54 protein-coding genes (1 of these 54 running past the window's edge) are annotated in these 56,723 nt (G+C 65.2%); 20 read left to right on the top strand and 34 right to left on the bottom strand.

Features of this window, described 5'->3' with window-relative positions:
- Positions 1-497 carry the 5' portion of a cysteine desulfurase gene (locus ACSS7Z_RS14865; protein WP_438255654.1) on the bottom strand. It extends 799 nt beyond the left edge of the window, so only the first 497 of its 1,296 coding nucleotides appear in the window; it begins with the start codon at positions 495-497; its stop codon lies beyond the left edge, outside the window.
- Between the two features lie 82 nt (positions 498-579).
- The gene (locus ACSS7Z_RS14860) at positions 580-756 is read right to left on the bottom strand and encodes a hypothetical protein (RefSeq protein WP_438255653.1); all 177 of its coding nucleotides are present in this window, start codon (positions 754-756) and stop codon (positions 580-582) included.
- Positions 757-898: 142 nt separating this feature from the next.
- On the opposite strand from ACSS7Z_RS14860, the gene ACSS7Z_RS14855 reads away from it, so the two are divergent.
- From ACSS7Z_RS14855 to ACSS7Z_RS14840, 4 genes are read left to right on the top strand one after another with little or no spacing between them, the layout of a single operon-like run.
- Positions 899-1,810: an ABC transporter ATP-binding protein gene (locus tag ACSS7Z_RS14855; RefSeq protein ID WP_438255652.1), complete on the top strand. Its 912-nt coding sequence runs from the start codon at positions 899-901 to the stop codon at positions 1,808-1,810.
- Complete coding sequence (locus ACSS7Z_RS14850; RefSeq protein ID WP_438255651.1) at positions 1,807-2,622, top strand: ABC transporter permease; 816 nt, start codon at positions 1,807-1,809, stop codon at positions 2,620-2,622. The genes ACSS7Z_RS14855 and ACSS7Z_RS14850 overlap by 4 nt, the downstream gene beginning before the upstream one ends.
- Positions 2,623-2,632: 10 nt before the next feature.
- Positions 2,633-3,883 carry a sensor histidine kinase gene (locus tag ACSS7Z_RS14845; protein WP_438255650.1) on the top strand — a complete coding sequence of 417 codons (1,251 nt, stop codon included), beginning with the start codon at positions 2,633-2,635 and terminating at the stop codon, positions 3,881-3,883.
- Positions 3,884-3,896: 13 nt separating this feature from the next.
- Positions 3,897-4,553: a response regulator transcription factor gene (locus ACSS7Z_RS14840; RefSeq protein WP_438255649.1), complete on the top strand. Its 657-nt coding sequence runs from the start codon at positions 3,897-3,899 to the stop codon at positions 4,551-4,553.
- 18 nt (positions 4,554-4,571) lie between these two features.
- Here the strand turns inward: ACSS7Z_RS14840 and ACSS7Z_RS14835 are convergent, their stop codons facing one another.
- On the bottom strand, positions 4,572-4,904 hold the full coding sequence (locus ACSS7Z_RS14835) for a DUF6804 family protein (RefSeq protein ID WP_438255648.1): 333 nt from the start codon (positions 4,902-4,904) through the stop codon (positions 4,572-4,574).
- A 167-nt stretch (positions 4,905-5,071) separates the two neighbouring features.
- Positions 5,072-5,956 (bottom strand): SDR family oxidoreductase, encoded by an 885-nt coding sequence (locus ACSS7Z_RS14830; protein WP_438255647.1) that lies wholly within the window; start codon positions 5,954-5,956, stop codon positions 5,072-5,074.
- 178 nt (positions 5,957-6,134) lie between these two features.
- Here ACSS7Z_RS14830 and ACSS7Z_RS14825 point away from each other — a divergent pair, with 178 nt between their 5' ends.
- Entirely contained in the window at positions 6,135-7,133 is a 999-nt protein-coding gene (locus ACSS7Z_RS14825) for a 1-phosphofructokinase family hexose kinase (RefSeq protein ID WP_438255646.1), read from the top strand.
- Complete coding sequence (gene surE, locus ACSS7Z_RS14820) at positions 7,130-7,954, top strand: 5'/3'-nucleotidase SurE (protein ID WP_438255645.1); 825 nt, start codon at positions 7,130-7,132, stop codon at positions 7,952-7,954. Before ACSS7Z_RS14825 ends, surE begins: the two co-directional genes overlap by 4 nt.
- Here surE and ACSS7Z_RS14815 read toward each other — a convergent pair.
- Complete coding sequence (locus ACSS7Z_RS14815) at positions 7,876-8,226, bottom strand: DUF7882 family protein (protein ID WP_438255644.1); 351 nt, start codon at positions 8,224-8,226, stop codon at positions 7,876-7,878. The two genes, surE and ACSS7Z_RS14815, sit on opposite strands and share 79 nt — an antisense overlap.
- Positions 8,227-8,303: 77 nt before the next feature.
- Between ACSS7Z_RS14815 and ACSS7Z_RS14810 the strand changes: the two genes are divergently transcribed.
- The 4 genes from ACSS7Z_RS14810 to ACSS7Z_RS14795 all read left to right on the top strand — a co-directional run bounded on the left by ACSS7Z_RS14810 (position 8,304) and on the right by ACSS7Z_RS14795 (position 9,976).
- Positions 8,304-8,618, top strand: a complete 315-nt coding sequence (locus tag ACSS7Z_RS14810) for a DUF7882 family protein (RefSeq protein WP_438255643.1) — start codon at positions 8,304-8,306, stop codon at positions 8,616-8,618.
- A gap of 96 nt (positions 8,619-8,714) precedes the next feature.
- Entirely contained in the window at positions 8,715-9,200 is a 486-nt protein-coding gene (locus ACSS7Z_RS14805; RefSeq protein ID WP_438255642.1) for a hypothetical protein, read from the top strand.
- Between the two features lie 80 nt (positions 9,201-9,280).
- Positions 9,281-9,694, top strand: a complete 414-nt coding sequence (locus ACSS7Z_RS14800; protein WP_438255641.1) for a CBS domain-containing protein — start codon at positions 9,281-9,283, stop codon at positions 9,692-9,694.
- Positions 9,695-9,703: 9 nt separating this feature from the next.
- Entirely contained in the window at positions 9,704-9,976 is a 273-nt protein-coding gene (locus ACSS7Z_RS14795) for a DUF7218 family protein (RefSeq protein WP_438255640.1), read from the top strand.
- Here the strand turns inward: ACSS7Z_RS14795 and ACSS7Z_RS14790 are convergent.
- On the bottom strand, positions 9,954-11,210 hold the full coding sequence (locus ACSS7Z_RS14790) for an FAD-binding protein (RefSeq protein WP_438255639.1): 1,257 nt from the start codon (positions 11,208-11,210) through the stop codon (positions 9,954-9,956). The genes ACSS7Z_RS14795 and ACSS7Z_RS14790 overlap by 23 nt on opposite strands.
- A 52-nt stretch (positions 11,211-11,262) precedes the next feature.
- Positions 11,263-11,829 carry an NADPH-dependent FMN reductase gene (locus ACSS7Z_RS14785; protein WP_438255638.1) on the bottom strand — a complete coding sequence of 189 codons (567 nt, stop codon included), beginning with the start codon at positions 11,827-11,829 and terminating at the stop codon, positions 11,263-11,265.
- Positions 11,830-12,065: 236 nt separating this feature from the next.
- Here ACSS7Z_RS14785 and ACSS7Z_RS14780 point away from each other — a divergent pair, with 236 nt between their 5' ends.
- Together ACSS7Z_RS14780 and ACSS7Z_RS14775 are read left to right on the top strand one after the other, a co-directional pair.
- A complete protein-coding gene (locus ACSS7Z_RS14780) occupies positions 12,066-12,470 on the top strand; it encodes a transglycosylase SLT domain-containing protein (protein ID WP_438255637.1) in 405 nt (134 codons plus the stop codon).
- The gene (locus tag ACSS7Z_RS14775) at positions 12,467-13,459 is read left to right on the top strand and encodes a cation diffusion facilitator family transporter (protein ID WP_438255636.1); all 993 of its coding nucleotides are present in this window, start codon (positions 12,467-12,469) and stop codon (positions 13,457-13,459) included. The genes ACSS7Z_RS14780 and ACSS7Z_RS14775 overlap by 4 nt, the downstream gene beginning before the upstream one ends.
- Before the next feature lie 2 nt (positions 13,460-13,461).
- On the opposite strand, the gene ACSS7Z_RS14770 is transcribed toward ACSS7Z_RS14775, so the two are convergent.
- From ACSS7Z_RS14770 to ACSS7Z_RS14745, 6 genes are all read right to left on the bottom strand, one after another.
- Positions 13,462-13,599 (bottom strand): methionine/alanine import family NSS transporter small subunit, encoded by a 138-nt coding sequence (locus tag ACSS7Z_RS14770; RefSeq protein WP_438255635.1) that lies wholly within the window; start codon positions 13,597-13,599, stop codon positions 13,462-13,464.
- Entirely contained in the window at positions 13,596-15,230 is a 1,635-nt protein-coding gene (locus ACSS7Z_RS14765; RefSeq protein WP_438255634.1) for a sodium-dependent transporter, read from the bottom strand. The genes ACSS7Z_RS14770 and ACSS7Z_RS14765 overlap by 4 nt, the downstream gene beginning before the upstream one ends.
- A gap of 26 nt (positions 15,231-15,256) precedes the next feature.
- On the bottom strand, positions 15,257-16,588 hold the full coding sequence (locus ACSS7Z_RS14760; protein ID WP_438255633.1) for an APC family permease: 1,332 nt from the start codon (positions 16,586-16,588) through the stop codon (positions 15,257-15,259).
- A 150-nt stretch (positions 16,589-16,738) separates the two neighbouring features.
- Positions 16,739-18,733, bottom strand: coding sequence for a beta-galactosidase (locus ACSS7Z_RS14755; protein WP_438255632.1), 1,995 nt, complete (start codon positions 18,731-18,733; stop codon positions 16,739-16,741).
- A 51-nt stretch (positions 18,734-18,784) separates the two neighbouring features.
- On the bottom strand, positions 18,785-19,756 hold the full coding sequence (locus tag ACSS7Z_RS14750; protein ID WP_438255631.1) for an aldo/keto reductase: 972 nt from the start codon (positions 19,754-19,756) through the stop codon (positions 18,785-18,787).
- 113 nt (positions 19,757-19,869) lie between these two features.
- The gene (locus ACSS7Z_RS14745) at positions 19,870-20,877 is read right to left on the bottom strand and encodes a LacI family DNA-binding transcriptional regulator (protein WP_438255630.1); all 1,008 of its coding nucleotides are present in this window, start codon (positions 20,875-20,877) and stop codon (positions 19,870-19,872) included.
- Positions 20,878-21,129: 252 nt separating this feature from the next.
- On the opposite strand from ACSS7Z_RS14745, the gene ACSS7Z_RS14740 reads away from it, so the two are divergent.
- The 3 genes from ACSS7Z_RS14740 to ACSS7Z_RS14730 all read left to right on the top strand — a co-directional run bounded on the left by ACSS7Z_RS14740 (position 21,130) and on the right by ACSS7Z_RS14730 (position 24,353).
- Positions 21,130-22,455 carry an ABC transporter substrate-binding protein gene (locus ACSS7Z_RS14740; RefSeq protein ID WP_438255629.1) on the top strand — a complete coding sequence of 442 codons (1,326 nt, stop codon included), beginning with the start codon at positions 21,130-21,132 and terminating at the stop codon, positions 22,453-22,455.
- A gap of 90 nt (positions 22,456-22,545) precedes the next feature.
- Positions 22,546-23,472 (top strand): carbohydrate ABC transporter permease, encoded by a 927-nt coding sequence (locus ACSS7Z_RS14735; RefSeq protein ID WP_438255628.1) that lies wholly within the window; start codon positions 22,546-22,548, stop codon positions 23,470-23,472.
- A complete protein-coding gene (locus tag ACSS7Z_RS14730) occupies positions 23,466-24,353 on the top strand; it encodes a carbohydrate ABC transporter permease (RefSeq protein WP_438255627.1) in 888 nt (295 codons plus the stop codon). The genes ACSS7Z_RS14735 and ACSS7Z_RS14730 overlap by 7 nt, the downstream gene beginning before the upstream one ends.
- A 29-nt stretch (positions 24,354-24,382) precedes the next feature.
- On the opposite strand, the gene ACSS7Z_RS14725 is transcribed toward ACSS7Z_RS14730, so the two are convergent.
- The gene (locus ACSS7Z_RS14725; RefSeq protein WP_438255626.1) at positions 24,383-25,165 is read right to left on the bottom strand and encodes a helix-turn-helix domain-containing protein; all 783 of its coding nucleotides are present in this window, start codon (positions 25,163-25,165) and stop codon (positions 24,383-24,385) included.
- Positions 25,166-25,337: 172 nt separating this feature from the next.
- On the opposite strand from ACSS7Z_RS14725, the gene ACSS7Z_RS14720 reads away from it, so the two are divergent.
- A complete protein-coding gene (locus tag ACSS7Z_RS14720) occupies positions 25,338-28,616 on the top strand; it encodes a DUF5107 domain-containing protein (RefSeq protein ID WP_438255625.1) in 3,279 nt (1,092 codons plus the stop codon).
- Entirely contained in the window at positions 28,613-29,944 is a 1,332-nt protein-coding gene (locus tag ACSS7Z_RS14715; protein ID WP_438255624.1) for a cellulase-like family protein, read from the top strand. The genes ACSS7Z_RS14720 and ACSS7Z_RS14715 overlap by 4 nt, the downstream gene beginning before the upstream one ends.
- 25 nt (positions 29,945-29,969) lie before the next feature.
- Here ACSS7Z_RS14715 and ACSS7Z_RS14710 read toward each other — a convergent pair whose 3' ends face one another.
- The 16 genes from ACSS7Z_RS14710 to ACSS7Z_RS14635 all read right to left on the bottom strand — a co-directional run bounded on the left by ACSS7Z_RS14710 (position 29,970) and on the right by ACSS7Z_RS14635 (position 47,900).
- Entirely contained in the window at positions 29,970-31,028 is a 1,059-nt protein-coding gene (locus tag ACSS7Z_RS14710) for a LacI family DNA-binding transcriptional regulator (protein ID WP_438255623.1), read from the bottom strand.
- A gap of 10 nt (positions 31,029-31,038) precedes the next feature.
- Positions 31,039-31,905: a sugar phosphate isomerase/epimerase family protein gene (locus ACSS7Z_RS14705; protein ID WP_438255678.1), complete on the bottom strand. Its 867-nt coding sequence runs from the start codon at positions 31,903-31,905 to the stop codon at positions 31,039-31,041.
- 92 nt (positions 31,906-31,997) lie between these two features.
- Positions 31,998-33,170: a dihydrodipicolinate synthase family protein gene (locus tag ACSS7Z_RS14700; RefSeq protein WP_438255622.1), complete on the bottom strand. Its 1,173-nt coding sequence runs from the start codon at positions 33,168-33,170 to the stop codon at positions 31,998-32,000.
- Positions 33,167-34,330 carry a Gfo/Idh/MocA family protein gene (locus ACSS7Z_RS14695; RefSeq protein ID WP_438255621.1) on the bottom strand — a complete coding sequence of 388 codons (1,164 nt, stop codon included), beginning with the start codon at positions 34,328-34,330 and terminating at the stop codon, positions 33,167-33,169. Before ACSS7Z_RS14695 ends, ACSS7Z_RS14700 begins: the two co-directional genes overlap by 4 nt.
- Before the next feature lie 93 nt (positions 34,331-34,423).
- Complete coding sequence (locus tag ACSS7Z_RS14690) at positions 34,424-36,655, bottom strand: beta-galactosidase (protein WP_438255620.1); 2,232 nt, start codon at positions 36,653-36,655, stop codon at positions 34,424-34,426.
- Between the two features lie 15 nt (positions 36,656-36,670).
- Complete coding sequence (gene arfA / locus ACSS7Z_RS14685; RefSeq protein WP_438255619.1) at positions 36,671-38,194, bottom strand: arabinosylfuranosidase ArfA; 1,524 nt, start codon at positions 38,192-38,194, stop codon at positions 36,671-36,673.
- Positions 38,195-38,245: 51 nt separating this feature from the next.
- Positions 38,246-38,917: a hypothetical protein gene (locus ACSS7Z_RS14680; RefSeq protein ID WP_438255618.1), complete on the bottom strand. Its 672-nt coding sequence runs from the start codon at positions 38,915-38,917 to the stop codon at positions 38,246-38,248.
- A gap of 4 nt (positions 38,918-38,921) precedes the next feature.
- On the bottom strand, positions 38,922-39,815 hold the full coding sequence (locus ACSS7Z_RS14675) for a carbohydrate ABC transporter permease (RefSeq protein ID WP_438255617.1): 894 nt from the start codon (positions 39,813-39,815) through the stop codon (positions 38,922-38,924).
- The gene (locus tag ACSS7Z_RS14670) at positions 39,812-40,798 is read right to left on the bottom strand and encodes a carbohydrate ABC transporter permease (RefSeq protein ID WP_438255616.1); all 987 of its coding nucleotides are present in this window, start codon (positions 40,796-40,798) and stop codon (positions 39,812-39,814) included. Before ACSS7Z_RS14670 ends, ACSS7Z_RS14675 begins: the two co-directional genes overlap by 4 nt.
- 90 nt (positions 40,799-40,888) lie before the next feature.
- The gene (locus ACSS7Z_RS14665; protein WP_438255615.1) at positions 40,889-42,181 is read right to left on the bottom strand and encodes an ABC transporter substrate-binding protein; all 1,293 of its coding nucleotides are present in this window, start codon (positions 42,179-42,181) and stop codon (positions 40,889-40,891) included.
- A gap of 158 nt (positions 42,182-42,339) precedes the next feature.
- Entirely contained in the window at positions 42,340-43,227 is an 888-nt protein-coding gene (locus ACSS7Z_RS14660; RefSeq protein ID WP_438255614.1) for a family 43 glycosylhydrolase, read from the bottom strand.
- A complete protein-coding gene (locus ACSS7Z_RS14655) occupies positions 43,224-44,318 on the bottom strand; it encodes a Gfo/Idh/MocA family protein (RefSeq protein ID WP_438255613.1) in 1,095 nt (364 codons plus the stop codon). Before ACSS7Z_RS14655 ends, ACSS7Z_RS14660 begins: the two co-directional genes overlap by 4 nt.
- Positions 44,315-45,043, bottom strand: coding sequence for a cupin domain-containing protein (locus ACSS7Z_RS14650; protein WP_438255612.1), 729 nt, complete (start codon positions 45,041-45,043; stop codon positions 44,315-44,317). Before ACSS7Z_RS14650 ends, ACSS7Z_RS14655 begins: the two co-directional genes overlap by 4 nt.
- Entirely contained in the window at positions 45,040-45,933 is an 894-nt protein-coding gene (locus ACSS7Z_RS14645; RefSeq protein ID WP_438255611.1) for a DUF6807 domain-containing protein, read from the bottom strand. The genes ACSS7Z_RS14650 and ACSS7Z_RS14645 overlap by 4 nt, the downstream gene beginning before the upstream one ends.
- The gene (locus ACSS7Z_RS14640) at positions 45,930-46,085 is read right to left on the bottom strand and encodes a hypothetical protein (RefSeq protein WP_438255610.1); all 156 of its coding nucleotides are present in this window, start codon (positions 46,083-46,085) and stop codon (positions 45,930-45,932) included. Before ACSS7Z_RS14640 ends, ACSS7Z_RS14645 begins: the two co-directional genes overlap by 4 nt.
- A 39-nt stretch (positions 46,086-46,124) precedes the next feature.
- Positions 46,125-47,900 carry an ABC transporter ATP-binding protein gene (locus ACSS7Z_RS14635; RefSeq protein WP_438255609.1) on the bottom strand — a complete coding sequence of 592 codons (1,776 nt, stop codon included), beginning with the start codon at positions 47,898-47,900 and terminating at the stop codon, positions 46,125-46,127.
- Positions 47,901-47,975: 75 nt separating this feature from the next.
- Between ACSS7Z_RS14635 and ACSS7Z_RS14630 the strand changes: the two genes are divergently transcribed.
- Together ACSS7Z_RS14630 and ACSS7Z_RS14625 are read left to right on the top strand one after the other, a co-directional pair.
- On the top strand, positions 47,976-49,736 hold the full coding sequence (locus ACSS7Z_RS14630) for a glycoside hydrolase family 35 protein (protein ID WP_438255608.1): 1,761 nt from the start codon (positions 47,976-47,978) through the stop codon (positions 49,734-49,736).
- Positions 49,736-50,710 (top strand): serine hydrolase domain-containing protein, encoded by a 975-nt coding sequence (locus ACSS7Z_RS14625; RefSeq protein WP_438255607.1) that lies wholly within the window; start codon positions 49,736-49,738, stop codon positions 50,708-50,710. The genes ACSS7Z_RS14630 and ACSS7Z_RS14625 overlap by 1 nt, the downstream gene beginning before the upstream one ends.
- 23 nt (positions 50,711-50,733) lie before the next feature.
- Here ACSS7Z_RS14625 and ACSS7Z_RS14620 read toward each other — a convergent pair whose 3' ends face one another.
- The 4 genes from ACSS7Z_RS14620 to ACSS7Z_RS14605 are packed head-to-tail and all read right to left on the bottom strand — an operon-like array spanning position 50,734 to position 54,910.
- Entirely contained in the window at positions 50,734-51,720 is a 987-nt protein-coding gene (locus ACSS7Z_RS14620) for an aldo/keto reductase (protein ID WP_438255606.1), read from the bottom strand.
- A 10-nt stretch (positions 51,721-51,730) separates the two neighbouring features.
- Complete coding sequence (locus ACSS7Z_RS14615) at positions 51,731-52,738, bottom strand: NAD-dependent epimerase/dehydratase family protein (protein WP_438255605.1); 1,008 nt, start codon at positions 52,736-52,738, stop codon at positions 51,731-51,733.
- Positions 52,739-52,778: 40 nt separating this feature from the next.
- Positions 52,779-54,365 (bottom strand): MDR family MFS transporter, encoded by a 1,587-nt coding sequence (locus tag ACSS7Z_RS14610; RefSeq protein WP_438255604.1) that lies wholly within the window; start codon positions 54,363-54,365, stop codon positions 52,779-52,781.
- Positions 54,362-54,910: a TetR/AcrR family transcriptional regulator gene (locus tag ACSS7Z_RS14605; protein WP_438255603.1), complete on the bottom strand. Its 549-nt coding sequence runs from the start codon at positions 54,908-54,910 to the stop codon at positions 54,362-54,364. Before ACSS7Z_RS14605 ends, ACSS7Z_RS14610 begins: the two co-directional genes overlap by 4 nt.
- Positions 54,911-55,108: 198 nt before the next feature.
- On the opposite strand from ACSS7Z_RS14605, the gene ACSS7Z_RS14600 reads away from it, so the two are divergent.
- Positions 55,109-56,203 (top strand): PQQ-dependent sugar dehydrogenase, encoded by a 1,095-nt coding sequence (locus tag ACSS7Z_RS14600; RefSeq protein ID WP_438255602.1) that lies wholly within the window; start codon positions 55,109-55,111, stop codon positions 56,201-56,203.
- The last annotated feature ends 520 nt before the right edge of the window (positions 56,204-56,723 follow it).

The following is a 56,723-nucleotide window of genomic DNA, read 5'->3' as shown; positions in this document are numbered from 1 at the left end:
ATGATCCGCAACGTCGCGCCCGTGCGCGCGGCGAGTTCCTGCCAGGGGATGAGGTTGGCGTGATGTTCCATCTCGGTGGTGACGATCTCGTCGCCAGCCCGAAGCGCGAACCTCGCGGCTGTCGCTCCCCCGCGTCCGACCGAGGCGTTCGAGAACGCGTAGGCGACCAGGTTGATCGCCTCGGTCGCGTTCGAGGTCCAGACGACCTCGTCGTCATCGGCGCCGATGAAGCGCGCCACCGTCGCACGGGCGTCTTCGAAGACTTCGGTCGCCTCGGCGGCGAGCGTATGCGCCCCGCGGTGCACGGCGGAGTTCAGCGTGGTGAGGAAGTTCCGTTCCGCATCGAGCACGGCAAGCGGGCGTTGCGCGGTAGCTCCTGAGTCGAGATAGACGAGCGGATGCCCGTTCACCTGGGTGTGCAGGATCGGAAAATCCTCCCGGATGCGGAGGATCTCAGCATCCGTCAGAAATGAGCCGGCAGAAGGGGAAGAACTCATTGTTCAAGCTTCTCACCTGCAAGCGATGCCCGGGGCGCAACCGTCGACCGGCGGCGGTTGCCGCTCAGTGCTGATGCGCGGCTCAGGCCGGGGTGTCGTCGGGATCCAACGCCTTCAGCGCGTCCTCCTCGACGGCGTTGTCGGCATCCAGCTGCTCCTCGGTCGTCTCGTCGCCGCCCAGTGACGCACCCTCGCTCGCTTCATCGGCAGTGTTGTCGGGACGAATCTCTTCAGCGGGGTCGGGTCGGTGCTCATCCATACGGGGCACGCTACGCCGATTTGGACGGGTTCGCCACGGCCGCCGCCGCGCTCACCGCCAACGCGCAGCGGCACTGTAGTGCCGCGCACGTCGGTACCGCAGGATGACGCGCGACGATGCCGGTCCTGCGTAGCGTCGAAGCATGATCACAGCAGAAGGCCTCACGAAGAGGTTCGGAGACAAGACCGCCGTGCAGGACGTGTCCTTCACAATCCGCCCCGGCACAGTCACGGGCTTTCTCGGCCCCAACGGCGCCGGCAAATCCACGACCATGCGAATGATCGTGGGACTCGACCGTCCTACGGCCGGTCGCACCACCGTCAACGGCACCGAGTACCGCAAACTGCGCGCTCCGCTGACCGAAGTCGGCGTCCTGCTCGATGCCAAAGCGGTGCACACCGGGCGCAGTGCCCGCAACCACCTGCGTGCGATGGCTGCAACGCACGGCATCCCCTCCTCCCGCGTCGACGAGGTCATCGATCTCGCCGGCATCGAACCGGTGGCGCGCAAACGTGCGGGGAAGTTCTCGCTGGGCATGGGTCAGCGTCTCGGCATCGCCTCTGCCCTGCTCGGTGACCCGCACACGCTCATCCTCGACGAGCCCGTCAACGGACTCGACCCGGAGGGGGTGCGCTGGGTGCGCCAGTTCGTCCGATACGCAGCATCCGAGGGGCGCACAGTACTGCTGTCGAGCCACCTGATGAGCGAGATGGCCCAGACCGCTGACCACGTGATCGTTATGGGACGCGGGCAGGTGTTGGCGGATGCCCCGATCCCGGAGCTCGTGCGCTCCTGGACGAGCTCCACGGTGCACGTTCGTTCACCACGCGCTGCCGATCTCGCCTCTGCTGTCGCAGGACCGAATGTGGAGATCGTCACAACCGGGGCGGAGACGCTCGAGATCACGGGTGTTCCGGCATCCCGCATCGGAGATGTCGCGGCAGATCAGCGGATCGCGCTGCACGAACTCACCCCCACCGCAGGCTCGCTCGAAGACGCCTACCTCGCACTCACCGGCGATGCCGTCGAGTACCGCAGCAAGGAGATCTCATGACCACCGCAACCCTCCCTCAGCGCACGACGCACGCCATCTCGCCGTACCGGCTGACGTTCGTCCGCCTGCTGCGCAGCGAGTGGATCAAACTGTCCACGCTTCGCTCCACCTGGTGGGCTATCGGCATCACCGCCGTGCTCACGATCGGCATCGCCCTGCTCGTGGCCGGCTCCCTCGCCGAGGTGCCGGGGTTCGAACCGGTCCAGGCCGTCGTGACCCCGTTCCAGTTCACGATGCTGCTCGCCGGCATCCTCGGCGCAATCGCCATCACCGGCGAGTACTCCACCGGCATGATCCGCTCCACGCTGGCGGCTGAACCGGTGCGCGGTGCGGTCCTCGCCTCGAAAGCGGTCGTCGTGGCGGTCGTGATGTTCGTCTCGTCGCTGGTGATCTTCTTCGCCGCAGCCGTGATCGTGACACCGATCTTCGCGGGCCGCGACATCCCGTTCGGCTGGGATGACCCGGCCACGTCCACGCTGCCGATCCTGGCGGCGTCGATTTCGATGGCGGTGTTCGCGCTCATCGGTTTGGCTTTCGGATTCCTGATCCGTTCTGGCGCCGGGGCGATCGCCGCAACCGTCGGCCTGCTGTTCGTGCTTCCCCTCATCGCCGGCATCTTCGGCGGCGTCGGGGAAGGATGGGAGTGGATCATCGATGTGGCGAACCATCTGCCGATGTCTGCTGCGCAGAGCGCAGTGCTGCCGCAGGATGACTGGGGCATCCCGGTGGCGGAGGCGTACGCCACGCTCGCCGCTTGGGTCGCCGCGGGAATGCTCGGAGCATGGGCCGTGCTGCGCACCCGTGACGCGTAGAGTCGACGACGTGAACACCGGCCGCAGCTCCCGCCCTCTCGAGGACGAGGAGCTGCGGCTGCCGCGCACGCCGGGTCTCATCCGGCGGTTCTGGGCGCGGCATCCGATCCTCGCCGACGTGCTGATCGCTCTCGCGTGTTTTGTGATGTCGGCCGCACCGGTCACGGTATTCAGGACCTATACGACACCGTTGGAGGATCCGGGTGATCCCGGCCCGATACCGCTCGCTATTGCCATCATCATCGTCGCGGCGGTAGCGATCACCTGCGTCCTGCTGCTGCGTCGGCGACAGTGGCCGCGGATCGTGTTCGCGGCCGGATGGGCGACGACGTTCATCTATCTGCTCAGCGGAGAACCGTCCGGCGGCATCCTGCTGCTCGTGGTGAGTTATGCGCTGGCGGTGTACCGTTCGACGCGGGCTGCCTGGCTCGGCTTCGCGTGCGGCATGGTCCCGTACACGCTCGTGTGCACGCTGTTGTCGATGCTCGGTGTCTTCTCCCTGCAATCGGCAGTGAACGGCGTGATCGGACAGTTCGTCATCGCCCTCATCGGCACGCTCATCGGGACGAACGTCGGCGGGCGCAAGCGCTACGTCGAAGCGATCATCGATCGCTCACGGCAGTTGCTCACCGAGCGCGACCAGCAGGCGCAGATCGCGGCGGCCTCCGAACGGGCACGCATCGCCCGCGAGATGCACGACATCGTCTCGCACTCGCTCACCGTCGTCGTCGCCCTGTCCGAGGGCGCGGCCGCAACCGACGACCGACAGCGTGCGCGGGATGCCTCAACCGCTGCCGCCACGACCGCACGGGGCGCCCTCACCGAGATGCGCGCCATGCTGGGCGTGCTCCGCGATGGCGACACCGACGCCCCGCTCGCACCGGCGGAGCCGGTATCCCCGCAGCAGACGATCGCGGCAGCGCAGCACGCCGGATACCCCGCCACACTCACCACGACAGGGTCGGATGCAGCGTCGCCCGTTGTCCGCTTCGCCGTCGGCCGTATTGTGCAGGAGGGCATGACGAACGCGATGCGCCACGCCTCGGGGGCGCGCTCGATCGCCGTGCGCATCGATCACACCGCAGACACCGTGACGATCCAGATCGACAACGACGGTGTCACTCAGCGCGTGGGGACATCGGGCTACGGCATCCGCGGTTTGCAGGAGCGCGCCGCACACGTGGGTGGTTCGCTTTCCTCGGGCCCCGCCGGCCCCGGACGATGGATTCTGCGCGCCGAACTGCCAGCCAATGAACACTGAGGTGAGGACGAACATGAGTGACAGCATCCGCGTGCTGCTCGTCGACGATCAGGAGCTGATCCGCGTCGGGTTCCGGCTCGTGCTGGAGGCTGAGGGCGACATCGAGGTCGTCGGCGACGCCGCCGACGGTGACGCCGCCATCGCTTTGGTCCGCGAATTGCGCCCCGACGTGGTGTTGATGGATGTGCGGATGCCGGGCACCGACGGGATCGCGGCGACGCAGGCCATCACCCGTGAGTTGCCGGAGTGCCGCGTGCTCGTGCTCACCACCTTTGACCTCGACGAGTACGCGTTCGGCGCGATCAGTGCGGGGGCGGGCGGGTTTCTCCTCAAGGATGCCCAGCGCCACGAGCTGATCTCCGCTGTCCGCGCCGTGCACCGCGGAGACGCCGTGCTCTCGCCGCGCGTGACCCGCCGTTTCCTCGAGCACCTCGGCCCGCAGCTGCGCGCGCCCGCGAATGGGGAGGACCCCACCGCAGCACTCACCGAACGTGAACGCGATGTGTTCATCGCGATCGGCGAGGGGCTCACGAACGTCGAGATCGCGCAGCGGCTGTTCTTGAGCGAATCGACGGTGAAGACGCACGTCGGACGGGTGCTGATGAAGCTTCCGGTCCGGGACCGCATTCAAGCCGTCATCCTCGCGCACCGGCTCGGCCTCGTCGAGTGACGTGGCCGGCCCCGCACCTCAGGGCGCGGTGCGCTCGTTCTTGACCAGCGCGCCCGCTGTGATGAACGCGAGGGCAGCCGCGATCGTGGCGACGGTCCACCACACGCCGCTGAAGCCGAACGGGTAGATCGGGTTCCACACCACGGCGATGGCGACGAACACGATCGTCCACCACCACTGCCCCGCCCGCAGGGCGAACCAGGCGACGATCGCCGCGAGGATCGCGACGAGGAAAAGGATGACCGTGGCGACGGTTCCCTCGGGGAACAGCGGCGAAACAAAGAGTGCGATGGCCGCGAGCAAGCCGGGAGCCAGAGCGTTGCGCTGCATCTGCGGGGTGGAAGAGCTCATGTGCTCCATCTTCCCGCACTTCCCGTTTGCCTGCGGTGACCGAGCCCGGGACCGCGATCAGGCCGGCGGAAAGTGCGGGATCCGACGCGGCTGGTCCGCGCGCGATGAGATCTTCACGCTCTTCCCACGAGTGGGAAGAGGTTTCGGAGGCTCTGGAGCTGTCATAGTCATAGTGCTTTCCCTCCGGTGACCGGCAAGACTGCGCCGGATACGTACGACGATTCACCGGAGGCGAGGTAGACGTACGCCCCGGCCAGTTCCGCTGGTTGCCCGGCCCGTCCGAGGGGTGTGTCAGCACCGAAGTTGCGGACTTTATCCGCATCCCACCCGGTTCCCGGAATCAACGGGGTCCAGATCGGGCCCGGTGCGACAGCATTCACGCGGATCCCGCGTGGACCGGCTTCTTCGGCGAGCGCCTTGACGAACGCGACCTGCGCGGCTTTGGTCATGGCGTAGTCGATCAGGCCGGGGGAAGGATTGAACGATTGAATCGAGGCGGTGACGGTGATGCTGGAGCCGGGCTCGAGCTCTGCGAACGCTGCGCGTGCCGAGAAGATCATGCCAGCCAGGTTCGTGTCGAACACCCGCCGCATCGCGTCGGTGCTGAGTGTCTCAAAACCGTCGACATCGTGCTGATATCCGGCGTTCAGCACCAGGGTGTCGAGGCCCCCGAAAGCACTGCGCACATCGGCGACGCATCGCGTGGCGAAATCCTCATCGCGGATGTCGCCAGCGATGCTCAGTCCGGTTCGCCCCGCCTCACGAACCCATCGCAGCGTCTCGTCAGCATCGCCCTGTTCCTCGGGCATGTGCACGATCGCGACGTCCGCGCCCTCGCGGGCGAACGCGATGGCCACCGCGCGTCCGATGCCCGAGTCGCCGCCGGTGATCAGCGCACGGCGACCCGAGAGCCTCCCGTGACCCTCATCGGTCGTCTCACCGTGATCGGGTTTGGGACGCATCTGATCTGTCTGACCTGGTTGGTCCTGCTCCTGTGCAGGGAAGCCATCATTGGGGTGGGCGTGGCGGGGATCTGCGTCGTGAGGGGCCATATCGACACCTTCTTCTTACCCACCGCTCTCATCTAGGGGGTTGACACCCGATTGACCCGGTCGTACGCGCGCGGCCCGATACGAAAGAGCTAGTGGCACGGTGTCGATCTGTCAACGGGGGCCGTATCCGCCAGCTGCGCTGAGAGACTGCAGGGGCTGTGAACGAAGGGAGTCGAGCATGAGTGATGTCACAATTTTCGCTCCGTCTCCGACCCTGACGGTGACGATCGAAGATCATCCGCGGGGCTCTGAGATTCATGTGCATGCTGGCGGGCAGGGCGTGTGGCAAGCGCGGATGCTGCGCAGACTCGACGTGTCTGTGACGATGTGCTGCGTGCTGAGTGGCGAGATCGGGCAGACGCTGAAGCATCTGCTCGAGGATGAGGGTCTTAGTGTCGTCGCCGTCGAACGCGATGGTCGTGGTTCCGCCTATCTGCACGACCGTCGTGAGGGCGACCGCACCGTGATCGCTGAGGAGGAGGGCGACCCGATCGGCCGACACGAACTGGATGATCTGTACAGCGCGACCCTGCGCAGCTGTGCCGACTCTCGCGCTGTGATTCTGAGCGGACCGGCCGGAGATGACACTGTGCCCGCTGACGTCTACCGTCGACTGGCCATCGACCTTCGCCGTGAGGGCCGCACCGTGATCGCGGATCTCGCCGGGGAACGACTGCAGTCGGTCGTAGAAGGCGGCGTCGACATACTCAAAGTGAGCCACGAGGAACTCCGCGACGACGGTCTGGTGCGAGAAACATCGCTGCCACGGTTGATCGCCGCAATGCAGCAGCTGCGGGAACAAGGCGCACGCGCCGTCATCGTCACACGCTCATCCGCCCCGTCGCTGCTTCTGGATGCTGATGGCGTGGTCGAAGTCTCCCTCCCCCGATTCGAGGAGCACGAAACGCGCGGAGCGGGCGACTCCCTCACCGCCGGGGTCGTCGCAGCGATCACGCGTGGCGACAGCCTGCGCGACGCGATCACACTCGGCACCGCAGCGGGAGCGCTGAACGTCACCCGGCACGGCCTGGGCACCGGAGATGCCGACATGATCGCGCAGCTTCGCTCAGAGGTGCTGGTGCGAGAGATCCAGCAGGCGGATGCCGAAGCCGAAGCCCCGCACGGACGCGTCAGCCCGGATGGGCTGGCGGCGCTGGCAGAGACGAGCGACTCATGACACTGCGCGCACTGATCACCAACGATGACGGCATCGATGCCCCCGGGCTCACGGCGCTCGCCGAAGCTGCTGTGCACAGCGGCCTCGACGTCGTCGTCGCCGCCCCCGTAGCCCAGTCGAGCGGCTCGAGTGCGTCGATCATGGCCAGCGAATCGGAGGGACGGATCTCGGTGGAACGGCGGACGCTGGATGCCCTTCCCGATGTGCCCGCTTTCGCCGTCCACGGCGGCCCCGGGTTGATCGCCATGATTGCTGCACGCCGGGCTTTCGGCCCGTCGCCGGACATCGTCCTTTCCGGGGTGAACCACGGTGCCAATGTCGGTCGGGCGATCCTGCACTCCGGCACCGTCGGCGCTGCCCTCACTGGAGCACTCAACGGCGCCTGGGCGATGGCGGTGTCGCTCGATGTCGGTATGAAGCCGGAGTCGTTCCACTGGCGAACGGCCGCACGCACGGCCACCAGTCTCGTCCCAGCGTTGACCGCGCGTGCGCGAGGCACCACGATGAACGTGAACGTTCCCAACCGTCCCGATCCCCACGGGATCAGAGAGAGCACGCTGGCGCCGTTCGGCATCGTCCAGATGGCGGTGACCGAGAGCGACGAGCGCTACGTACGCCTAGCCGTCGAAGAGCTCCCGAACATCCCGGCCGACGATAGCGATGCCGCCAATCTCGCGCAGGGGTGGGTGACGATCACCGGGATCGACTCCGTGCTCGAGACCCCGCTCGACATTGGAGAAGTTCAGCTGATCGGTGGCACGGTCGGTAGCTCATCCGTGCCCGGAGCCTCACCGGTCTCAGCCGGTTCCGGAACGATGTAGAGGCCGGTCGGCGCGTTGGCTGTGAAAGCCAAAGCATCGACCCAGGCGCGGTTGATCGAAGGCTGACGGCCACCGTAGTACTTGTAGACGATGGAACTGCCCGGGTGCACCCAGACGGTCGTGCGCCCACCACCGACGCTGGCGTCTTCCCGCCAGCTGAATGAGAAGGGCTCTCCGCGACGCAGCTTCGCGCTGATCACGAGCTGCACATGCAGCAGTGCGCGGTCCTCGATCTCGACTTTGACGCCACCCTCGTAGATGAACTTACCCATGCGCGTCGCCTCCGTATCTTGCTGCGCCTGCCATTTAGGCAGTGTCGAAAATTGCCCCCAATCGTTATCCTAGTGTGATGGGAATGATGTACTACGGCGGTGCCGCCGAGCCGATCTCGATCGATGATCGGGCGCTCGCACACCTGAAAGTCGTGATTGCCACAAAGTTGCGACGTAATGAGAGTTTCACACTCTCCTGGCGGCATCCGGACAACGCCAAGCCCGGACGTTCGACGATCTGGTTGCACCCGTCAATCCCGCTCCGCTTCGTCTTCGATGATGTTGAACCGCCGCAGCTGCGATCGGACTGGATCACCGCGATGGCGAACTCCGCAAGCTCCAGCGGCGGGATCACCCTGGTGCCCGAAGACGTGATCAGCACCCCGGAATGAATCAGCCCATATCTTCTGCGCGCGGTCAAGCCCCTCTGCGCTGACGACTGGCCCCTCTAACGTTGCAGGCACGCAACATGGTCGGAGGCGACAGTCATGAATGAGAGATATCAACCCACGACAACCCACGCCGAGTGGGGGGCGGGGAATCCGAAGCTGCTCGTCTCTCATGAGCACGAGCGCTTCGTGCATCACCTCACCACCGACACCGTGCACATCGGCTCGGCCGCCGGCAACGAACTGCTCCTGGCGGACACCGACCCGGTGCATGCGACGATCACACACGACGACCGTGACGAGTACGTGCTCACCCTGCACGGTACCGGCGAGATGAATGCCAGTCCGCAGGCTGACGAGAGCGGGCGCGGCGGTCGAACGGAGATCCTGCGGACGGGTGCTCGATTCACCGCCGGCAGATGGACCCTGGTATTCGCGCGAGACGAGTTCGCTGACCACGGCCGACCGTACGGTGGGCGCGAAGGCGGCGAGCTCTCGGACCAGCCAGCGCAACCCGCCCGCCCTGACTACCCGCAGGATCAGCACAATGAGCCCGACGCGGACCTCGAGGTGAAGGATGGCTGAGCGGCTGTCAAGCCCCCTTGGCCAGATCGCGCTCGAGTTCTAGCGTGACGCGCACAGCGAGATAAGAGGAGAAAAGGAAAATGACACTCACCAACGAGATCATGACGGCTGCTCCCCGTTGCATCGGCGAGAACGATTCGTTGAGCATCGCCGCGGCGCTCATGTCAGAACTGGATGTTGGGGCTTTGCCGATCTGCGGAGAGGATCGAAAGCTCAAGGGCATGCTCACCGATCGTGACATCGTCGTTCGTGCAGTTGCCGAGGGGCTGGACCCCGAGACGACACCGTCGCGGGCACTGGCTAAAGGAAAGCCGGTGACCGTAGAGGCATCAGATGACATCCGTGTCGCGCTGGAGAAGATGCAGAATCATCAGATCCGCCGTCTTCCTGTCATCGACGATCACATGCTGGTAGGCATCATCAGCCAAGCCGACATCGCTCGCTCGTTGGCACCGGAGACCACCGGCATCACTGTCGAGAGCATCTCACGCTAGGAGGACCGCGTGCCACGCGACGCGAACTCACGTTTGAAAGATCCCGAGCTCTACGAGGAGCTGCGCGAGGACGGTGCCTCCAAAGAGAAGGCGGCACGTATCTCGAATGCCACCGGTGGCACGAAACGCGGCCGATCAGAGGTCGGTCGGCGCGGTGGTGAAGCAGGAAGCTACGAGGACTGGACCGTGGACGAGTTGAAGGTCCGGGCCAAGGAGCTCGGGCTCACCGGCTACTCGGACAAGCGCAAGGCAGAGCTGATTAGCGCGCTGCGAAACCACTGAGAACGCGACCGAGGTAGGCGTTCGTGAACTTGCCCCGCGGGTCGAAGCGTGACGCCAGGTTCGCGAAATCACCGAGCCGGTCGAAGGCACCGGCCTGGTCGAAGTCACGGCTGTAGACCTTGCCCCAATGCGCACGCGGTGAGAACGGTTCCAGCGCGGCTTCGATCTCCGGCAGCAGCGCTGCCACTTCTGCCGGACGCTGACGCCAGGTGAAGTGGATGGCAAGACGCGCTCCGCCTTCGCCGCCGCTGAGCCAAAGGTCGTCACCGGCGAAGGTGCGAAATTCGCTCACGTGCAGGAGCGGATCGATGCGGTCACCGAGCCGCCGGATCGCGCGCAGCGCCGGGACTGCCCACTCCCGTGGCACGAAGAACTCTGATTGCAGCTCATCGCCACCCGCACTCGGGTCGCGGTCGAAGCGGAAGTGCGCAAGTCTGCTCGACCACGCGCCACTGGCACCCAGCGGCGTCATGTTGTCATCGGGGGCAGCGCCCGGAATGATCGCGTGCACCTCAGCGGTCACGCGCTCTCCGCCGAACAGTTCCGCGGGAGCATCCCCACGGCCGTCTCGATACTTGAACCACAGCGTCGACAGCGCCGGGCTGCTCCACTCCCCCAGCACGCTCACGCTGTACGCCGCGCTCATGATCGCATCGAACTCTTCAAGGAACGTGTCCCACCGAAGGCCGGTATACACCTGCTGGGTGATCTCGAAAGTGGGTTCGATCGCGAGGGTGATCCGGGTGATCACTCCCAGCGCACCGAGAGCGACAACGCTTCCTTCAAAGTCGGGTTCTCCCGCGCGCACCCAGCTCAATTCGCCATCAGCGCCGATGCGTTCGATGCCCCGCACGGCGGTTGAGAGCACGCCGTTGCCGTCGCCAGAACCGTGGGTCGCTGTCGCTGTCGCGCCTGCGACGGAGATGTGCGGCAGCGATCCGAGGTTGTGCAGCGCCCAGCCGTGCTCCTGCAGGAACGCGGCGACCGCCCCGTACGGCGCCGACCCCGGGACGGTGACGGTGCGTGCGCGTTCGTCGAGCTCGAACGGCAGATCGATGCCGCCGAGCGAAATGAGAGTGGGGCCATCGGCGATGTCGTTGAACGAGTGTCCGGTGCCGAGCACGCGAATGTGCTCGGCCGTGCTCACCAGCAGCTGGGCCTCGGCGATGTCGGAAGGACGGAGAATCTCGGTCGGGGTGAAGACGACGTTGCCCGCCCAATTCGTTATTGCCATGCGCCCATCATCCCGCGCCTGCGGCGAGAATATCGCCGGATGACGCTGCGCGTCACTGTCGGGGCAGCACCGTCAGCACTCGGCGGATGTGATCCCGGAACTCGATCATGTAGTTGCGGAGGAACTTTTCGGTGTCTGCCTTGGCGATGCTGCCATCGTCGTGGAAGACCTCGGGCGTGTAGTGGATGTATGCCTCGGGTGCCGTCATCTGGCGGGCGTTACAGAACGCGAGCACGGCCCGCAGACTCTGCTGCGCAACGGCGGTTCCGATGACGCCGATGGATGCTCCGATGACCGCGGTGGGCATATGGTCGAAGGAATTCTGACCCCACGGGCGCGAAGCCCAGTCGATGGCGTTCTTGAGCGCGCCGGGGATGGACCGGTTGTACTCCGGTGTGACGAACAGAATCGCGTCGCTGTCAGCGATGGCGTCCTTGAGCGCCCGAGCGTTCTCGGGGTAGGCAGAATCGTAATCGGGGCTGTAGAGCGACAGGTCCCCGATCGGGATCTCCGTGAACTCGAGGTCTTTCGGGGCGACGTTGATCAGCGCTTTTGACAGCACCCGGTTGATGGATGTGGACGACAGGCTTCCGACGAAATATCCGACCTTATACGACATTGCTGCTCCTCACTGAAGGTGACGACACCAGTGTGCGCCTCGAACGAGGAGAGCGATAGCCCCTTGCGCGTTGTCGGGGGTGGTTGTCAAGGGTGCTCCCCTCCCGGCGTTCTTCCGCGAAGCTCGATGCGAAGCAGCGTGGAATCGGAGTGAATATGTCGAATCAGCTGAACAGACCTCATCGTGCGATCACGGTTCTCGCCCTTGTCCTGACCTGCTGCCTGACGGGTTGTGGGGTGTCGGTGCCGACAGATCCCGCCGGCACTTTGGACACCGTCACCGATGGAACCCTTCGGGTGGGAGTTTCGCAGGACGATGGCCTTGTGCAGACGTCGTCTGCAGCGCCGTCCGGACCGCTCATCGATCTCGTCGATGCGTTCGCAGAGTCCTTGGACGCTGACGTGCAGTTCACCGCCAGCAGCGAAGAGACGCTGGTCGTGATGATGGAGAAGGGTGAGTTGGACCTGATCGTCGGAGGTCTCACGGATAAGACGCCGTGGTCAGATCGTGTCGGGGTCACCCGCGGCTACCCCAGCATCGACGGGGCAGATGGCCGCTCGATCGTCATGTTCGTCCCTCTCGGAGAAAATGCCTTTCTCACCGAGTTGGAAGGCTTTTTAGACACGGAAGTCGGGTCATGAGTGCTCGGCACCAGTTCGGGCGCACGGATCTTCCGCTCGAACAGCAGAAGGCATTGAAGAAGGCCGTGTGGTGGGAGTACTTCACCATCATTTACACCGCATGCACGATCGCTCTCGTCGCGTTCGTCGTCGGGAACTCCCAGGCGATGAAGACCGCGTGGATCGAGGACATGCTCTCCCTCATTCCGCAGGTTTCATTCCTCATCGCGCTGATCTTCGTGCGGCGGCGACCGACGGTGCGCCATCCCTACGGTTTTCATCGATCAATGGGTATCGGCCATCTCGTCGCCGGAGTCGCGCTCCTCGGCGTGGGACTCAATCTGGCATTCGAGGCGGCGTCCGGGCTGGTTGCCGTGGAGCACCCCACCATCGGCACCGTCAACCTGTTCGGCCACACCATCTGGCTCGGCTGGCTCATGGTCGCAGTCATGGCGATCATCGTGAGCGGACCATTCATATACGGTCGCGCGAAGGCGAAACTCGCCCCCGTTCTGCATAACAAGATCCTCTATGCCGATGCCGACATGGCCAAGGCAGATTGGCAGACCAACGCCGCATCGATCGTCGGTGTACTGGGTGTCGGCGCGGGCCTGTGGTGGCTCGACGGCGCCGCAGCGCTGTTCATCTCACTGAGCATCATTTGGGACGGCATCCGAAACACCAAGGGGGCGGTCGTGGATCTCATGGATGAACGAGCTCGAACCTACGACGACAAGCAGCCCCATCCCCTCGCCGCCGAGATCGTCAGATATCTGCGCGCTCAGCCAAATGTGAAAGATGCCGGCGTGCGCATGCGCGACCAGGGTCAGGTCTTCCACATCGAAGCGTTCGTCGTTCCGCACAGGAAGCGGATCACACTCGCGCAGATCGACCGGCTCTCGCGGGGCGTCGCCGATATGGACTGGAAAGTCCAGGATGTCGTCGTCATCGCCTGCGATGAGATCCCGGATGAAGCCGACCGGGGGCTCCTCCCCGCGCGCGAAAGCTGAGCTCAGAGCTCGACCGGAGGCGCCTCGGGCTCGGAGTCTGCTGATTCCGGGTGGCGGGCGAGGTTGATGATCGCCGCGACCAGCCCGCCCCACACGGTGACCATGGCGATGACCATGAAGATGATCGCGGTCGGAGTCATGCGCCTGCTCCCTTCTCGTTCGATGTTGCCACCGGCGACGGCATCCTGATCGTGTCGGTTTCCGGATCGGGGTCGTAATGCTCCTCGGCGAGGAACTCGTCATAATCCGGGTCGTCCTTCGCATGCGAACGCCTGCTCCACGGCAGCAGTGACAGCAAAACGGCGAGGATGACGAGGGCGATCACCATTCCCCAGCCGAACACGGCCAGGAACCAGGTCGGATAGCCCTCATACGGAGACGAGATCTTCGTGATGAGCTCGCTGACGAAGAGATAGCCCAGAACGATGGGGCTGAGCAGCCCCACGAGCAGCTTCCAGATGAGACCGACACCGAAACTCGAGCGTCGGTTGAGATGCTCTTGAAGCGCGGGCAATTTATAGAGCAGCCAGGCCACGACGATGACGGCCACCAGGGCGACTGCCATGATGCCGAAGGCGTTGATGAAGGCATCCGTTGTGTCGAGCACCGCGAGGGCGGTCGTCGTCGAGAACAGCGCCATCGAGATGATGGCGAGCGGGATCGACACCGTCAGCGTCGTGCGCACGCGCCCCCAGCCGAGTTTGTCTTGCAAGGCCGCGACGATCACTTCGAGGATCGAGATCATCGACGTGACGCCGGCGAAGACCAATGCGCCGAAGAACAGCACACCGATGATGGAGCCGCCGGTGGCTTGCGACACGATCGTGGGGAACGCGATGAACGCCAGCCCGATACCTGAGGTCGCGACACCCGCGACGTCTGTCGCCTGCGCCTGTGCCATGAATCCGAGAGCCGCGAACACACCGATGCCGGCGAGGATCTCGAAGCCCGAGTTGGCGAACGCCACCACCAGACCGGATCCCGTGAGGTCGGTTTTGCGCTTCAGATACGACGAGTAGGTCACCATGATGCCGAACGCGACCGACAGGGAGAAGAAGATGTGTCCGTACGCCGACGCCCACACGCCCGGGTCAGCCAGGGCTTCCCAGTTCGGTGTGAAGAAGGCATTGAGACCGTCCATCGCCCCGGGAAGGAACAGCGACTGCACCACGAGCACCGCGAACATCACCGTCAGCAGCGGCATCAGCACCATGTTCGCCGCGCCGATACCGCGCTTGACACCCAGTGCCATGATCACGATCACGACGAGCCAGACCATGACCAGCGGGATGCCGACCTGCGGAACGAATTCCGTCGAGACGCCGGTTGCAGAGACGTCGCCCATCTGCAGGAAGTCAGTGAAGAAGAAGTCGTTCTCGTTGCCAGGACCCCAGGTCAGTTCCACCGAGAACCAGGTGTACATCGCAGCCCACGCGACGATGACGGCGTAGTAGACCGAGATCACGACGCAGATCAGCACCTGCCACCAGCCCAGCGGTTCCGCCGCACGATGCATGCGACGAAATGCCAGGGGTGCCGACCCGCGGAACCGATGTCCGATCGCGTAATCGAAGAAGAGCAGCGGGATGCCGGCAGTCAATAGCGCGCAGAGATAAGGGATGAGGAATGCGCCGCCGCCGCCTTCGTAGGCAACGTACGGGAAGCGCCAGATGTTGCCCAGTCCGACCGCTGAGCCGATAGCGGAAAGGATGAATACGTTGCGCGATCCGAAAGCCTCGCGTTTTTGTGTCTGCGTCGATGCGGTCGCCATGACGCAGACACTACCCCTGGCGTCACTCAGACGCGACCACTCCCGCGTGGCATGCTGCGACGCCGCGACCATCGCGCCACTACGTAGAGCACCACACCGACCACGAGCAGAGCAGCCCCGAAGAGCCACACGACTGCGCGTTGCTGGGTGAGCAGCAGCACGCACGATGCGATACCGAGCACGGGGATGAAAGTCCACACCCGGAAGTGATCGTGCTCCACCCGGTCGCGGCGCAGCACCAATACCGAGATGTTCGCGCTGAGGAAGACGAAGAGCAGCAGGAGCACCACTGTCTCGGCCAGCGTGGCCAGGTCGCCGATCAGCGTCAGCAGCATTGCAACCGCGGTCGTCGCCACGATCGCCGCCCACGGGGTCTTCCGGCGAGGCAGCACCCTGCCCAGCACATCTGGCAGGAGCTTCTGCTCTGCCATGCCGTAGGCGAGCCGGCTTGCCATGATCATCGTCAGCAGTGCGCCGTTGGCGACGGCGATGAGCGCGATCGCGCTGAACAGCCAGGACGGCACGCCCAGGCCCGTCGCCTCGACGACGGACAGAAGAGGCCCGCTGGACTGTTCGAGTTCCGCGGGCGAAAGTGCTGCGGCACTGGCGATCCCGACAAGCAGATAGACCGCACCGGCGGTGATGAGAGCGGCGAACAGCGCACGCGGATAGTTCTTGCTCGGCTGTCTGACCTCCTCGATCACGTTCGCGGACGTCTCGAATCCGACGAACGAGTAGTAGGCGATGATCGCGCCTCCCAGCACTGCCACGGCGACACCGGTATCCGCTGGAGCCTGCATCGCGCGGGACAGGTCGCCTCCACCGCCCGCGACGAACAGGCCCACCACGACCACCACGATCACGAGACCGGTGACCTCGATCGCCGTCATCACCAGGTTCGCCCCCATCGATTCTCGGATGCCGCGAGCGTTGAGGGCTCCGACGATGAGGAGGAAGACCATCGCCGCGGGAATAGAGGGGACGGCGAAGAAGGTCTGCAGATAGTCGCCGGCAAAAGCGATGGCGAGGCCGGCAGCGCTCACCACGCCGGCCGCCATCATGCTGAATCCGATCAGGAACGACACGATCGGTCTGCGGAACGCGCGCTCCGCGAAAACCGCCGCCCCGCCAGCGCGCGGGTACTTCGTGACGAGCTCGGCGTAGGAGCCCGCCGTCAGCAGCGCCAACAGGAGCGCGAGCAGCAACGGCGCCCACAGCATCCCACTAGCCTGGCCGGCAAGCACTCCCATCAGCGCATAGATCCCAGCTCCGAGGACGTCACCGAGAATGAAGGCGAAGAGCATCGGTCCGGTGATGGCGCGGCGCAATCGGGCGGGCTGCTCGCGGGGCTCTGGCATGGCGGCTCCTCTGTTTTCGAAGGTGCCACAGTCTTGCCCACTGCGAGTATTCCGGCGCGGGGGTTGACACCGACGCCCGGTGGATTGACGAGATGATGATGCAGTCCGTCAATTCCACCGGGCAATCGTGCTCGGCGCTGAGGTCCGTTGCTACTGCGCCGTGCGGATCATCGTCCATTCCCAAGCCGCGAGTCGGACTCGTCCGTCGCTGATCGGTTCGCCGCTGACAGATTCGCCGCGCACGGATACCTCGGTCTCGGGACCGCCATGATTCACCAGCGTGACGATATCGCCGCGACGCATCGCTTCTACGTGCTCTGGCAAACCGTCGATAACGGGCTCGACCCCGGCCTCCGCGATCAGATGCTCGACGATCTGCTGTGTCCCGGCCTCATCGAGGATCGTCGCGAGATAGCGAGCGCTTCCAGCACCTGAACGACGTACGGTGAGGGCAGGACGCCCGGCGAGGCGTCCGCTCGTGAATGCAGCTTCGACCTCAGCATCCGTCGCTGCGATCTCCTCTGCGAAGAGCATCCCAGCGGCCTCGCCCCACACTCCTGAAACGAGTGCGGTGTGCTCACCAGGTGTTCCTGCCGCCGAATCGACTGGCGTGACCAGCGCACCGAAATCCTCGAGAGTGACTCCGAGAATCCCCCCGAGTTGAGTGAGGTAGCCGCCGTCTCGGAATCGGTCGTATTCGTCCACAACATCGGTGAACGGTCCGGCGATCAGGTGTCCGCCGGACTCGACGAAGTCGGTGAGTGCCTGAGCACCGGATTCACGCAGCAGATACAGCGCCGGAGCGATCACGAGCCGGTAGCGATCATCGACGTGCTCTGGGGGAACGATGTCCACCTGCACGTGTCGCCGGTGCAGTGCTCGGTACCAGCGCTGCACCACGGCCAGGTAGTCCAGTCTGTTCTGCGGGTGATCAGATGCCTCCACCGCCCACCAGTTATCCCAGTCCAGAACCAGCGCTACGCGGGCATCTCCCGTGGGCGATGACGGCAGTTCGGGGAGATCGGCGAGAGCTTTCCCGAACGATGTGACCTCGCGCCAGGTCCGGGTGCCGGTTCCGGCATGAGGCAGCATCGCCGAGTGGAATTTCTCGGCTCCGGCCTGAGACTGACGCCACTGGAAGAACATGATGCTGTCAGCGCCTCGTCCGATCGCCTGTGCACTGAGCGCGGCCATCTGTCCCGGCGCCTTCGGCGCATTCGCCGGACGCCAGTTCACGGCGTTTGTCGCCTGTTCCATGAGGATCCAAGGAACGCCCGGTTTGAGCGATCGCATCAGATCCCGAGTGAGCGCCGCATCGCGGAAGGAGTCCGGCTCGTTGGGGTCCGGGTAACAATCGTCACTGATGACGTCCACATACTGCGCCCACTTCACGTAGTCCGCGGGTTTGAACGTTCCCATGAAGTTCGTCGTGATCGGCTGGGTCGCACCGGCCGCTCGGATGATCTCACGCTCCATGAGATAGCACTCGAGCATCGTGTCGCTGGTGAAGCGCTGGAAGTCCAGCAGCTGACCAGGGTTGTGACTGTAGGGAGCCTTGCGCGGTGGGAAGATCTCCTCGAAGGATTGGTAGCGCTGCGACCAGAAGTTGGTGCCCCAGGCCGCGTTCAACGAGTCGACGTCCTCGTAGCGTTCGATCAGCCAGCCACGAAAGGCGTCGCGTGCGGCGTCGGAGTAATCGACGGTCAGATGACAGCCGTACTCGTTGTTGATGTGCCACATCACGACGGCTGGGTGGTCTGCATAGCGAGCGGCAAGCGCCGTGACGAGCTCACCTGCCAGACGGCGATACACCGGCGAGCTGGGTGCGTAGGCCTGACGCGAGCCTGGCCAGTACGTGCTGCCGTTCTCGTCACAGGGCAGAACCTCGGGGTACACCGCGCTCACCCACGGCGGCGGTGACGCCGTCGCGGTCGCAAGGTCGACGGCGATGCCCGCCTCATGGAGCATCTCGATGATTCGGTCGAGCCAGGCGAAGTCGAACACACCCTCACGCGGCTGAATGCGAGCCCAGGCGAAAATGCCCAGGTTCACGAGGGTGACATTCGCTTCGCGCATGCGCGCGATGTCATCCGGCCAGATCTCTTCGGGCCACTGTTCGGGGTTGTAGTCGGCGCCGTAATGCATGTGACGTCCTCTCGTCTTCACTGTGGGAACGGTGTCTGGTCAGCCATTGACCTACCAGGCGTAGGCCTCTGGAGCGGGGCCGCCGGGGCCGGGCCAGATGCGATCCAATTCAGCGAGCTCTTCCGCACCGAGGGTGATATCCAGTGCGCGTACCGCGCTTTCGAGCTGCTCGAGCCGGCGCGGTCCGACAATCGGCGCGGTGACAACCGGCTGATGCAGCAGCCAGGCGATGGCGAGCTCTGCCGGGGCTACGCCCAGCTCATCGGCATAGCGCTCGTATTCCTCGACCTGCGCACGTCGCCCACCCAAGGCGTCGACGCTGCTGCGCGAACGGTCGGTCTTGCGCAGCACTCCACCGAGCATGCCGCTCGCCAGCGGCGACCAGGTAAGCAGCCCGACGCCGTAGGCGGTTGCAGCCGGCACGACCTCGAGTTCAACGGTGCGCTGCGCAAGGTTATAGATCGACTGCTCGGTGACCGGCTTCGCACGCGAGGCTGCGCGCATTCCGGCGATCTCCTGGTACTGCGCGATGTTCCATCCCGCGAAGTTGGACGAACCGAGGTATCCGATCTTGCCCTGGTCGACAAGACGCGTAAAGGCATCCAGCACCTCGTCAACGGGCACATTCCGGTCGATGTGGTGCATCTGGTACAGGTCGATGTGCTCGATGGAGAGTCGGCGAAGCGAATCCTCCACGGCCCGGCGGATGTGCAGTGAACTCAGGCCGGAGTCGTTGACGCCAGGGCCCATCGCGCCCTGCACCTTCGTCGCCACCACGAGGTCATCGCGATTGCCTCGGGCGCTGATCCATCGACCGAGGAGCTCCTCAGTCTGTCCAGGCTTGTCACCCCACGGCGCGCCACCATAGACATCCGCCGTGTCGATCAGGTTGATCCCCCGCTCGACCGCCGCGTCGAGGATACGGAACGATTCGGCGTCGTCGATGACCGGCCCGAAATTCATCGTGCCGAGCGCGATACGACTGACTCGGGCACCAGAGCTACCTAGACGTGTGTACTCCATTGCAGATTCCCTCTTCTCAGTTGAACGTCGACCTTCTCAGTTGAACGTCGACCGGTGGTCGTTTCGACGCGCGACAGACGCACGGATGCGACGGCCACGAGCGTGATCCGGATTCAGTCGATCGGCCTGCTCGACTTGCGGATGATCAGTTCGGGCTTGAACCGAATCGAGCGAGCGCTTAGATCTTCCCCGCCGAGACCGGCAAGCATCAGTTCGGCCGCCTGCTGGCCGATCTCGCGACTCGGCTGACGGATCGAGGTCAGCGCGACCGCCGACGCCGAAGCGAACTCGATGTCGTCGTAGCCGACGATCGACACCTCACCCGGCACCTCGATGCCGGCTTCAAGCAGGCTGTGCATGATCCCGAGGGCGACCTCGTCGTTACCGCCGAAGATTCCGTCCGGGCGTTCGCTGCGCGGCATTGCGGCCAAGCGGCGTCCGATCTCGCGTCCCAGGCGGATGCTCAATCGCCCGTCATCAACGACGGTCAGTCCAAGGCCTGCTCGCTCCGCCTCGATCTGGCATCCTTCGAGCCGCTCACGCATCTGGTCCATCTCGGAGGGGCCACCGACGTACATCAGGCGGCGCGCACCCCCAGCAATGAGGTGAGCTGTCGCCAGCCTACCGCCGAGCACATCGTCGACAGAGACGGATGCCAGGCGCCCGGCGGGGTCGACCCGGTCGACGAGGACCACCGGAACGTTGCGCATCACGAAACGCTCGAGTGCATCGAGTTGGCCACTCAGCGGAGCAAGCAGCACACCGTCAAGTCGCTGTCGCTCGAACAGGTCGAGGTAGCGGATTTCGCGGGCACGCGAGTCGTAGCTGTTGCCGACGAACACCGAGTACCCCGATGTCTCTGCGGTCTCCTCCGCGCCGAGCACGACCTCTGAGAAGAACGGGTTCGTGATGTTGACAACGGCCATACCGATGACACTGGATCGTCCTGCTCGCAGCTGACGGGCAGCAACGTTCGGCACGTAGCCGAGCTCGATGATGGCGGCTTCGACTTTCGCAGTCGCTGCACGCGAAACGGTCTCCGGTCGATTGAGAACGTTGGAGACCGTGGTGGTGGAAACGCCCGCGCGGGCGGCAACGTCACGAATGCCGATCTCTGCCACGTTGCCTCCTCATCCTGCGATCACGCTCGATTTGAACGTTACAGGTAAAACGTTACAATTTTTCTAGCCGGAGCGATAGTGTCAGTTGAATCGTTTTTATCGACGAGGCTAGTTTCAGACGAGATCGCCCAGCAATCACCGTCGAAATGTCCAGGTTAAACGCCTGGTTCACCTATGGATCAAGCGCGCCTCACCGGCGTAGCGTCGCATCCGCACCAACACTCATATCTTGCTTGCAAAGGAGCATCTACTATGTGGCAACGTCACAGTCGCGGCATCCGCGTATCGGCCATCGCGGCCGGCACTCTCGCCGCCGCGCTCACTCTCACCTCCTGCGGTGGAGGCGCCGAAAGTGCCCCGGCCGATGGCCCCGTCGAACTCACCTTCCAGTCGTGGGTACCGAACGTCGACCGTGCCGTCGACGCGTTCAACGAAGCACACGAGGACATCCACGTCACCCTCGAAACCATCACGGCGGGCCCCGACGGCGGCTACGCGAAGATGTTCTCGGCCGTGCAGGCGGGCAACCCCGCTGACGTCGCCCAGGTCGGATACGACGCGATCCCCGAGTTCCTGGTGAACGGCGCCGTCGAAGACATCACGGACTACGTCAGCGACTCGGCTGATCTCTTCACCGACTGGCAGTGGCAGACCGGAGTCTTCGACGACCGCGTCTACTCGATCCCGCAGGCGTCGGGTCCGCTCGGCCAGTTCTACCGCGAGGACATCTTCACGGAGCTCGGCCTGGAAGCACCCACCACTTGGGACGAGTACTACGAAGCAGCCAAGGTGATCCGGGCATCCGACCCGAATCGCTACATCGCGGCGTTCGCGTTCAACCAGGCACCGTGGCTGATCGGGCTTTCGCAGCAGGCCGGCGGCTCCTGGTTCACCGCCGAAGAAGACGCATGGGGCGTCGCGATCGACGATGAGGCCACGCTGAAGGTCGCCGAATACTGGCAGAAGCTCATCGACGAGGATCTCGTCAAGCTCGAAGCTGACATGTCCAGCGAATGGAACGCAGACATCCAGAACGGCAACATCCTCACGTGGATCTCTGGTTCCTGGGCCGATGCGATCGTTCGCGGAACGGCGCCCGACACTGCTGGCTCGTGGGCAGTCTCCGCTGTTCCGCAGTGGAACGCCGGCGAGAACGTCTCGGCGACCTGGGCTGGCGGCTCGGCGAACATCGTACTGAAGGGTTCGAAGCACCCTGAGGAGGCCGCTGAGTTCGCGCTCTGGCTGAACAGCGATCCCGGCAGCGTGAGCACGCTGACCAGCATCGGTGCCGGTTGGCCCGCGATCACTGATCTGGCCGCTGTTGACAGCCTGCAGGATGACCCGGAGGTGTTCGCGTTCTACGGCGGACAGAACATCTGGGACGTCTTCGCGGTCTCGGACGCCGCTGTGGATTCCAGCTGGGTCTGGCCGCCGCTGTCGCAGACGCTGTTCGCGAATCTGACGGACAACGTGAAATCCAGCGTTGAGCAGGGCACACCGCTTTCGGAGGCCTTCGTGCAGACCCAGAAGGACTTCGTCGCTGCGATGAAGGACAAGGGCATCTCCGTCGCCGAGTGACGACATCCGGGGTGGGCCTGACCTCGGGCCCACCCCGATCCGATCCGCGGAAGCTACCAGGCATCCGCTCAGCATCACCGAGGAGTAAACGTGTCGGCCACAGCCGCCCCCATCACCCGACCAGGACGCAGCAAGCGCCCGCCCGCGGCGCTCTGGCTTCTGCTGCTGCCGTTCATGATCATGTTCGCGGCGTTCTTCATCGCCCCGATCGTCTACGCGATCATCGACAGCCTGTTCACGCAGAAGTCGAGTGGTCTGGGGCTGACTGCCCCCACACGTGAGTTCGTCTTCCTCGATAACTACCTCAGCGCGCTATCGACCCCGTCGTTCGTGGCGAGCCTGGGCCGGCTCGTCGCGTTCGCCGCGATCGAAGTGCCGCTCATGGTCGTGACGGCACTTGCTCTCGCGCTGCTACTCGGCGCCGGTGCCGCACGTTTTCCGCGGGTCTTCCGAGTCACCTACTTCATGCCGTACGGAGTACCCGGAGTTATCGCTGCCCTGCTCTGGGGTTTTCTCTACATGCCGGCGACCAGCCCGGTGCTGCAACTGCTGTCGAAGTTCGGGATTGATCTGAGCCCGCTGTCGAGCGACGCCGTTCTCTTCGCCATCGCGAACATCGCCCTGTGGGCGTTCGCGGGATACAACATGCTCATCCTGATCGCCGCGCTTGATGCGATCCCGTCCGAGCTCTACGAGGCGGCGCGCCTCGACGGTGCGAGCGAGTGGCACATGATCTGGCACATCAAGCTGCCGCTCATTCGTCCCTCGGTTGTACTCATCACACTCTTCACCATCATCGGGACCCTGCAGCTGTTCGTGGAACCTCTCGTGCTCCGCCCGCTGACCACAGCGATCAGCTCCGACTTCGCCCCGAACCTTGCCGCATACAACCAAGCGTTCTCGCAGGGGAACCCGAACCTCGCCGCGGCGATGGCAGTGATCGTGGCGTTGCTCGCCTTCGCCTTCTCAGCCATCTTCATCCGTGTCGTGAACCGAAAGGGGAACCGCGCATGGTGACCGCCGACGCATACTCCCGCCGCCGCTCGATGCCCCGCCCTGGTGGCATGGCCGGCGCCATCTTCGTGAACGCCGCGCTCGTCGTGGCCGCGATCTATTTCCTGCTGCCCATCGTCTGGGTGCTAATTGCCGCAACGAAGTCCCCGAGCCAGCTCTACTCGAGCTTCGGGTTGTGGTTCTCTGATGCACCGCAGGCGTGGCAGAACCTCGTCAACCTGTTCACACAGGACAACGGTGCCTTCTCGGTCTGGATCATCAACAGCGTCCTCTACTCGGGCGGAGGCGCGCTTGTCGCCACCGTCATCGCGACGGCTGCCGGTTATGCCTTCGCCAAGTACGAGTTCCGCGGCAAAGAGGCACTGTTCTGGACGATTCTCGGCGGAGTGCTGGTACCGGCGACAGTGATCGCCTTGCCCCTGTACTTCCTGTTGAATTCCGTGCAGCTCACCGGGTCGTACTGGAGCGTCCTGCTTCCCAGCATGGTGAGTCCCTTCGGTGTCTACCTCGCCCGCATCCACGCGAGCGGGTCCGTGCCCGACGAAGTGATCGAGGCTGCCCGCATCGACGGAGCCGGTGACCTGCGCATCTTCGGCGCGATCGCCACACGCATGATGACGCCGGCAATCGTGACGGTGTTCCTGTTCCAGTTCGTCACGATCTGGAACAACTATCTGCTTCCGTTGGTCATGCTCAGCGACACGAAGCGCTTCCCGATCACACTCGGGCTGACCCTGTGGAACTCGCAGATCCAGCGTGATCCGGCGTTCACCTCTTTGGTGGTCACGGGATCGGCCGTATCGGTGATCCTGTTGGTCGTGCTGATGGTCTCGCTGCAGCGGTTCTGGAAGGCTGATCTCACGGCAGGTGCGTCGAAGGGCTGAGTACGCCTCGGCTGAATGAGCCCGAGTGATTATCCCTTGCGATGCAGGCGATAGTCACTCGGGCTCATTCCGTGCATCCGGCTGAACTGACGCGAGAAATAGAACGGATCTTCATAGCCGATCTGCCGTGCGATCTCAGATACGTGCAACGAGGTCGTATCGAGGTAACGTCGCGCCCGCGCCATCTTGAGGCCCTTGTGGTACGCCAGCACTCCCCCACCGGTGGCTTCACGAAAGAGTGCGCCGAGATGCGAAGGCGAGATGCCGATGAGGCGTGCCAGCTCCCAGACCCGGACATTTCCATCGGCTCGTTCTTCGAGATATCGCATGGCACGCTCCAAAGGTTCGCCCTGTTCGGGGAGCCGGCGATCGACCACGAACTGCGTCATCAACCGCCAGGCAATCCCCGCCGTCGCGATCAGGCGGGCCGGCGACTGATCGCGCTCCAGCGATGAGACGATCTCATCCAGCAGCGCTGTCACGCGCTCCAGCGCGCGCAGCGAGATCACTGGTTTGCTGCGATCCACGCCGGTCGCAGTCCACAAATCCGTCAGATCACTGCCGAGCAGGTGACACCACCAGATCGTCCATGGTCGTTCATTGTCCGCACCGTAGGAGTGCGGGGTGTCACGAGGGATGAGCACCGCCGTGCCGGGTACGACGCGATGGCGACCCGATCCGAGGTCGACCCAGCCACTGCCATCGATGCAAACAAGGACGATCCCCTCTTCGGCTCCCTGTGGCCTGATCCGCAGGTGCCCCACCGCATCGGGGAACCATCCCGCATCGGTCACCACGAGTCGTCGAGTCACGGGCTGGCCCAAGGCTTCAGCAATAGCAGGGCGTGGCACCACACAGAGCCGCTGCCGTTCGAATCCATCTCGACGTTCCATGCACTGATCATCGCAGACATCAGTGAAACGTCCAGGCCTGCACCACGATCGCCCATGTTTGCGAAGGCACAGCAGCAGTACTTTTGAGGATATGAACACCTCGCACCAACCGATCATGCTGCCTGCCCCGCCGGAGGCCGAACGTGCCCGCCTGGAGGCCGGTGGCGTCGCATGCTGGGAAGAGCCGATCACGATCGACACCTACGACCCGGCCGAGCCGGACCGCTATCCGGCGTTCCTCGACCGCAGGGTCTACCAGGGCTCGAGCGGCAAGATCTACCCGATGCCCTTCACCGACCGCATCGAGTCCGAGAGTCGCCCACGGACCTGGCGTGCGATCCACCTCGAGAACCGGTGGGTGCGACTTGTCCTTCTCCCCGAGCTCGGTGGACGCATCCACATCGGCTACGACAAGACACGCGATTACGACTTCTTCTACCGCAACAACGTCATCAAGCCCGCGCTGGTCGGCGTCGCCGGCCCGTGGATCTCTGGCGGAGTCGAGTTCAACTGGCCTCAGCATCACCGGCCCGCGACGCACCTGCCCGTTGAAGCGCACATCGAGCGGCACGACGACAATTCGGTGACCGTCTGGCACAGTGACCTCGATCAGTTGCAGCGCATGCGCGCCAGTCATGGCATCGGCATGCGCGGAGATTCGACCCTGATCGAACTCGAAGCACGACTGACGAACCGCACTGACGTCCCGCAGACATTCCTGTGGTGGGCTAACGTCGCGGCCCGCTCGCATGATCGCTACCAGTCGTTCTTCCCCACCGATGTCGGTTACGTCGCCGACCACGCTCGCCGCGCCATCACCGCGTTCCCTGCCGCCGACCGCCCCTACTACGGCGTGGACTACCCGGCCCTGGCAGAAACTGATCCCGGAGCCGATCGCATCGATTTCTACGGGAATGTGCAGGTGCCCACCTCCTACATGATCACCGATACCGTCGATGACTTCTTCGGCGGTTACGACCACGATGTCCAGGCCGGTTTCGTGCACTGGGCCGATCGAGCCATCGCACCAGGCAAGAAGATGTGGACATGGGGCGATGGCCCCGTCGGCCACGCCTGGGACCGCCACCTGACCGACAGCGACGGTCCCTACGTTGAGCTGATGGCCGGTGTCTTCACCGACAATCAGCCAGACTTCACCTGGCTCCGCTCCGGTGAGACCCGTACGTTCAGCCAGTACTGGTACCCGATCCAGGACATCGGTCCTGCGGTGCAGGCCACGCTCGACGCAGCCGTCGGACTCGAAATCGACGGTTCTGCGGTGCGACTCGGTGTGGCAACGACCGGGGAACACGATCAACTGCACATCACTCTTCGTCGTGGCGAGTCAACGCTCGGACACTGGTCCGTGCACTGTGCCCCCGGCACACCATTCACCGCGCAGGTGGAACTGAGCACTCCCGCCACCCGAGATGACCTTGAGCTTGTCGTCTGCTCACCTGCTGACGGCGGGCGAGAGCTCGTGCGCTGGAGCGCACACCTCACCCCGGTCGTGGAGCCCTGGGTTGCGGAAGAGCCGAACGACCCGAGCGGAATCGAATCGAACGACGAACTCGTCGTCACGGGGCGCCACCTGGTGCAGTATCGGCATCCGAGCCGCGCCGCAGAGCCGTACTTCGCCGAGGCTGTTCGTCGCGATCCGGGCGATGCCCGAGCGCACGAGGGAATCGCCCGGCTCGCCTTCGCTCGCGGTGAGTTCGCCCAGGCGCTTGAGCACCTAGAGGTGGCACTTGCCCGCGAGACTCGACGCAACCTCAACCCCGAGCACGGAGACCTCACGCTGCTTCGCGCCCTCGTCCTCGAACGGCTCGGGCGCCTCGATGAGGCCGCAGACGCATTCGGCAAAGCCGTCTGGGATGGCGCGCTGACTTTGCCGGCGCTGCTCGGACGCGCCCGCTTGGCGATGCGTGCCGGCGACGCCCGGCGCGCGCTGGAGTTCGCCATCCAGGCGACACGGTCGGATGCATCGAGCAGTCAGGCGATCGCAGCTCACGTGTCGGCCCTGCGGGCCCTCGGACGGGGCGCAGAAGCCGATCGCATCCTCGCGCCCGCTCGGACCGCTGATCCGCTGGATCCGTTGCTGGCGGCTCTCGACGACGTGCTGGATCCGATCGACCCTCGGACGCTGCTCACGATGGCGCATGAGCTTCACCGGCTCGGCGATCGCATCCGCGGCATCAGTCTCGCCGAGCGAGCGATGCGGGTGGCTCCTGGCCGTTTCGGCAACCCCGCTCCGATGGCGGCCTATGCTCTGGCTGCCTTCCTCGATGAGCAGGGCGAGCACGAGCAGGCGGCCGACGCGCGGTCGTGGGCGCGTGCTGCCGATCCGCGTCTCGCCTTCCCCGCTGGACTCGACGATCTGGCCGTCCTCCGACTCGCCCTTGTCGCCGATCCGCACGATGCACGCGCGAATGGCATGCTCGGGTGCTGGCTGCTCGATGCTGGACGAACGGCAGAAGCACTCGGCGTCCTGGACGCGGCCATCGACGCTGGTGCCGATGACCCGGTCGTCTGGCGCAACGCCGCAGTCGCGCAGGTGAACACCGGTGGTGATCTCGAGATCGCCGACCAGCGGTATGCGGGCGCGCTCGAGCTGAGCGGTCCTTCCGACGCCCGACTCGTGTACGAGCGCGACCAGCTCGCGGTGCTGCGCCGAATGGATGCCGCAACGCGTCTGGCTGCGATCGAACAGGCGGGCCCTGCCGTTCTGATCCGCGATGATCTCGCTGTCGAATACACCGGCTTGCTCATCGATCTCGGGCGGGCGGCTGAGGCTCTGTCGTTCCTCGGCGAACGCAGCTACCAGCCGTTCGAAGGCGGTGAGGGCAAGGTGCTCGACGTCTTCGATCGCGCAACGGCCGCGGTGGCTCGCGAACTGATCGACACGGACCCGCAGGCTGCACGTGAGCTGTTGCGAGTCGGCATCGTTCCGCCCGAGCATCTCGGCGAGGGGCGTCATCCTGCCGATGTCGTCGCCGAGCGCTTCGTTCTGCTCGGTGACGCCGAAGCTGCGCTGGGCAACGATGCGGCTGCCGCAGAAGCATGGAGTCGGGCTCGCGATGTCGATGGTCCGCTCGCCGCCACGGGGCACTGTGTCACGGTGCGCGACATGTGGGTCGGGCTCGCTCATCTCCGCCTCGGCGAAAGCGAACAGGCCGGTCACGTCTGGGATGCGATGGATGCTCGGGCGGATGCTCTCGATGCTGCCGCCGACCGCATCGACTACTTCGCGACGTCGATGCCGGAGCTGCTACTGTTCTCGGTCGACACCGCCGAACGGCGGGCAGACGAGGCACACCAGCTGCGCGATCTGGCAGCCCGAGGACGCCGCGAAACGGAGATGACAGCATGAGCGAGCGATATCTCGGCACCCCGGTGATGCCGACCGACCCCAACAGCGCACTGACGGGGCCGGTGCCACCGCACCTGCCCGAGCGTCTCGGGGTGTGCCTGTGGGACTTCTCCTGGTACACCCGCGCGGGTGCCGGCGAGCCCTACGCGGACATTGAGCAGGCGATGGCTGAAACTGTCGCCCGCGGGTACAACGCGGTGCGGATCTGTGCGGCACCCTTGCTGTTGACCGGAGGCCTGGGCCTGGATGCTCTGGCTGAAGCGTTGCCGATCGAGGGGTTGGGCGCAGCGCCCGGCGGCGGCTTCTATGGTCAGCGCACACGGTGGTACGACAGCCCGGGTGGTTACACGATCGATGTACGGGCGCGCTTCTTCTCGCTTCTGGAGACCGCGCGCAAGCACGATGTCGTCGTCATCCTCGCCAGCTGGGAGTATCAGCAGTCGACGGCGTTCGCGGCGGATCCATCGTGGTTCGAAGCGATCGACCAGGTGCCACTCAACCGTCGTCACGAGGTCCTTGCCGACGCTTTCGGCAGGCTCCTGGATGATATCCGCGCTGCAGGCCTGATCGAGTCGATCGCCTTCACCGAACTGCACAATGAGGTCGATTTTTCGATCCTGCCGCCCGTGGATGCACCAGAGGACGCGGATGCGCCGGTCAACGGCATCGCGGCGATGGAGAAGCTTCGCACGCGCCATCCCGACCAGCTCATCACCGTCAGCTACGGCAAGCCGCCGCACCTGGCCATGCACCGCGTCGCGCCCGAACTAGAGGTCGCGCAGTTCCACGTCTACAGTTACGGCGTGCTCGACGCGCTGCAGCGGCGCATCGACATCCGATCTGAAGGCACGGAGGGCTTCCCGAATGCCGAACTGCGTGCACTGCTGCGCTCCGATGCGCCGAGCGTCGCCGAGTACGGACGCCCCGCAGAGTGGAAGCTGAAGGCGACGGTCATCACTGACCAGATGATCTACGGCTACGACTGGATCGACGCCCAGGCCTGGGATGCCTGGCTCGAACAGCATTACGGCGCGCACCACGAGGTGATGCAGCGCGAGATCGAGTCGCGGGTCATCGCCATTGCGGAGTGGGCGCGGTGGCGCAGTGTGCCGGCAGTCGTCGGCGAAGGGTGGATCGGCTACACGCCTCGCGACGGCAACTTCGAAGAGGGCCCCATCGGCCGAGCGCTTGCCGAGCACGGCATCCGCACGGCCCTCGATAACGGCGTCTGGGGTGTCGTGGCGTGTTCGAACGCCGCGCCGCACCATCCGTTGTGGTCCGACATCGACTGGCAGCAGCGCATGAACACGCTGTTCCTCGAGGGCTGATCTGCTGACGCGACGAAGCCGCCGATCAGCTCGGCTTCGTCGCCTCGGCGGCCAACGCAGGCGTGCTCGCGCGCATGTGCACCTCGAGGCGCAACGCATCCGGATCGGGAGTCCATTCCGCATCCGTCGCAGCCCGAAAGGTCTCGTAACCGACCTGGTCGAGCGGAACGTGCACGGTGGTGAGCGCCGGTGTGATGTCGCGCCCCGTGGGAATGTCGTCGAAGCCGCAGAGGGCGATGTCTGCACCGATCTCCCGGCCGGCTTCACGAATCGCTGTCATGGCACCGATCGCAACGACGTCGTTGATCCCGAACACGACCGTGCCCGGTTCGATCCCATCTTTCAGCGCCTGCCGCATAGCTTCGGCACCCGAGTCTCGCGTGAACGCGTCTCGATACACCCGACTGGCATCTCCGCCAGCATCCGTGAATCCCTCGGTGAACCCGGCCAGACGCGCATCACTGGTCATGACGCCCTCTGCCGCCGCCAGCACGATCGCGCGCCGGTAGCCGCGCTCGCCGAGCGCAGCGCCTAGAGCACGTGCGCCACCGCGGTTATCGATCCAGACCGACCGCACCTCTGAGGAATCCACGCCCAGCGCGACGACGCGTCCGCCGAACCCCGCGATGAGTGCCAACTCCTTCGCTAAATCGGCTGCGATCTCCGGCGAGGTACGAGACGCGGCGAGGATCACGCCGTGCGGCCGCTGCCCCCGCAACGCCCGCACCAGACGCAACTCACGTTCTGGGTCCCTCTCGGTGATGGAGATGGTCACGACGAGTCCTGCTTCGTCCGCACCGCGCGCGACACCGGACGCCAGCTCGCCGAAGTATGGGTCAGCGATATCCGCGACGAGCAGTGCGATGATCGCGGATGTACCGCGCGCCGTCGCCTGAGCGGACAGGTTCGCGGTGTATCCGAGCCGATCCGCCGCCGCTTCGACTCTCTCCCGGTACGAATCAGCAACCTTGCGCGTCGAGCCGTTCAGCGCTCGGGATGCCGTGGCAAGCGAGACGCCGGCCTCACGTGCAACATCGTGCAGCGTGACGGAGCCGGTCTGCGAGCGCGCGGTGATGTCGGTCACACTCGTGATTCTAGGCGGTCAGGAACGGTGAGACGGCAACACCGAACGTCGAAGCGGTTCGGCGAACAGCTTCCAGCGGGTCGGTGGCCCAGATCTCCTCGTTGAAGATCTCCACTTCGATATCCCTGTCGTACCCGGTCGCGATCACCGCTCGCGTCATCGGTTCGAAGTCGATGACTCCGTCTCCGGTGTAATGACGCCCCAGGAGCACATCAGCCGGCAGCGGCGTCTTCCAGTCACACACCTGGTACGTCGCGATTCGCCCTTCTCGACCGGCCCGGGCGATCTGCTCGAGCACCTGCGGGTCCCACCAGATGTGGAACGTGTCCACGGTCACGCCCACGACCGTCGGATCGAAATCGGCTGCGATGTCCAGCGCCTGTCCGAGCGTGGAGACGACACATCGATCGGACGCGTACATCGGATGCAACGGCTCGATCGCGAGGGTCACACCCGCCGCTTCACCTGCCGGAGCAAGCTCGCCGATCGCGTCGCGCACACGCTCGCGCGCTCCGGCGAGATCCCGATCCCCCGCCGGCAGGCCGCCGGCGACGAGTACGAGCACGGCTGTCGATCCGGGAGCACCGGCTGCGGCGAGCGTCGCCGCCTCTTCGATGGCGACCCGGTTGTCATCAAGGGAGGCCCGGCGTGCCGGCCCCTCCGGCAAGGTGAAGAACCCTGCCCGGCAGTGCGTGGTGAAACGAAGCCCGGAATCAGTGAGCATGCTCGCCGCCGTGGCAAGTCCCACCTCCTGCACCGGCTCACGCCACAATCCGATCGCTTGTACTCCGGCCTCGGCCGTCACTCGCAACGCGGTCGCGAGGTCGGCGTGCTTGATCGTGGCCTGATTGATCGAGAGCCGCGGGTGCGGGGACACTTGTCGGTCGAGATCACGGGCGTCAGTCGCTGACGCGGCGTGTCGACCGACATCTGTGCTTTCGGCTGACATCTGTACCGGGTCGACGGCGGTCATGCGCTTACTCCGTTCAGCCGCAGCAGTCCGTGCCAGCGATCCTGCGCGAGCGCGGGATCCTCCAGTGCGAACGATGCGTTGGCGAGTTCGACAATGCGGCTCAAATGCGGCAGGCTCCGCGCCGAGTGCAGCCCTCCGACCATCTGGAAGGCAGGCTGGTGACCGTTCAGCCAAGACAGGAAAGCGACGCCGGTCTTGTAGTAGAAAGTGGGCGCCGCGAACACCTGACGGCTGAGTTCCTCCGTGGGTCCCAGGATGCGCAGGTACGCCTCCGGGTCGCCAGCATCCAGCGCCTGAATGGCCGCGGATGCCACCGGCGTGAGTGCGGCGAAGGCACCGAGCAGAGCATCCGAATGCGAGTCCCCCTGGCCCAAGGAATCGCCGCCGATGAGGCCGACGTAGTTGAAGTCGTCTCCGGTGAACATGCGCACCCCCTCGGGGAGGCGCGCACGCACCGAGATCTCGGATTCGGCGTTCAACAGGCTCATCTTCACGCCGATGACTTTGCCGGGGTTCTCCTCGATGATGTCGAGCAGCACACCGGATGCCGTCTGCCAGTCGCTCGCGCCGAAATAGCCTTCCAGCTCCGGATCGAACGCGGTGCCGAGCCAGTGCAGCACGACGGGGACGCTCGCGCTCTGCAGCACCTCGCGGTACACACGGCGGTAGTCCGCGGCATCCGATGCCACCCGGGCGAGATGACGCGACGCCATCAGCACGGGGCCGGCGCCCTGCTCCTCAGCGAACTGCAACTGCTCCTTGTAGGCGTCGATCACCTGTTCGAGCGTGATGTGCGAGTCGTCGACGTGGTCAGTATTGACGCCGACGACGACCGAGCCGCCCTCTTCGCGGGCGACCTCGGCGCTGCGCGTGATGAGCTCACGCGTGGCCGCAGCATCCAATCCCATATTGCGCTGGGCAGTGTCCATGGCGTCGGCGACTCCCAGACCCCACGAGTAGACATTCCGGCGGAAGGCGAGCGTCGCATCCCAGTCGATGTCGGCCGGCTGGCCGGGGGTGTTGTCGGCGAAGGCCTGGGGCACGACGTGCGCTGCCGCGTACGCGATGCGGCTGCGCAGCGGGCCGTCGGGCCGCGCGTAGACGCCGGTCTCGTTCAGCGCGGCATCCGAGACGGCGCCATCGGCTGCGAGCAGACGGAGCGTGCTCATGACAGGCTCAACGGTTCGATCGCGACCTTGCGTCCCTCGGCGTTGGACGCGAGCCCGGCCTCGGCGAACTGCACGCCCTTGGCACCGGCGAGCAGGTCGAACGGGTAGTCGGTGCCCAGCACGTAGGACTCCAGGTACTCCTCCCACTGCTGGCGGAAGCCGTTGAGGAACACGTCGTTCGTCGGCACGTTCTGCCAATCGGCGTCGTAGTCGTGGGTGTCTTCAAGGTCAGGGTTCCACACCGGCTTCGGGGTGGCATTTCGCGGCTGGATCTTCGCCCCGAACAGTCCGACCACGGCCGAGCCGTGCGTGCCGTCGACCTGGAACTCCACCAGCTCATCGCGGTTGACGCGCACCGTCCAGGAGGAGTTAATCTCGGCGATGATGCCGCCGTCGAGTTCGAAGATGCCGTATGCGGCGTCTTCCGCGGTGGCGGTGTAGTGCTCGCCCTTTTCATCCCAGCGATCGGCGATGTGCACGGCCGCCTGGGCGTAGACGCTCTTGACCTCGCCGAACAGGTTCTCCAGCACGTAGTTCCAGTGCGGGAACATGTCGGAGATAATGCCGCCGCCGTCTTCGGTGCGGTAGTTCCAGCTCGGACGCTGCGCCGGCTGCCAGTCGCCCTCGAACACCCAGTAACCGAATTCGCCGCGCACCGAGAGGATGCGGCCGAAGAATCCGGAGTCAATGAGGCGCTTGAGCTTCTGCAGACCCGGCAGGTAGAGCTTGTCGTGCACGACGCCGGTCTTCACGCCGGCTTCCTTCGCAAGGTGTGCGAGCTCGAGGGCCTCTTCGAGCGACTCTGCGGTGGGCTTCTCGGTGTAGATCGCCTTGCCTGCGGCGATGGCTTTGCGGATAGCGGATGCCCGCGCCTTCGTGACGAGGAAGTCAGCGTAGATCTCCCACTTCTCATCGGCCAGTGCCGCATCGAGATCGGTGGTGTAGTCCTCGATGCCATGGAGGGCTGCGAGTTCAGCGAGCTTCTGCTCGTTGCGGCCAACGAGGATCGGTTTTACGGTGACGCGGGTGCCGTCGGACAGCTCGATGCCGCCCTGATCACGGATAGCCAGGATCGACCGCACCAGGTGCTGCCGATAACCCATGCGTCCGGAGACGCCGTTCATGATGATGCCGATCTCGCGGGTTGTCGCCTGTGACATTGCCTATCCGTTTCTTTGTTTGGCCCAGTGCCGATCAAGTGGGTAAACGCTTTCCAACAGTGTGGCACCGGAGAGCGCTTTCCGCAACTTGCGTTATGACGGTGTCCATCGGGAGGAGACCACTCGGTCCACACGTCGAACCGCCCCGAGCCACCCCGCCGCATCCACACGTGCGCGCACTGTCGCGTCCAGATCGATCACGCTGTGCTCAGTGATCGGCGCGATGTGCAGCGTCAGTTCCGCGGCGGGGTCCAGTTCCGTGACATCGATGCGCCACGCGCTGCCATCCCAGAAGCGGTCGCCGATCACCACACCGTCCGCACGCAGTTGTGCAACATCGCCCTCCCAGTCGATCACCAGTTCGACGAGGTCTCCGCATGGATGTGCGCGGACGACCGGCATCCGCAGCCGCCAGATCCCTGCCGACTCATCGAACTGCGCGTCATCCGGTGCTGCCGAGCGCCCCATCGTCTCCCCGTATCGCGCCGGAGGCTCTCCCGCCGCTCGCAGCTCATCCAGAGCAACGGCTGCCGAACCCGGTCGGCCGAGAGTTCGCAGCGCGAGACGGGTGAACTTCTCCCCCGTCCAGCGACGGATCGACGGCGTGTCCTCAGCGCGGATGATAATCCCGTCGGGCTCCTCCCACACCGCGTCAGCGCAGTCGTAGAGTTCGTCGCCGAGATACCACAGCCGCTCAGCCTGCTGCTCGTCGACGACCAGAATGCGCAGCGCACCGTCTATGAGGAAGGTGTCGCCGGGCGCGATATCGCGCGGGGCGCCCGTGGCGAATTGAATACGCGCGGGAAGTCCATCGTGTGCGCGCAGGACGAGGGTCGGCACGTCACCACCGACGAGCCCGGATACCGACGCCGTCGCCCACTCGATCCGAATGCCAGCGACGTCCAGTCGCAACGGCCAGCGCGCGATGACTCCGCTGAGGATGTCCACCGGCTGATCTGGCACCAACAGATCACCATCCGCGAAGGGGACGCGGAACTGCACATTCGTCGAACCGGACAGCGGCTCGTGCGGCTGATGAGTGTTGAGGAAGAGGATGCCGGAAGAGCCGTTGCTGCGCACGGCCCACCGCAGCGTGTCGAGGTCGCGCACGTCGACCGGCGCATCCTCGGGCAGTGCGCTGAACATATCGGCGAGCTGGCCGCCGAACGCCGCCAGAAAAGCATTGTGATCGCGCAACAGGCCGAGGCTCGATCCTGGTCGCCCGGTGGCGCCGAGCGCCGCTTGGAAGTCGTAGTCGAATCGGGGCAGATCGTTCGGATATCCCGTCGCCAGACTCTCCTGCAGCTGATCGGCGGGGTTCACTCCCCCGGCGAACATGTAGAAACCCTGCCATGCCGAGCCGTTGCCGATCTTCACATTCGCGAGCGCGGCGATGTCGCGGCCGCGCGCGATCGGGCGACGATGATAGGCCGTCGCCATCCCGCCGCCGAGCTCGCAGGTGGCGGGTGGAAACTCCGGGTCGACTGGCCGCAGCATGATCGCCTCGGCGTCGTCCCGGAAGTCGCCGCCCACGCCCGGGTCGTCCCAGATGTGCGTGAACCGAAAGTGGTCGCGGAAGCTGTCGTCCCAGGTCGATCCCTGCCCCGCCCAGAATCCGTCGGCGTAGCCGCTGTATAGGGGGAACACATCGTGTGCTGGCAGGAGCGCTCCACCCCATCCGGTCGCCGTCCACAGCGGCGCGGACAGCCCGCTCTCCTGTGCGATGCGCTTGAGAGAGGAAATATGGTCGGGTTGATCGTGAAGCTCATTCTCGAGTTGGATGCCGACGATCGGCCGATCCGGTCCGCAAAAGCGCGCAACCTGGCCGGCGATGCGGGCGTACCAGTCACGGACGAGCGCCAGATACTCGGCGTCATCCGTCCGTGCGCGGGAACCGACCTCTGAGATGACCCAATCCGGATGCCCACCCCCTCGCACCTCGCCGTGACACCAGGGACCGATCCGCAGTACGACGTCGATTCCGACGCGTTCGGCCGTCTCGATGAACCCGGCGAGGTCGAGGTTTCCTTCGAAGCTGACGCTGCCGCGGACCGGTTCGTGGTGAATCCAGAACACGTAGGTCGACACCGATGTGAGCCCGGATGCCCGCATTAGCCGCAGCGTCTCTTCCCAGCGACGGCGAGGGACGCGGCTGTAATGGAGTTCACCGGTTACCGGAATGGTCGGTGCACCGTTCACCTCGATCCAGCGACTGGTGATCCGCATCCGCTCGTGCGGATCCTCCCGGTTACTCATGGCCGGTTCGGTAAGCGGCGGACGCGCATCCTGCAGACGGATGCTCCGCAGCGCAGTAGTCGTACGCATGTGCTTCTCGATTCTTCAGCTCAGACGGATGGCAGCCCACGACACCGCGGGCAGCTCGAGCGATAGTTCGGTATCGGCGAGCGTCGCATCGGCGGGGCGGACGCCGACCCGCTCCGGATTTTGTAGCGTGTTCGCGGCGTAGATGTCGTCCTCGTGGAGCAGGTGCGATTCGGTGACGCGGAGCGCGCGCCCGAAAGTGGCGACGAGCGTGGCGAGGTCGACGCGCAGCTGCGTGGCATCCGTCGTCGATCGGTTCACCACGAACAGTGAGACGCCGTCTTCGTCGATCGTCGCAACCGCGTTCACGGCCGCCACTTCCCCGAACCGCGCGCTCGTAAAAGTGCCACCGCTGATGGGCACCTGCACCGCACGGTCGCCGGCCAGTCGGGACGTGATCGAGAACGGGAAGAACGTCGTCTGCCGCCATGCCGGGCCGCCCGGCTCTGTCATGATCGGCGCGATGACGTTGACCAGCTGTGCGAGCGACGCCGAGCGTACGCGGTCGGCGTGTTGCAGCAGCGTGATGAGCAGGTCGCCGAAGACGACAGCATCCAGCGCGTGATACTGATCCTCAAGCAGGCGAGGCGCCACCGGCCAGCCCTTGTCCTTGAGTTCCTCACCGGACTGGGTGCCGTCCTCACGGTGGAGATACCAGACGTTCCACTCGTCGAACGAGATCATGATGCGCTTGTCGCTCTTGCGGGTCGCCGCGACCGAGTCGGCAATCGCGACGACCTCCTCGATGAACGTCGCCATGTCGACACCGGATGCGAGGAACTCCTGTGCGTCGCCGCTGTGCTCCTGATAGTAGGAGTGGCACGAGATGAAATCGACGTCGTCGAACGTGTGCTCGAGAACGGTGCGCTCCCACGACCCGAATGTCGGCATGCCGTGAGCTGACGATCCGCACACCACGAGTTCGATGCCGGGATCGATCATCCGCATAGCTTTCGCGGTACGCGCAGCGAGCTTTCCGTAGTCATCAGCGCCCCGGTGCCCGAGCTGCCACGGACCGTCCATCTCGTTGCCGAGGCACCACATCTTCACGCCGAACGGATCCGGCCGTCCGTTCGCGACGCGCTGCCTGGTCCAGTCGGTGTCAGCCGAGGCGTTGGCGTACTCGAGCAGGTCGAGTGCCTCCTGCGTTCCACGGGTGCCGAGGTTGACGGCGAGCATGAGTTCACTGTCGACCCTGTCGAGCCAGCTCTGGAACTCATGCAGCCCCACCTCGTTCGTCTCCGTGGAGTGCCAGGCGAGGTCGAGTCGCCGCGGGCGCTGATCGACCGGCCCGATGCCGTCCTCCCAGCGGTATCCGGAGACGAAGTTGCCGCCGGGATACCGGATGGTCGAGACCCCGAGCTCGGCCACGAGATCGATGACGTCACGGCGGAAGCCGTCGGCGTCTGCGCTCTCGTGCGCCGGCTCATGGATGCCGTCGTAGATGTGACGGCCGAGATGCTCGACGAACCCACCGAAAATCCGGCGGTCGATGTCTGCGATCTCACGGTGCGGATCGAGGCGGCCGAAGGCGTCGTTCATGGAGGTCCGTTCTGCGAGGGGCGAGGAGCGAGGAAGTCTGGGAGCTGGGGATCAGCGGGACCGACGGCGCTCAGGAATCGAGACGACGGCGAGCGCCGCGCATCCGATCGCCGGGATGAACAGCGGCACGAGCGCCCAGGTCGTCGCACCGACGAACACCGCCGTGACGACGAGATAGGCGGCGCCGGCAATATCCGCACGTACGAGACCGGGAACGGCGCGCAGCGCACCGCGCCAGCCGATCTCGGGCGTCCATGTGCCGGCGGATGCGAGCAGCGCAAGCGACAGTGCGGCAAGTCCGGCCCAGCCGATGACCTCGATGACGGGTCCACCGGGCAGGAAGCCCGAGCGTGCCAGATCGACGTCCAGCAACAGGATCAGCGTGAGCACGAGGGCCGCGGCACCCACGACAAGTCCGGGCAGGATGGCCCTCTTCACGTCCGTCCAGAACAGCCCCAGTCGCGAGTCCTCGGCCGCGATGAAGCGGCGCAGATGACGGACACCGGCCGCCAGGGCTGCCGGCAGCGTGATCACCGGCAGAGCGATGAGCGTGATGAGCAACCCGATGAGCATGGCCTCGCCGAACAGGGCGAACTTCGCGCCGGCACCGGGAAAGCGCGCTGGCGGCATCTCACCCCGCGTGGGGCCGCTGCCCGAGAGCGCGGCGCGGCGAGCGGCACGCTCCTGACTGCGGGACAATGTCATCTCCTCGGGCACAGCCACACCTCTAACCCTTCAGACCCTGAGTTGCGACGCCGTCGACGAGGAACCGCTGGAACGCCAGGAAGAACAGCAGCACCGGCAGCAGCGCGATGAATGAGGCCGTGACCGTCGCGCCGTAGTCGCTGGTGGAAGTCTGGTCGTTGTACAGACGCAGCGCGATCGGCAACGGGTAGTTGTCGGGACTCGTGAGGTAGAGCAGTGGCCCCAGGAAGTCGTTCCACGACCAGATGAATGAGAAGATCGCGCACGTGATCAGCGCTGGCTTGACCAGCGGCAGGATGATCGCCCAGAAGATGCGGAAGTGCCCCGCTCCGTCGATACGGGCGGCCTCGTCCATATCGCGCGGCATCTGCCGCATGAACTGCACGAGCAGGAACACGAAAAACGCCTCGGTGGCCAGGAACTTCGGCAGGATCAGCGGCCAGAAGGTGTCCACCAGACCGAAGCTGTTGAACATGATGTACTGCGGGATGATCACGACGTGGAACGGCAGCAGCAGCGTGCCGATCATCGCGGCGAACAGAATACCCAGCCCCTTGAACTGCACCCGCGCGAACGCGTATGCGGCCAGCGCTGATGACAGCACCGTGCCGACCACGGCCGAAACGGCCAGGAGAAGCGAGTTGAAGAAGAACCGCCACATCGGCACGCCGGCGATGCCGTCGGCGACCTTGATGTAGTTGTCGATCGTCGGTGCATTCGGCAGCAGTCCGGGGTTCTGACCGAACTCGGCGTTCGGCTTGAACGTCGACAAGAACAGCCACAGCAGTGGGTACAGCACGATCGCGGTCAGGATCACCAGGACGACGAGCCAGACCACGGTCTGCCAGGTCTTGCGCTTGACGCGACGACGCGGGGCTGGAGCGGATGCCGTCACAACGGCTTCGGTAGCAGTCATCGGTTGTCTCCCGCGTAGTGCACCCAGGAGCGCTGGGTTCTGAAGAGGATGAAGGCGATGATCGCCACGACGACGAGCAGTACCCAGGCGATCGCAGCGGCGTAGCCCATCTGACCGTCGTAGAAGCCACGCTTGTACAGGTACAGCGTGATGAAGTTCGTCATGCCCGCGGGCCCGCCCGAGCCGTTGGAGATGATGTACGCCGAGGCGAACACCTGGAACGCGCCGATCAGTCCGAGCAGCAGGTTGAAGAAGATCACCGGCGACAGCATCGGCAGCGTCACCGCGCGGAATCGGTGCCAGGCGTTCGCGCCATCCATCTCGGCTGCTTCGTACAGCTCCTTCGGCACCTGCTTGAGGCCGGCCAGGAAGATCACCATGGTGGCGCCGAACTGCCAGATCGCCAACACGATCATCGCCGGAAGCACGAGCGCGGGGTTGCCGATCCAGCCACCGATGTCGAGGCCGAAGAAGCTCAGCGTGCTGTCGACCGGCCCGTCGGAGCCGAACATCGCCCGCCACACGATCGCGACGGACACCGAACCGCCGATGAGGCTGGGGGCGTAGAAGGCGGAGCGGAAGAAGCCGGAGCCCTTGTCTCGGAAGTTCAGCAGCATCGCGATGGCCAAGGCCGCGGCGAGAGTGATCGGCGTTCCCACGAGCACGTAGACCAGGGTGATCTGCGCGGACTGCATGAACTGCGGGTCGTTGGTGAACAGCCGCACGTAGTTATCCAACCCAATCCAACGGGGCGGCTGGAAGATGTCGTATCGAGTGAATGACAGGTAGAGCGAGTAGACCATCGGAATGATCGTGAGGCCGAAGAAGCCGATCAGCCACGGCACGAGGAAGCCATACCCGACAGCGGTCTCGCGCCGCTCGCGGCGCTTCTGACCGGGGCGATTCAGGCTTTCAGGGCGGCGGCGCGGCAGCGGGCGCCGCTTCTCGCCGGTGACGATGACTCTCGTCGCGGTCGTGCTCACGGGAACTCCTGTGGTGATGGGGGCAGTGCGAAGTGGCGTCCGGGGCCGAGTGGTCGCAGCAGCTGCGCCTTCCCGGCCCCGTGAGCCGGATCAGCCGTTCAGGACGACATCGATCTCTGTGAAGAGCTGTGCGACGGCGTCATCGACGGTGATCGTACCGAAGTTCAGCTCAGCACCGAGCTGACGGAACTTCTCCTCAATCGTGCCGTAGCCGACGACCGGTACCGGCGGAGCGTCGCCGAGACGATCCGCGATCGCGGTCTCGTAGTCCTTGATCTGCTGGCTCAGCGGGTCGAGCTCGGCAGCGTCCAGTGCCGTGCTCGATGCCGGCAGGCCACGGTTGGTGCCGAAGATTTCGCCCGACTGAGGCGAGTTGATCAGGAAATCGACCAGGGTTGCGGCGGCCACGGGATGCTCGGTGTTCGCAGCGATCGAGTGCAGCATCGTGGGCTTCAGGTACAGGTCCTTCGCGCCCTCGACTGTCACCGGCGGCGCCTGCAGGTTCAGCTCGGGGTAGGCCTCACCGAGGTTGCCGAGGTAGCCGCTGCCGAAGTTGTCCCAGGTGAGCTCGCTGGCGACCACTGCAGAATCGAACGGGCCGAGAGGGAGGAGCTCTTCGACGGTCTGCTGCGGGGCGCCGATCCCATCGCGGACCTCCTGTCCCTCTTGCCAGAACTCGGCGAGGCGCTCCTCGTCGAAGCCGAGCGTGCCGTCCTCGTTGAATAGCTCCTTGCCATCGGCACGCAGCTGCAGCTCGAAGTTCTGAATGCGACCGGTGTAGTCGCTGCCGCCCCAGACTTCGCCTCCGGCAGCCTCGGTGACACCGGCCATCCAGTCGGTGTAATCGGCCCAGGTGCCACCGTCGAAGTCCTCGGCGCCGAGCGTCTGAAGCATCGTGGGGTTGGTGAACAGGCCCCAGGCGTTGGTCCCGGTCGGAAGCGCGTAGGTGGCGTCGGCAACGACACCGATCGTCAGGGCGCTCTCGGTGAGCGGCTCAGTCTGGATGACGTCGCCCAGGTACGGATCGAGGTCGAGCAGAAGCCCGTTCTCGGCGTACTGACGCAGGTAGGAGTAATCGAACTGCATGACATCGGGCAGGTTCTTGCCTGCCGCCTCTGTCTGCCGCTTCTCCCAGAACTCCGGGAAGCCGAGGAAGGTGGAGTTCACCGTGATGTTCGGGTATTCCTCGTTGAACGCCGCGATGGCTTCGTTGTACAGGTCAGCGCGCACGTCGTTGCCCCAGAACGCGAGGTCCAGAGTGACCTCCTCATCGGGGTCGAACTCCGCTGCTGGTTCGTTGCCGCCACCGGCGCAGCCGGCGAGTGCCAGTGCCGCGCCGGTCGCGAGTGCGACCGCGGCAAGTGACCGCTTCTTATTGAACATCTTTGTCCTCTCTGTGAACGTCAGCGTTCTCGGTGCTCTGGCGAACGTTCGTTGTCCGTATGAATGCAGGGTGGGTGCGCTCCCATCGGTAAGAGTCACCAACCGGGAAAGCGCTTGCCCGCAACGGTACTACGCGTTGAAACGTTTTGCAAGCGACGTTATGAGCCTGTCATCGACGACGTCCAGCTGCACTCGATACACCGCGCAGCGCCGCTCTTGGGCACCCTCGGGATGGCCGAAAAATAGAACCAGAGGCACTCTCCGTCACGCACGACGGCACCGTGATGGCCGAACCCGAGACCCGGCATCTTCCCGGCGCCGAGGATCACGCTGTCCGCGTCACCCTGCCGCTCCCACGCGGTCGCATCCGTCGAGCGGTACACGGCCATGCCACGCCACTCGTCGACGATCATCCACCACCAGCCGTCGAGCTCAAACGCGTACGGTCCTTCGTGCGGACGCCCGCCGATCGCGACGCCCTCGACAGTCCAGTCCTCGAGGTCGGGCGATGTTGCGACCATGGTCACACTGTCCGCCGCCTCATCCTTGTACCAGAGCCGCCATGCACCATCCGGCGTGCGTGCGACGGCTGCGTCGATGACGCGATCACTCGACAGCACGATCGGGCCGCGGCGCGTCCAGCGAGCGAGGTCATCGGAGACATATTCGACGATCTCGCGCGCATGGCCCGGCCATTGGTCGGGCACCCCGTCGATCTCGGTGAGGTACATCCGCCAGCACATGCCGTCGTAGATGACCTCGGGTGCCCAGTGCGTACGATCGGTGGAAGCTGGCGGCCCCGAGGCTGATAGCTGTAGCCCGTCGGACGTCGGTTCGAGGGTCCCCGCATATGTCCAGTCCGCCCCGTCCTCGGAGTGCGCGACGCCGATGCGACTACCGTGCACCCAGGCGACGCCGGGACCCGGATCGGGATGCGTCGCCCGGCGCTGCGTGTAGAACATCGACCACCGCCCGTCAGCGATGACGACGGTCGGATCCGTCGCGCCGTCGTAGACCGGATCACGGTAGAGCTCGGCGAGCGTCATCCTCTGACGCCACGCATATCGGTCACCGGGCTCGCGAATCCGGAGCGATGCGTCGGATGCGTCGCCAGATCGGCTGGGGTGATCACCGCACCGTCGGCTGCAGCCGATGCGTAGATCGCGGCGACAAGCTCGAACGAGCGGGCAGGCTCGTCGGCGGTCTCCGGGAGCTGCCGACCATCCAACAGCGCATCGAATACCTCCCGCAGCAGCACCGAGTGGTCGCTGCGCTCCTCCGCCGAGGGCAGAGACCAGGCGTCAGCCTCATGCTCGAAACCGGGCGCCGGGGTGATCGCCCAGTTCTCATGTCCGTGCCCATAGAGATGGTCGACGGTTACCGTCGCCTTCTGCGTATCGATGCGGATCGAGCTGGTCTCGCGGGGCGAGACGGCGCTGGTGGCGACCTGCGCGACGACGCCGTTCGCGAACGTAACTGTCGCCGTGGATGCATCCTCCGTCTCGGTCTCCCGATCGAGCCGCCACAGGCGCCCCTGCACACTCGCCCAGTCGCCGAGCAGGAACCCCAGCAGATCCAGCTGATGAATACCGTGACCCAATGTGGTGCCACCGCCCTCGGTCTCCCATTTGCCGCGCCAGGGCACGGAGAAGTAGTCCTCGCCGCGATACCAGAGCGTTTGGCACAGAGCGATCAGTGGGCGCCCCAGCGCCCCCTGATGCAGCAGGCGCCGCACGTGCGCTGCTGCGGTTCCGGTGCGCTGCTGGAACACGACGGCCAGCCGACAGCCGGCTGCAACAGCGGCCGCGCGCATCTCGTCGAGTTCGTCCAGCGACGGCGCCGGGGGCTTCTCCACCACGACATGCGCCCCGGCGGCGAACGCGGCGAGCGCCTGTTCCCGGTGCACGACCGGCGGCGTGCAGATGAGGACGACGTCGGGATGCTCGGCGGCCAGGAGCTCGTCGAGAGTGTCATGCACCGCGGGTCCGCCGTATCGAGCGGCGAACACGTCGGCGGCGGCGCGCGACAGGTCAGTGACGGCGACGAGCTCGGCGCGTGGATGCAGCGCCACAGCCTGGGCGTGCAGATTGGCGACGGATCCGGTGCCGACGATCGCGGTGCGGAGGAGGGAAGTCATGCGAATGCCTCGGAATCTCGTGGGGGTGCGGCGGCCCATTGCCAGGTGTGCAGGCGCCCGCACATGCCGTAGCTGCGCTCGGGGGACGTGGGAGCGATGCGGGTGACGGAAGCGGCCGACATCAGCCCGGGCTCTCCCGCGGCGAGCGCGGTCAACTGCGCGTCTACACGCGCGGTCTCAGCCACGACGGTCGTCTCCCACTGGGCGCGCCACTGGGCGGTGCGGGGCCGGACAAGTCGTACGGCGCGCTCATGGAAGCGGGCGAGCGCCTCTGCTCCCCCGGCGCGCAGCACGGTGAACCCCTCCAGCGCGAGATCACGTCGGGCTCGGGCAGCAGCGGCACGGCCTTCGCCCGTGGGCAGAGCGACCGCCACAGCGTAAGCATCCGGATCGTCGAGCACCTCAGCCGGGAAGGTGAGCACGGCGTCGCCCGCTTCCGGCAAGCCGGCGTTCGACATCACGACCAGCAGGCGCAGGTCGCCGTGGTTGATCAGGCGGTGCACTGTGCCGGGCGAGAACCAAACGACGTCGCCGGGGGTGAGCGGTCGCTCCTCGAATCCCGCGGCCGACAGCGTCTGGACAGCGCCGCTCCCCGCGATCACGACGTACCCCTCGCTCGATGCGGTGTGCAGGTGTGGAGATCCGCTTCGGCATCCGTCTGCGGCCTCCCAGTCGTATACCTCGAGGTCGGAGACGGCGACCCCGCCGGGGAAGATGCCCGTCACAGTAGCTCCCGCAGGTGCGCCGCGAGTGCCGTTGCCGCATGCGCTCCGGCATCCGCGACCCCAACCGCGTACCGGAACACCACCGTCTCACCCGGGACGATCGTCAACTCCTCGCTGAAGAACGGCGCCGGGTTGAGCGCGGCGAATTCCTCGGAGCGCGCAAACCACTGCGGCGGATGGTGCGGGTTGGCGGCCGAGTCGACCATCACGAGCAGAGAGGTCGCGTCGATCTCGTCGTGCCTGCCGGCGAATCCCATCCACTCATGGCGCTGACCACGGATGTCGGATCCCGTCCCTGTGCCGTCTGCGGTGACGAGCATTCCGTCGGTGAACGAGCGCGGGCCGCGCCAGAATAGCCCGCCGTAGCCCGCATTGTCGCGGCCCTTCGTCGTCGGGGAGCCGATCAGAATCGGTGCATCCGTGATGTTGGTCATCTCGGTCACGAACGTGAGCGCCCATGCTTCGGGGGCCAGTAGTCGCGCGGTGAGCTCGCGGCGCTCGGTGAACAGACGGCGGCCGTTCTCGGTGATCCATTCCAGGTCGTGCGCGAAGCGGGCAATCTGACCCTCCTCGACTGCGGTGACCGCGATATGCGCCTGCGTGCCATCGTTGGGCAGCTGGACGTAGCCATGCCCGTGCACGTAGGTCGGCCCGCCCCAGAAGTTCTGGTCGTCGACGACCGGCAGCGACCAGGCGATGCCCTTGTGCCAGACGTGGTCCCACGGCCGGAACAGGCTCACAACGCGGCCGGCGCGGGTGCGCAACGGGTCGAGGTAGGGCTTAGGCGACTCGAGCTGCGGCGAATCCGGCACGAACACGTAACGGAGCAGCTCCACATCGCCATCGCGGACGACGAACTCGGACTCGGTGCGGATGGCGGACAGGGTCATGACACGGCCTCCTCGGTGCGGTCTTTGACAGGATGCCAGGGCACAGCATCGCCCGACATCGTACTGAAGAACGGATCATCGCCCGTGGTCTCACCCGCGGCGATCCCTCCGGTGCCGATGATGGCCGCCTGGAACGGTCGGTCCGTTGTCATGTCACTCCTTTGTGGACGCGGATTCTTCGAGATCGCGGCTCAGGTGAGCCCCGACTGGGTGAGGTGCAGCTTCGCGTAGCGGCCGTCGGCGGCGAGCAGCTCGTCGTGCGCGCCGCTCTCGACGATGCGGCCCTGTTCGAGCACGACGATGCGGTCGGCCTGTCGAATGGTGGATAGGCGGTGGGCGACGACGAGGGTGGTGCGCCCGCGCATCAGCCGCTCCAGCGCTTGTTTGACGAGCCCCTCGGATTCCGGATCGAGCGCGGACGTAGCCTCATCGAGCAGCAGGATCCGCGGGTCGCGCACGAGCGCGCGGGCAATGGCAAGGCGCTGCCGCTGCCCGCCGGACAGCCGCGCGCCGCGCTCACCGACGACGGTGTTCCACCCGTGCGGCTGCTCCTGCACGAAGTCCCAGGCGTTGGCATCGCGCAGCGCCCGGACGATCCGCTCGTCCGTGGCATCCGGCATCCCATACGCGATGTTGTCGCGGATCGATCCTTCGAACAGCACCGATTCCTGCGGGACGACCGAGACGAACCGGCGCACCGTGCGCATGTCGAGCGTCTGCATATCGAGGCCGTCGAGCAGGATGCGTCCGCCGCTGGGGCGCACGAAGCCGAGCACGAGGTTCAGGAGCGTCGATTTACCTGATCCGGATGACCCGACGAAGGCAACGGTCGCGCCGGCGGGGATCTCGAGGTCGATCTCGTGCAGGGCATCCGTTTCGGCATCCGCATAGCGGTGCGAGGCCTTCTCGAGGGTGATCGCGCCGTCGACGGCAGCGATCGCACGTCGGCCCTCGTTGAGTTCGAGGTCGGGCTCCTGCAGAACTTCGGCGATCGAGCGCACCGATTCCAGACCTCGAGCACCGACCGGGATGAGCATGAGAAGTTGGGTGAGCCCACCGGTGAGCAGCGTGAAGTATGTCGACAGCAACACGACTTCACCGGGCGTGATCGGCAGGAAGTCGGTGAGTGAGAATACCGCGGCGAGCACGAGGCATCCGACACCGAGCAGCTGCATCGCAACCCAGGAGATAGAAGCGACGTGCCCGTTGAGCATGTCCAGGTGAAGACCCGCACGCCGCACGCCGTCCGCGCCGCTGGCCACCCGGGTGACGGCGGTCTCCTCGAGGCCGTGGGCACGGGTGACCGGGATGAGTGATGCCATCTCCCCCACACGTGCGGAGAGCGTCTCGACTTCGCGGCGGAACACCTCGTTGCGCGCCCGGGAGCGGTTGCGCATGCCGTAGCGGATGCCGATCGCGATCGGCACGGCCAGTGCATATACCGGCAGGAACTGCGGCACGGCGATCGCCGTCATCGCGAGGGCACCGGTCATCACCATCGCAGCGGACAGCAGCGGATGCGTGACCTGCTGCAGCATGAGTTCGACGTTCTCGACGTCGCGGACGACCTTGGTCTGCACGATCGAAGAGCTGACTCGCGTGTGGTATCCGATCGACAGACTCTGCAACCGGGCGGCCAGGGCATTACGCAGGTCGGCGCCGGTATCGCGCACGACGGTCATGAAATTGCGGGTATAGAGGATGTGGTTCGGGTAGTTCTGCAGCAGCAGGACGGACGCAAGCACGAACCACCACACCACTGCCGATACCTCGCCCCGTCCTGCGACGATGTCGATGATGGCTGCTGTGACGACGGGCAGGAACCACAGCGGGACCTCCTTCATCGTGAAGGCGAGAACAGCGACGAGCATCCGTCCTGGCCGGCGCCGGAGCAGCCTCAGCACCGACCGCGTCGGGTGAGACCCGTCGATGAGGTCGGGAATCCGGGAAAGCGCTCTCCGTGTCACGAGTCCATGCTAGCCCCTCGAGCACAGCATCCCGCCACTTGGAAAGCGCTTGCCCGAGCGGGGTAGGCTGACGGCGTGACTTCGCGCTTCCTCATCGGTGAGACCGACTTCCTACTCGACGGCCAGCCGCACCAGATCATCTCCGGCGCCATGCATTACCCCCGGGTGCACCCCGATCTGTGGCGCGACCGCATCCGCAAGGCGCGCCTCATGGGGCTGAACGCGATCGAGACCTACGTGCCCTGGAACGCGCATGAACCGGTCAAGGGCCAGTGGCGCGAAGACGGAGACGTCGACCTCGGCAGGTTCCTCGACATCATCGCCGAAGAAGGGATGCACGCGATCGTGCGGCCCGGACCCTATATCTGCGCGGAGTGGCACAACGGCGGACTTCCGACGTGGTTGACCGCCGACAAGTCGCTGCGGCTGCGCAGCTCCGACCCTGCTTACCTCGCCGAGGTCACCGCGTACCTCGAGAAGGTGAACGCGATCATCGCGCCCCGCCAGATCGACAACGGCGGCAGCGTCATCCTCGTGCAAATCGAGAACGAGTACGGGGCCTACGGATCCGACACCGCCTACCTCGACACCCTCGTCACCACCACCCGCGCTGGCGGCATCAGCGTGCCCCTGACTCAGGTCGACCAGCCCATCCCGCACATGCTCGCCGGCGGCGCGCACCCCGCGCTGCACAAGACCGGCTCGTTCGGCGGACGCATCGCGGAGCGTCTCGCAACCCTGCGCGAACACCAGAGCACCGGGCCGATGATGTGCATGGAGTTCTGGTGCGGCTGGTTCGACCACTGGGGCGAGAAGCATCACACCACCGCGTTCGCCGACAGCGCCGCTGACCTTGACCGGCTGCTCGCCGCCGGAGCATCCGTCAACATCTACATGGTGCACGGCGGCACGAACTTCGGTCTCACCGCGGGCGCGAACGACTCCGGGCGTTACCTGCCGATGGTCACCAGCTACGACTACGACTCGCCGATCACCGAATCAGGCGATCTGACCGAGAAGTTCCACGCCTTCCGCGAGGTTATCGCGAAGCACGCGCCGGTTCCCGATCTGCCGCTTACGACGCCGGCAGATGCCCCGACGTTCTCCGTCCCGTTCGAGGCGGTCGCCGATCCGCTGGACCTGACTGCGACCGATCGCGGCGCCTTCGAGACGCCTGCGACGATGGACGAGCTCGGCGCGGACGTCGTGCTCGTGGAGTACTCGGCTTCGGCTCATACCTCGAGCCCCGGTGTGCTCGAGGCCGAGATCCGCGACTACGCGTGGGTCTCGCGTGACGCGCAGCCGGTCGGTCGTCTGCAGCGCAGCATCGGCGACGACAGCCTGATGCTTCCCGCCGGCAATCGGCTGGAGCTTCTCGTCGAAGAGGCCGGCCGCGTCAACTACGACACCCGGATCGGCGAGGCAAAGGGCCTCATCGACGCCCCTCGCATCGACGGTGACCCCGTAGCGGGCCCGTGGCAGGTGCGCACGATCGACGTGCCGGCGCTCGGCCGGGCAGTGGCGGATGCCGCGACCGATACCGCGCTGATCGTGAACGGCCGCGCTTCCGGTCCGGTGGGCTTGCGCGGCGCGTTCGTGCTCGACGAGCGGGCGGACCTCTTCCTCGACACCCGCGGCTGGGGCAAGGGCTACGCCTGGGTGAACGGTTTCTTCCTCGGACGGTACTGGCGCCGCGGCCCGCAACGGACCCTGTATGTGCCAGCGCCGGTGACGCGTGCCGGAGACAATCAGGTCGTCATCGTCGAACTCGAAGCAGTGACCGACGCGACGGCCCGGTTCCTCGCCCGCCCCGATCTCGGGCACGAGGTCGAGTGATGGCCCCCGCATTCAACGCCGCATTCGACTGGGTCCGACGACACGTCGAGGCCGAACGCCTTCCTACCGCCGTACTCGGCGTAGCAACGGCCGATGGCACGGTCGCACTGGAGGCGTTCGGCGATGCTCGGATCGACGACCGCTACCCACTGTTCTCGATCACGAAGCCGCTCACCGGCATAGCCGCGGCTCGTGCGATCGAGCGCGGCTTGCTGACCCCGGACACCCCGCTGACCGCGGCACTGCCCGGGTTCGGCGCCGGACGCGATGACATCGTGCGGCTGCGGCATCTTGTCAGTCACACGTCAGGGATCAGCGAGCCCCCGATGGACTCCGTGAGTCCGATGCGGGAGGAGTTGCTCGCGCAGGGCCGCGACTTCGTTGCGGGTACCGCTTCGCGATACTCGACGCTCGCCTTCGAGGGCATCGCCGCGCTCATCGAGCAGGCAACCGGCGGCACCTGGGACGCCGAGGTCAGTGCCTGGGCAGCCGAGATCGGCGCGGATGGGCTGAGTCTCGACCTGTCCGACGCGCACACCGTTGCGGATGCCTCCGCCGCCGGCGTCGACATGGAACGATTTGCCCTCAAACGTTCCCCCGGCGCAGGCTTTGCAGGACGCGCTGATGATCTGCTGCGCCTCGGCTCCGCGCTCCTGCGGATCGGCACGGGCGAGCGGGGTGGCATCCTGCATCCGTCGACCCTGGCGATGATGCGCCGCCCGCTGACCGGCGACATCCCCCGGCTGGAGCCGTACATCGCCGAGCGCGGGCAGGACTGGGGATTCACCTGGAACCTGCGCACGCGCGCTCCCGGTCTTATCGATCGCGACATCTTCGGCCACGGCGGTTGGGCCGGCACGGAGTTCTGGGTGCACCCGACTGCAGGACTCGCCTGGGTTCTGCTGACGAACCGCGCGATGCGCGATGGAGTCGAGCTCGATCAGCTCGACAACGCGATCATCGCGGCCTTCTGACAGCCCTCAGGGGGTTGCCCCCGTCACCAGCGCGGGTGGACGGCGGCGCGGAAGCGGCGGTCGTAGAGCTCCCGCACGGACGCGGTGAAGGCCTCGTCGAGTTCCGGCACCGAGCCCGCCGCCGCGTTCGATCGGGCCTGCGCGACGCTGCGAGCACCAGGAATGACAGACGAGACGCCCGGGAGCTGTGAGACCCACGCGAGGGCGGCTGTGGCCGGCTCGAGCCCGACGTTCTGGGCGAGTGTGGAGAACTCGTGCGCCGCTTCCACGCCCTCGTCGTAGTCGACGCCGGAGAAGGTCTCCCCCTGGTCAAAGGCCTCACCCTGCCTGTTGAAGGTGCGGTGATCGTTCGCGGCGAAGACCGTGTCGCGGGAGTAGCGACCCGAGAGAAGTCCACTTGCCAGCGGCACTCGCGTGATGATGCCGACACCGGCTTCGCGCGCTGCCGGAAGAACCTCGTCGAGCGGCTTCAACCGGAATGCGTTGAGGATGATCTGTACCGTCGCGACGCGGGGGCGCGCGATCGCGGCGAGCGCTTCGGCAGTCGTCTCGACGCTCACACCGTAGTTCGCGATAGCCCCCTCCTCGACGAGGCGATCGAGCGCGTCGAACACAGCATCGTCGGCGTACACCGCCGTCGGCGGGCAGTGCAGCTGCACGAGGTCGAGCGTGTCGACGCCGAGATTGCGGCGACTGCGATCGGTCCACTCATGGAAGTTCTCGTACACATAGTTGGCCGGGATCTGCTCCGCGCGGCGGCCCATCTTGGTGGCGACCGTCAGCTCGACATCCGCGTTGTCGCGTCGCCACTGTCCGATGATCGATTCGCTGCGTCCGTCGCCGTAGACGTCGGCTGTGTCGAAGAAGGTGACTCCGGATTCCGCACTCGCATCGAGCACGGCACGGGCGTCAGCTTCGCTCACCTCGCCCCAATCGGCACCGAGCTGCCAGGTTCCGAGACCGATGGTGGAGACGTCGCGGCCAGTGCGACCCAGGGAGCGATGCTGCATGGGGCCGAGTCTACGGTGAACCGGGGTGAGCGCGGCCCGGACTGCGAGACAACAGCTCAGCGAAGAGCGCGTCCACAGCAGGGTCGACGCGTTGCAGCTCCGGGTGGGCGTCATGCCATTCGATGATCTCCCGAGCCGCGAGGTGGAACGCGACGGTCGGGTTGAAGTCGGGCACCACTCGACGGATCTTCGTGTTGTCGAAGATCACGGAGTGCGCCATGTCGCCGGTGAGCTGACCTGCGCGCTCGGGAGCTGCCTGCTCGATCTCGGCGCTGGTGGCGTAACGGAGCTTCGGTTCCGCCCCTGCTGCTCGACCGAGGATCGTGTAGATCTCGTTCCATGTGTAGACGAAATCGCTGGTGATCTGGAATGTGTCGCCGTAAGCGAGCGGGTTGCCGAGGAGTCCGACGAATCCGACCGCGAAGTCACTCGCATGTGTGAGCGTCCACAGCGACGTACCGTCACCGTGAACGACGATCTCCTCGCCGCGCCGGATTCTGTCGATCGCCGTCCAACCGCCGAATGCGGGGATCGTCCACTTGTCGTAGGTGTGCGATGGGCGCAGCACCGTCACCGGGAACGCCCGGTCACGATACGCCCGAGCGAGCAGCTCCTCGCATGCGATCTTGTCGCGAGAGTACTGCCAGTGGGGATTGCGCAACGGCGTCGATTCCGTGATCGGCAGACGTGCAATCGGCTTCTGGTAGGCGGATGCGGAGCTGATGAAGACGTATTGCCCCGTGCGACCTTCGAAGCGATCGATATCGCGCTGCACCTGGTCGGGTGTGAACGCGACCATGTCCACGACGACGTCGTACTCACGGCCACCGAGCGTGGCATCGACCGCCGCCGCATCCGAGATGTCAGCCGTCAGCACCTCGACGCCCTCCGCGGGCGCACGGCGGGACTGCCCGCGGTTGAGCAGCGTCACCTCCATGCCACGCTGCGCCGCGAGTGCGCTTGCTGCCGAGGAGATGATCCCCGTCCCGCCGATGAACAGCACCTTCATCTGAGCCATGTCTGCACTCTATCGATGCGGCCTGCTGAACGCGCGCGGCTCACACCCCTTCATCAGTGATGAGCTGGCTCTCGCCGACGGCGTCCGGCGCGATATCGCGTTCGACGGTCGTCTTCAGCGGCACCTCCTTGATGAAGCACAGCAGCACGACCGCGACAAGCGCAAGAGGCGCCATGCCGAGCAGGAGTGGGGTCAGCGCGTCGTTGTATCCGTGCACCACGACCTCGTGCACGGATGCCGGCAGCTCCAGCACACTGTGCGGAGTGAGCGAAGCGATATCGCCGACCTGGGCTGCCGCAGCACCAGAAGGAAGCCGAGCTCCGATGATGTCCACCAACCTCACGGCGAACAGGCTCCCGATCACCGCGCTGCCCAGCGAGGCGCCGATCTGACGGAAGAAGTTGTTCGCGGCAGTCGCTGTGCCCACCACCCGGTTCGGGAACGTGTTCTGCACGATCAGCACAAGAATCTGCATGTTGATGCCCAGGCCCATTCCCAGCATGCCCACGTCCATGCAGAAGCGCCACAGCGGGGTCTCGGGCGTCATCGTTCCCAGCAGAACCAGTCCGAGCGCGACCAAAGCCGCCCCAACGATCGGCATCCATTTGTAGCGCCCGTACTTGCTCACGAGCCAGCCGCTGAGCAGTGAGGTGACCAGCATCATGCCCATCATCGGAACCATGAGGATGCCCGCCATCGTGGCATCCGCACCGAATGTCATCTGCAGATAGGTCGGCAGATACCCGATCGCGCCGAACATCGCGACGCCGATGAGCAGGCCCGCGGCGGTGGCGAGGTTGAAGTTGCGGTGCCGGAACAGGACCAGCGGGATGATCGGCTCGACGGCGTGCCGTTCCGCGAAAACGAACAGCACCCCGAACACGACGGTTGCCGCGATGAGCGAAAGGATGACCGGGGACGTCCATTCGTAGTCATTGCCGCCCCAGGAGGCGACCAGGATGAGACTCGCCGTTGCCGCCGCGAGCGTCATCATCCCGAACACGTCGATCTTCGGCTTCGAGTTCGTGCCCTTCGGCAGATGCAGCAGAGTGATCGCCGCCGCAAGCGCGAGAGCGCCGAGGGGGATGTTGATCCAGAAGGTCCAACGCCAATCGACCTCTTCGGTGAGCCAGCCGCCAAGGAGCGGGCCGGCCACCGACGACACAGCGAAGACAGCGCCGATGATGCCCATGTATTTGCCACGCTCGCGCGCCGGAACGACATCGGCGATAATCGCCTGCGACAGGATGATGAGCCCGCCGCCGCCGAGCCCCTGCACGATTCGTCCGACGATGAGCACCGTCATGTCGGGGGCGAGCGCACCGATCACGGAGCCCGCCATGAACGTCACTATCGCGAAGATCATCGGCCCTTTACGACCGATCAGGTCGCTCATCTTGCCGTAGATCGGCATCATGATGGTCGAGGCGAGGATGTAGGCGGTCATCACCCACAGCATCTGGTCGACGCCGCCGAGTTCACCGACCATCGTGGGCATCGCGGCGCTGAGCACCGTCTGGCTGAGCGAGGCGAGCAGCATCGCCAGAACCAGCCCGATGAAGAGCAGGATGATGCCCCGCCGCGACTCGTGCGAGCGGGGCCGTGGAGTGGTCGAGGAAACAATCATGGCAGCGTACGCAATACCTCTCGAAGGGTATGCAGAGTTTCGTCGACCTGGGGTCGGATATCAGCGGCCGAGGTGTGCCCCTCGATGACCTTTCGGATGCTCAGGCGGAGCACCGCATTGCACGTCACAACCAGAGCACGCGCTGCATCGTCGATCTCCGACAGTGCAGTGAAGGCGCCTCCGGTCCGCATTCGGTCGGCAACAGCACCGGCGATGCGCTGCTCGACGCCGATCATTCGGGCCCACTGCCGCTGAATGAGCTGCGGATGCTGCGCCATCAGTGCCCTGCGCTGTTCAAGCAGTGTCTCGTCGCTGGGCGTGAAGACTCCGAGCATGAGCGTCAGAATGTCGCCGATGAGATCGTCGGAGGTTCCGGAGCGCAACACGTCGAGTTCGTCGTCGCTCGGCAGCCCCTCGTGCAGGCCGACGAACGCATCTTCTTTGGTCGGGTAGTAGTTGAAGAACGTGCGCGGCGAGATGTCAACGCGCGCGCTGATCTCGGCGACCGTCGCCGCTTCTGGCCCGAGTTCGAAAGCCAGGTCCACGGCCGCTCGATGGATCGCATCTCGCGTCTGCCGCTGCTTACGGGCTCTCAGCCCTTCTGGTTGTTGCACGTACGCATTATTGCACGATCTGCAATTATGCACGAGATGCAGATAACGTATTATGCAGTGCAGCGGGCTGACGAAATGACCAAAGCAAAACGACGCCCGCTACCGATTCGTCACGATTGAGGTCATCCCATGAGAAGCATGAACCGCGCCACCGGTACGCTTGCCGCCACCATCGGACTCAGCATCCTTCTCACTTCCTGCACCACCGCGACACCAGAACCATCCGCTCCCCCGGCGAGCGACCACGCGGTGACGGATCAAGCGGACGCACCGTTCGGGACACCACGCGCGGTCGCTACCGGTCTGAACGCACCATGGTCAGTCGTCTTCCTCGACGGCACCCCACTAATCAGCGAGCGCGACAGCGGCCGCATCCTTGAACTCGCAGACGATGGCAGCACACGCGAGATCGGAACGGTGGCGGGCATCGACCATGCCGGCGAAGGCGGGCTTCTCGGCATGACCGTGGGCGACGGGCGGCTCTATGTCTACTCGACCGGGACGGACGGAAACCGAATCCAACGCTACGACGTGACTGGCGCACCGGGATCACTCGCGCTGGGCGACGCCATGACGATCCTCGACGAGATACCTTCTGCGAGCTATCACGATGGCGGACGCCTGGCATTCGGCGCCGACGGCATGCTCTACGCCACCACCGGCGATGCTGGTCAGGGCAGCGCCGCCCAAGATCTGGATTCCTTGGGCGGCAAGATCCTCCGCATGACCATCGACGGCGAAGTCCCGGACGACAATCCGTTTGCCGACTCGCTCGTGTACAGCTACGGACACCGCAACCCCCAAGGGCTGTCCTGGGCGGACGACGGCACCATGTTCGCAACCGAGTTCGGGCAGAACACCTGGGACGAACTGAACATCATCACCCCCGGCGCCAACTACGGATGGCCCACAGTAGAAGGCATCGCGAACAACGACGACTTCACGGATCCCGTGCAGCAATGGGGACCGAGCATTGCCAGCCCCAGCGGCATGACCCATCTTGATGGCACTCTGTTCATCGCAAACCTCCGCGGAACAGTACTCCGAACAGTTCCCGTCGCCGACCCCACGGCGTCAACCGACTACTACAGCGGCGAGTACGGCCGCATCCGCGATGTCACCGTCACACCAGACGGCACCATCTGGTTCATCACAAACAACACTGACGGACGAGGAGAACCCGATGCCGACGATGATCGCCTCATCGAAGTGACCTGGGGATAGCGCCATCCCGCTGGTCGATGAGTGGTCGACGCAAGATTGAACTAATTGGTGACACTAGAAGTGAAGCGGTTCGAACACATCATCCTGCATGACCCTCGATCAAGCCTGCGGCGAGAGGCGTGCCGCAGGTGCCATTTGACTATGGCCGCCCGTGGAGTCAGAGACTGTGGGATTTGAACAGGGGCCCACAGAATGTGGGGAAAAAACCCCGCAAAACAGCTTCTGACCAGGGATTTTATGGCGGAGACGGAGGGATTTGAACCCCATCTTCTGAGGCCTGCCTCGACCCGAAACAGTCAGAAACCCCGGATCTACGCGGTTTCCGGATTTGGAAAATCTGGGCTCAGCCCGTCTCAGCGGGGTTGACCCTTGTTCAGTTTGACGCAAAATGGGGGCACGGATGTCGACGGCGCTCGAACTTTGAACGTTTTCGGCGTTCGAAAAGTGAACGGTTTTGGGCAGTCTAGTCAGGGTTTTCGTTGGTCGTGGTTCTGATGCTGGGGAGGCTGTCGATGCCTCG

It is taken from the genome of Microbacterium wangyouchuni, assembly GCF_051546305.1.
Lineage (GTDB): Bacteria > Actinomycetota > Actinomycetes > Actinomycetales > Microbacteriaceae > Microbacterium.
The sequence above is the reverse complement of the archived record's forward strand: the minus strand, read 5'-3'. Positions and strand labels throughout refer to the sequence as shown.

What these genes read in the sequence shown, in the direction of transcription:
- ACSS7Z_RS14860 (WP_438255653.1), bottom strand. Translation starts at nt 756, where the DNA reads ATGGATGAGCACCGACCCGACCCCGCTGAAGAGATTCGTCCCGACAAC.
- ACSS7Z_RS14855 (WP_438255652.1), top strand. Translation starts at nt 899, where the DNA reads ATGATCACAGCAGAAGGCCTCACGAAGAGGTTCGGAGACAAGACCGCC.
- ACSS7Z_RS14850 (WP_438255651.1), top strand. Translation starts at nt 1,807, where the DNA reads ATGACCACCGCAACCCTCCCTCAGCGCACGACGCACGCCATCTCGCCG.
- ACSS7Z_RS14840 (WP_438255649.1), top strand. Translation starts at nt 3,897, where the DNA reads ATGAGTGACAGCATCCGCGTGCTGCTCGTCGACGATCAGGAGCTGATC.
- ACSS7Z_RS14835 (WP_438255648.1), bottom strand. Translation starts at nt 4,904, where the DNA reads ATGAGCTCTTCCACCCCGCAGATGCAGCGCAACGCTCTGGCTCCCGGC.
- ACSS7Z_RS14830 (WP_438255647.1), bottom strand. Translation starts at nt 5,956, where the DNA reads ATGGCCCCTCACGACGCAGATCCCCGCCACGCCCACCCCAATGATGGC.
- ACSS7Z_RS14825 (WP_438255646.1), top strand. Translation starts at nt 6,135, where the DNA reads ATGAGTGATGTCACAATTTTCGCTCCGTCTCCGACCCTGACGGTGACG.
- surE (WP_438255645.1), top strand. Translation starts at nt 7,130, where the DNA reads ATGACACTGCGCGCACTGATCACCAACGATGACGGCATCGATGCCCCC.
- ACSS7Z_RS14815 (WP_438255644.1), bottom strand. Translation starts at nt 8,226, where the DNA reads ATGGGTAAGTTCATCTACGAGGGTGGCGTCAAAGTCGAGATCGAGGAC.
- ACSS7Z_RS14810 (WP_438255643.1), top strand. Translation starts at nt 8,304, where the DNA reads ATGGGAATGATGTACTACGGCGGTGCCGCCGAGCCGATCTCGATCGAT.
- ACSS7Z_RS14805 (WP_438255642.1), top strand. Translation starts at nt 8,715, where the DNA reads ATGAATGAGAGATATCAACCCACGACAACCCACGCCGAGTGGGGGGCG.
- ACSS7Z_RS14800 (WP_438255641.1), top strand. Translation starts at nt 9,281, where the DNA reads ATGACACTCACCAACGAGATCATGACGGCTGCTCCCCGTTGCATCGGC.
- ACSS7Z_RS14790 (WP_438255639.1), bottom strand. Translation starts at nt 11,210, where the DNA reads ATGGCAATAACGAATTGGGCGGGCAACGTCGTCTTCACCCCGACCGAG.
- ACSS7Z_RS14785 (WP_438255638.1), bottom strand. Translation starts at nt 11,829, where the DNA reads ATGTCGTATAAGGTCGGATATTTCGTCGGAAGCCTGTCGTCCACATCC.
- ACSS7Z_RS14775 (WP_438255636.1), top strand. Translation starts at nt 12,467, where the DNA reads ATGAGTGCTCGGCACCAGTTCGGGCGCACGGATCTTCCGCTCGAACAG.
- ACSS7Z_RS14770 (WP_438255635.1), bottom strand. Translation starts at nt 13,599, where the DNA reads ATGACTCCGACCGCGATCATCTTCATGGTCATCGCCATGGTCACCGTG.
- ACSS7Z_RS14765 (WP_438255634.1), bottom strand. Translation starts at nt 15,230, where the DNA reads ATGGCGACCGCATCGACGCAGACACAAAAACGCGAGGCTTTCGGATCG.
- ACSS7Z_RS14760 (WP_438255633.1), bottom strand. Translation starts at nt 16,588, where the DNA reads ATGCCAGAGCCCCGCGAGCAGCCCGCCCGATTGCGCCGCGCCATCACC.
- ACSS7Z_RS14755 (WP_438255632.1), bottom strand. Translation starts at nt 18,733, where the DNA reads ATGCATTACGGCGCCGACTACAACCCCGAACAGTGGCCCGAAGAGATC.
- ACSS7Z_RS14750 (WP_438255631.1), bottom strand. Translation starts at nt 19,756, where the DNA reads ATGGAGTACACACGTCTAGGTAGCTCTGGTGCCCGAGTCAGTCGTATC.
- ACSS7Z_RS14740 (WP_438255629.1), top strand. Translation starts at nt 21,130, where the DNA reads ATGTGGCAACGTCACAGTCGCGGCATCCGCGTATCGGCCATCGCGGCC.
- ACSS7Z_RS14730 (WP_438255627.1), top strand. Translation starts at nt 23,466, where the DNA reads ATGGTGACCGCCGACGCATACTCCCGCCGCCGCTCGATGCCCCGCCCT.
- ACSS7Z_RS14720 (WP_438255625.1), top strand. Translation starts at nt 25,338, where the DNA reads ATGAACACCTCGCACCAACCGATCATGCTGCCTGCCCCGCCGGAGGCC.
- ACSS7Z_RS14715 (WP_438255624.1), top strand. Translation starts at nt 28,613, where the DNA reads ATGAGCGAGCGATATCTCGGCACCCCGGTGATGCCGACCGACCCCAAC.
- ACSS7Z_RS14700 (WP_438255622.1), bottom strand. Translation starts at nt 33,170, where the DNA reads ATGAGCACGCTCCGTCTGCTCGCAGCCGATGGCGCCGTCTCGGATGCC.
- ACSS7Z_RS14695 (WP_438255621.1), bottom strand. Translation starts at nt 34,330, where the DNA reads ATGTCACAGGCGACAACCCGCGAGATCGGCATCATCATGAACGGCGTC.
- ACSS7Z_RS14690 (WP_438255620.1), bottom strand. Translation starts at nt 36,655, where the DNA reads ATGCGTACGACTACTGCGCTGCGGAGCATCCGTCTGCAGGATGCGCGT.
- arfA (WP_438255619.1), bottom strand. Translation starts at nt 38,194, where the DNA reads ATGAACGACGCCTTCGGCCGCCTCGATCCGCACCGTGAGATCGCAGAC.
- ACSS7Z_RS14675 (WP_438255617.1), bottom strand. Translation starts at nt 39,815, where the DNA reads ATGACTGCTACCGAAGCCGTTGTGACGGCATCCGCTCCAGCCCCGCGT.
- ACSS7Z_RS14665 (WP_438255615.1), bottom strand. Translation starts at nt 42,181, where the DNA reads ATGTTCAATAAGAAGCGGTCACTTGCCGCGGTCGCACTCGCGACCGGC.
- ACSS7Z_RS14660 (WP_438255614.1), bottom strand. Translation starts at nt 43,227, where the DNA reads ATGACGCTCGCCGAGCTCTACCGTGATCCGGTCTACGACGGCGCGACG.
- ACSS7Z_RS14655 (WP_438255613.1), bottom strand. Translation starts at nt 44,318, where the DNA reads ATGACTTCCCTCCTCCGCACCGCGATCGTCGGCACCGGATCCGTCGCC.
- ACSS7Z_RS14645 (WP_438255611.1), bottom strand. Translation starts at nt 45,933, where the DNA reads ATGACCCTGTCCGCCATCCGCACCGAGTCCGAGTTCGTCGTCCGCGAT.
- ACSS7Z_RS14640 (WP_438255610.1), bottom strand. Translation starts at nt 46,085, where the DNA reads ATGACAACGGACCGACCGTTCCAGGCGGCCATCATCGGCACCGGAGGG.
- ACSS7Z_RS14625 (WP_438255607.1), top strand. Translation starts at nt 49,736, where the DNA reads ATGGCCCCCGCATTCAACGCCGCATTCGACTGGGTCCGACGACACGTC.
- ACSS7Z_RS14620 (WP_438255606.1), bottom strand. Translation starts at nt 51,720, where the DNA reads ATGCAGCATCGCTCCCTGGGTCGCACTGGCCGCGACGTCTCCACCATC.
- ACSS7Z_RS14615 (WP_438255605.1), bottom strand. Translation starts at nt 52,738, where the DNA reads ATGGCTCAGATGAAGGTGCTGTTCATCGGCGGGACGGGGATCATCTCC.
- ACSS7Z_RS14610 (WP_438255604.1), bottom strand. Translation starts at nt 54,365, where the DNA reads ATGATTGTTTCCTCGACCACTCCACGGCCCCGCTCGCACGAGTCGCGG.
- ACSS7Z_RS14600 (WP_438255602.1), top strand. Translation starts at nt 55,109, where the DNA reads ATGAGAAGCATGAACCGCGCCACCGGTACGCTTGCCGCCACCATCGGA.